Origin of the sequence: Streptomyces sp. NPDC056160 (assembly GCF_042268205.1) — a bacterium.
Classification (GTDB): Bacteria; Actinomycetota; Actinomycetes; order Streptomycetales; family Streptomycetaceae; genus Streptomyces.
The window spans coordinates 30,863-76,580 of sequence record NZ_JBHJUW010000031.1; the positions used below are offsets into that span (position 1 = coordinate 30,863).

The following is a 45,718-nucleotide window of genomic DNA, read 5'->3' on the forward strand; positions in this document are numbered from 1 at the left end:
CGGCCCGGGGGGGGGGGGCGCCCCCCCTCGCCGTGCCCCACCCCCGCCCTGTGCGGCCCGGGGGGGGGGCCCGGGCCCCCGGGGGGGGGCCCCCCCCCGCCCCCGCGCCCCCTGCTCCTCTCGCCGCACCGACACCACGTAGCGGAAAGGCGGTCACGTCATGACCGACGCCCCCAGCGACCTGCGCCTCGGCGTCATCGGTTACGGACTGCGCGGCAGCATCGCCCGCACCGCGCACCGGCCGGGAGCCGGCTCCCGGGTCACCGCGCTCGCGGACCACGACGCCGCCGCGCGGGCGGAGGCGGCCCTGGCGTTCCCCGGCGCGCTGATCTCCGGCGACCACCACAAGGTGATCGCGGACCCGGACGTCGACGCCGTCCTCGTCCTCACCCCCGACCACACCCACGCCGACGTCGCCCGTGAGGCGCTCGAAGCGGGCAGAGCCGTCTTCGTCGAGAAGCCGCTCGACGTCACCGTGGAACGCTGCGACGACCTCCTGCGCACCGCCTACAGCACCGGAAGCCGCCTCTACGTCGGCCACACCATGCGCCACGTGCCCGTCGTCCGGCTGATGCGCGACATCATCGCGCGCGGTGAGATAGGCGAGGTCAAGACGGTGTGGGTACGGCACTTCGTCGGCTACGGCGGCGACTGGTACTTCAAGGACTGGCACGCCGAACGGCAGTACACCACCGGTCTGTTGCTGAAGAAGGCCGCCCACGACATCGACGTCCTGCACTGGCTCGCGAACGGCTGCACGCAGCGTGTGCAGGCCCTCGGGGACCTCATGGTCTACGGCGACAACCGGCACCGGCGAGCACCCGGCGAACCCAAGCACGAGGACTGGTACACGAAGGCCGGCCACTGGCCGCCGCACACCCAGCGCGCCCTGAACCCCGTGATCGACGTCGAGGACGTGTCCCTCGTCGACATGCGCCTCGACAACGGTGTGCTCGCGGCCTACCAGCAGTGCCACTTCACCCCCGACTACTGGCGCAACCACACCGTCATCGGGGACGCCGGCCGGCTGGAGAACTTCGGGGACGGCCCCGGGGCGGTGGTGAAGGTGTGGAACTCCCGCCGCTCCACCCACCGGCCCGAAGCCGACGCCGAATACCCCGTCCCGGACGCCGGCGACGGCGCCGGGCACGGCGGCGCCGACCCCCTCCTGGTGGACGAGTTCGTGCGGTTCGTCCGCGAGGGAGGCGTCACCGACACCTCGCCGGTCGCCGCGCGCATGGCCGTCGCGGCCGGGGTGCGGGCCACCGAGTCGCTGCGCGCGGGCGGCACGCCCCACGAGGTCCCGCGCCTCGCCCCGGAACTGGCCGCCTACTTCGAGCGGGGCCAGACCCGCCCGGCACGGTCCACCGGGAATCCGGCGTGGAGCGACGCCGCGTGCCGACGACGCCGTAGGCAGCCGCAGCCGCAGCCGCAGCCGCAGTCAGCGGTCGCAGTCAGCGCTCACCGCGGTCACAGGACGTCGTACGTCAGGTGCGTGGCGGTCGATGTCGGGGTCACGCTCCGCCGGACCAGCGTGCGCGGCGCCCCGCCGGTGAACAGCGGCGTCCCGGCGCCCAGCACCACGGGCGCGAGGTGCAGTACCAGGACGTCGACCAGCCCGGCCTGGACCGCCGAGCCGACTGTCGCGCCGCCGCCCATGAGCACGACGTCGAGATCCTCGCCGCTGCGCGCCGAAGCCGCTTCGGCGCGCTCACGCGCGGCGGCGACGGCGTCACGCAGTCCGGTGGTGACGAACGTCCAGTCGAGGTCGGTGAGCCGCACCGACTCCGGCGGCGAGCCGGTCACGACGACGAAGGCGGGCCTGCCCACCTCGCCGGCGCCGTATCCGGTCGTGTCGTCCCAGCCCAGCGGCCCGTCGACCACGTCGAAGAGCCGGCGGCCCAGGACGACGGCGCCCGAGCGCGCGGTTCCCTCGCGCAGGAGCCGGCGGTCGTCGGGATCGTCGGAGAAGGCCCAGGTGTGCAGGGCTTCGCCGCCGGTGCCCAGACCGTTGTCCGGGCCGGGGTCGGGCCCGGTGACGAAGCCGTCGAGGGAGACCGAGATGTCAGCGATGATGCGCGTCATACCAGGGCAGACCCGCTCGGCGCCCCGAACTCATCGCCCAGCCGCGAACTCCCCCCACGGCGCCCGCCCTCCAGCCCCGCTCGTCCCGTCACCTCGACCACCCCGACGGGCGAGGGAACAGAAGGCAACAGGTCCGGACGGGGGTCGTCGAGCAAAGGCAAAGTGAAGCAACAAATATTGACGCGACCGACCGGTGAGCGTACCTTCCCCGCGAAGGTGCCGAGCGGCGTGAACTCTGCGGCCCGCTCGGCAGGTCGAGCTCCGTTCCCCTCCCCACGTCATGGGAGCACACCATGCGCAGAGCAAGTTCCGCGGTCGTGAGCTACGTCGCGGCCGCCGTCCTCGTCCTCGGTGCCCTGATCGGCTTCCCCGCGGTGTCGCAGGCGGCCGACTCGCTGCCGTGCGACATCTACGGCTCGGCCGGCACCCCCTGCGTCGCCGCGCACAGCACCACGCGCGCCCTGCTGTCGTCCTACGACGGCCCCCTCTACCAGGTCACACGTGCCTCGGACGGAGCGCGCAGGGACATCGGGCCGCTGGCTCCCGGCGGTTACGCCGACGCCGGTCCGCAGGACGTGTTCTGCCAGAACACCACGTGCCGCATCACCAAGGTCTACGACCAGAGCGGGAGGCACAACGACCTGACCCCCGGGCCGGCCGGCACCTCCGGCATGGGCGCCGACCGCGGGGCCGACGCCGGAGAGATCGCCGTCACGGCCGGCGGGCACAAGGTCTACGGCATCTGGATCTCCCCGGGCGTCGGCTACCGCTACACGGGCGTGGCCTCCGGCGTCGCCGTGAACGGCCGGCCCGAGGGCGCGTACATGGTGGCCAGCGGCACCCACGTCGGCGCCGACTGCTGCTTCGACTACGGCAACGCCGAGAGCACCCCGGCCGACACCGGCAACGGTCACATGGACGCCGTGTCCATCGCCACCACGTGCTACTTCGCACCGTGCACCGGTTCCGGACCCTGGGTCGAAGCCGACCTGGAGAACGGCATGTTCCAGGGCGGCAACGGCTCCAACACCGCCAACCGCGGCAACAACAGCCCCTTCGTCACAGCCGTACTGAAGAACGACGGACAGACCAGGTACGCCCTCAAGGGCGGCGACTCCCGGTCCGGCACCCTGACCACCTGGTGGGACGGCGATCTGCCCACACGCGGCGGCTACCGGCCCATGCACCAGGAGGGCGGCATCATCCTGGGCACCGGCGGCGACAACAGCAACTGGAACCGGGGCACCTTCTTCGAGGGCGTCATGGTCGCCGGCTACCCGACCGACGCCGCCGAGAACGCCGTCCAGGCCGACATCGCCTCGGTCGGCTACGCGGGCCGCACGGACGTGCCCAACGGTCCCCAGGGCACCGTGACCGGACCGGGCGGCAAGTGTGCCGACGTCGCCGCGGACGACACCGCTACCAACGGCGCCGCCGTACAGCTGTGGGACTGCCAGACGTGGGCCGAGGACCAGCACTGGCAGCACAACGCCGACGGCTCCCTGAGCACGATCGGCCGCTGCCTGGACATCGAGGGCAACGGCACCGCGAACGGCGCCGAGGCCGAGCTGTGGGACTGCAACGGCGTGGGCGGCCAGAAGTGGGTGCAGCGCGCCGACGGTTCGCTGTTCAACCCGCAGTCGGGCCGCTGCCTGGACTCGCCGAACGGCGCCACCGCGAACGGCACACGGCTGCGGATCTGGGACTGCAACGGCGCCCCGGCCCAGAAGTTCACCGTGAACGGCGGTGCCCCGGTGGCCGCTCCCGGCGGCAAGTGCCTCGACGTGGCGGCCGACGACAGCGGCGGCAACGGCGCGGCCGTACAGCTGTGGGACTGCCAGTCCTACGCCGTCGACCAGCACTGGTACCACGACGCCGACGGCTCACTGCGGACGCTCGGCCGCTGCCTGGACATCGAGGGCAACGGCACCGCGAACGGCGCCGAGGCCGAGCTGTGGGACTGCAACGGCGTGGGCGGCCAGAAGTGGGTGCAGCGCGCCGACGGTTCGCTGTTCAACCCGCAGTCGGGCCGCTGCCTGGACTCGCCGAACGGCGCCACGGCCAACGGCACACGCCTGCGGATCTGGGACTGCAACGGTTCGCCCGCGCAGAGGTTCACGCTGGGCTGACGACGCCGGACCCGGCCGAGGACGCCCGCCCGCCGCGGGCGAGGGGGCCCCGCGGCATGCCGGGGGCGGTGGTGCGGCTGCCCGGCCGCCCACCGCACCCGCCCCGGCCGGGCCCCCGGTACGCCCGGTACGAGCGGGTGTCGCACGCCGGTGCCGGGGCATCGGGGACGTATGGATACAGGGTCAGTGGCATTGCGTGGACGGGGCCGGGCTCGCCGTGCGGCCGACAGTACGGCGATGGCCGTCGCGGCCCGGGCCGGATTCGCGGCCCGCGGGCTGATCTACGTACTCGTGGGCGTGATCGCGCTGCAGATCGCGTTCGACGGCGAGGGCGACGGCCGGCAGGCCGATCGCGGTGGCGCCCTGGGTGAGCTGGCCGGCAAGCCCCTCGGATCGGTGATGCTGTGGGCCGTGGGCGTCGCGCTCGCCGGTATGGCACTGTGGCGGCTGTCGGAGGCGGCGGTCGGCCAAGCCGGGGCGGACGGTGCGAAGCCGTCCAAGCGGGCGGCGGCAGCGGCCCGTTGTGTCTTCTACGCCTTCGTGTCCTTCTCGGTGCTCTCCTACGCGGCCGGGGACAAGGGCAGCGGCAGCGGCGCCTCCGACAAGCAGACCGACGACGTGACCGCCACGGTGCTGGCCTGGCCGGCCGGCCAGTGGATCGTCGGTGCCGCGGGCATCGCCGTGGTGATCGCCGGGCTGTGGATCTCGGGCCGGGCCGTGCGCAAGAAGTTCCGCCGGCACCTGCGCACCGGGTCCATGTCCCGTCGGGCCCGTCGGACGGCCGACGTCCTCGGCGTGGCGGGTGGCACGGCCCGCGGCGTCGTGTTCGCCGTCGCCGGGGCGTTCGCCCTCGTGGCGGCCGTCCGGCACCAGCCCGGCAAGGCCAAAGGGATGGACGACACGTTGCGCTCGTTCCGGGACTTCCCGGCCGGTCCCTGGCTGCTCGCCCTGATCGCCCTGGGCCTGGCGGCGTTCGGCGCCTTCTCGTGGTGCAACGCGCGCTGGCGTGAAGTCTGAGACCGGTGTCGTCGCCTGTGCCGCGGTGCGTTGCCCGGCCGGGCGCTGAGCGGCCGCGTCGCGGGTAGCAGAGGAGGCACAGAATGGATGGGACCGAGGAGGAACTCGTGAGCGGAGCGTCCGTACGTGCGGTGGGCTGGGCGCGGTCGCTGCCCGTCGCCAGCGGAGTCAGGGCGGCCCGGCATTGGGCCCGCGAGCACCTGGACAGCCTGGGCTGGACCACCACGGACCCCGAGACGGCGGACGCGGTGGTGCTCACCGTCTCGGAACTGGTGACCAACGCCCACGTCCACGCCCACAGCAGCGCCCAGGTGGTCATGACCTGGGACCAGCGCTGCCTGCACGTGAGCGTCCACGACTCCTCGCCGAAGATGCCCGTACCGCGCCCGCCGAGCACCGGACGCACCGGTGGACGCGGCATGTTCCTCGTCGACGCCCTGGCCGACACGTGGCAGGCACACCCGTGCCCGCACGGCAAGACGGTCACCGCCTGTTTCCGCCTCCCGGCGCCGGAGACGGACGACGCACCGCACGCGGGCGCGCCGGGAGGCGACGGCTGAGACCGGCGAAGCCCCGCAGAGGCGGGCAGAAGCCCCGGCTGGGCCCACCTGAGGCGGCGGCGAGCCGGCCGAGTCCGGCGGGCGTACGAGCACGCCGCCCGCGCCGTTCCGCCGCCACCCGCTATCGACCCGGCTCACCTGCGGCCTCGCCGTGGCCGGCGTCCGCCGGGCACCTCGTCAGCGTGCGCCGGTCACCGCCGCCCGGGTGCTCAGGATCAGCCGCTTGCCGCGTACGCGGCCCTCGTCCATGCGCCGGTGCGCCTCGGCGGCGGCGCTCAACGGCAGCACCTCGGGTGAGCGGGGGCGAAGAGCCCCGGCGGCGAGCAACCGGTTGACGGCCGCGGCGGCTTCCGCGAGTTCGGTGGAGGTGGCGTGCGAGATGACGAAGCCGACGACCGAGCAGTCCTTCATGTACAGCTCCCCGGCCGGCAGTTCGGGCCGTGTCCGCGCCCCCGCCAGCAGGACGATCCGGCCGCGGCGGGCGAGCAGGCCGACGGTGTTCGTCAGGTCGTTCACCCCGGCGGTGTCGAGGTAGAGGTCGACACCGCCGGGGCAGGCGTCCCGGATCCGCTCGACGGCGGACGGGTCGCGGTAGTCGATGGTCTGTGCCGCACCCAGGGCGCGGCAGTGCTCGGCGCCTGCCTCGCCGGCGGTGGCGACGACGTGCGCGCCCGCCCGTGCCGCGAGCACCACCAGCGCGCTGCCGACGTTGCCGGCGGCACCGGCGACGACGACGGTCTCGCCGGGACGCACCCTGCCGTGGGTGAACAGAGCCAGGTAGGCCGTCGCCGCCGGGTGGACGATCGCGACCGCGGTGAGCGGGTCCACCCCGTCGGGCAGGTGGTAGAGCCGGTCGGCGGCCACCACCGCGCGTTCGGCCGCGGCGCCCTGGCGTCCCCCGTGGCCCAGGCTGTTGCTCCACACCCGGTCGCCCACGGCGAAACCGGGGGCCCCCGGGCCTGCCTCCGCCACCGTGCCCACCAGGTCACGGCCGATCACCAGGGGGAAGCCGACCGGCGTGCGGAACACGCCCGAGCGGACGAAGGTGTCCACGGGGTTGACCGTGGTGGCCAGTACGTCGACCAGCACGTCGGTGGGCCCAGGCCGGGGCGAGGGCAGTTCACCGTAGCGGATCACGTCCGGCGGGCCGAGCTGTTCGATGTAGGCGGCGCGCATGCCGCCGATCCTGGCACGCCGGGCACTCGCCCTCCCCGTGGAAGGCGCGACTGTGTCAACTCGCCGCACACGCCTCGCCTGCCACCCGGTTCCCAGGCCGACCGGCTGACCGGCTCATCGACGTACTTGGCCCCGATCCTCGCGTTTCCGCCCGGCCGGGCACGACTTGACGGACCCGCGATCCGGTCTTTGACCCCTCCGGCGCAACGTCTGCAAGCTTCGGGCCATGCCCTCAGCCAATGATGACGTGAAAGCCACCCCCGGCCCCGGCGGCGCCCCGCTCTTCGACGCGCGCGCCCAGATAGCCCTCTCGGCTGCTCCGCACGCGGTATACGCCGTGATCAGCGACCTTCCGCGCAGTGGCGAGTGGAGCCCGGAATGCCTGGGCGGCTCATGGCTCTTCGGCGAACCGGCCACGGTGGGCGCGGTCTTCCGCGGTGAGAACCTCCGTCACGAGTCCGTGGTCTCCTGGGCGCCCGTCGTACGGGGCAAATGGACCACGGAATCCGAGATCGTCGCGGCGGAACCCGGCCGTACCTTCCGCTGGGCGATGCGGGACACAGCGGGCCGAAAACAGCGGAGCGTGTGGGGTTTCGACCTGGCGCCCGCGGGTGAGGGCAGCGTGCTGATCCATCACTTCCGCATGGACGCGCCCACCGAAGGGATCCGCGGCATCACCGCCGGTATGGACCAGGCGGACGAGGACCGGTTCTTCGCCGAGTGGGGCGCCAAGGTGGCGGGTGACCTCGCGGTGACGCTGGAACGCGTCAAGGCCGTCGTCGACAAGAGGTGAGCGGCGACAGCGGTCCCTCCCGGGCCCGCCCCGCCATGACCGGGACCCGCCTCACCACGGGCGGGGCCCGCCACACTCCGGCCGCCCGGCGCCCGGGGCGCGGCGGCCGGCCCTCCCTGTCCGCGCGACGAGAGCTTGGCACCATGTTCCTGCAACGTATGGCAAACCGTGGTATCCGGCTGGGGACGCTCTTCGAGCGTGCGGCGGCCCGGTACCCGGCGAACCTCCTGATCCTCGACCACGACCTCGACCTGACCCCGTGGCCGGGGCGCCGGGCGACCGTCGCGGAGGTCGCGGACACCGTCGACGACTACGCCGCCCGGCTGTGGGCCTGCGGTGTCCGGCCCATGGACCGGGTGGTCGTCCACAAGTCCGACGCCTTCGACATCACCCTCCTGGCGTGCGCCGCCGCCCGCGTCGGTGCCGTACCCGTGCTGCTGTCGCCCACGCTGGACGGCGGGACGGCCGCCGAGCTGATACGCCGCACCGAACGGCCCTTCCTGGTGACCGACGCCGTCACGCTCGTGAACGAACTTCCCGCGGACGTCTTCGGCCTGACGAGAGCGGTCCTCCTCACCTCCGGCGAGCACGAGAACGCGCTCGCGCTCTCCGCCCTGGCCGGCGTCGACCGCGTACCGGCCGTCACCATGCCGCCGGAGCGGCCCGCCCTGATCACCCACACCTCGGGAACCACCGGCACACCCAAGCTGGCCGTCCACACGGGCCGCAGCCTCGAAGCCCGCTACCGCCCGCAGGCCGCGGCGGTCGCCCCGGTGCTCCGCCGACGCGAGACCGTCGCGATGCACGTGTCCTTCGTGCACTCACGGCTGTTCACCGCGCTGGCGATCTCCCTGCTGCGAGGACTGCCGATCGTCGTGCTCGCCGACGCGCGCCGCGAGAACGTGGCCGACCTCTTCGCCCGGCTGCGCCCCGGCGTCCTGGAGGCGCATCCGAACTCCTTCGTCGAATGGGAGGAACTGGCCGCCGACCCGCGCGGACCGCTGGCGAACGTGAAACTCTTCAGCAGCACCTTCGACGCCATCCACCCGCGTACCGTGCACCGGCTGCTGCGCGCCTCACGGCGCAGGAACCCCCTCTTCGGACAGCTCTACGGCCAGAGCGAAGTGGGCCCCGCCGTCGTACGCACCTTCAGCCGCCGACGCTCTCCCGAATCCGACGGACGATGTGTCGGCTTCCCCTTTCCCGGCATGACCGGCGTCCGCGTCGTCAGCAGGGACGGAAACCCGCCCACCAGAACGAACCCGGGCTACATAGAGGTGCGCAGCGAAGGACGTGTGCTGACCTATCTCGGAGAACCGGAGCGGTACGCCGCCCAGCTCTCCGAAGGCGGCTGGTGGCGCATGGGCGACGTCGGCTACCGCACCGCCTGGGGCTGCGTCCACCTGCTGGACCGCGAAGTCGACCTCATCGAGGGCTTCGGCAGCACCCTCGCGGCGGAGGACGTGCTGCTCGGCAGGATGACCGACCTCGTCGAAGTCGTCATCGTACGAGGCACGGGCGGGCGGGCGGTCCCCGTGGTCTGCACCCGGGGCGACAAGCCTCTCGACCTGGCTGCCTGGAAGGCCGCGGCAGCCGGGCTGCCGCCCATGGCCGACCCGGTCCAGCGGCGACTGCACGAACTTCCGCAGACCGCGACGACGAAGATCAAACGACTCGAACTGGCCCGCCTGCTGGACCGGGGGGACGACGATGACTGAGCATGCACGACCCGCGCGCCCGGCACGGATCCTCGTGGTCGGCGGCGGCATCGGCGGCCTGGCGACGGCCCTGGCCGTGGCCCGCCGGGGACACCGGGTGCTGGTACTGGAGCGCGCCGAGCGCTTCGCCGAGATCGGCGCCGGCATCCAGATCGCGCCCAACGGCATCCACGCGCTTTGGCGCCTGGGCCTGGGGGACCGGGTCTGCGCCACGGCCGTGCACATGGACGAGCTGCGCTTCATGGACGGGCGCACGGGCAAGCACGTGGTGAGCATGCCGCTCACCGCCGACTACCGACGGCGCTTCGGCAGCCCGTACGTCGTCGTGCACCGCGCCGAGCTGCACTCGCTCCTGCTGGACGCCTGCCGGCGCACCGGCACCGTCGAACTGCGCGGCAGCAGTGCCGTCGTCGGCTACGAACAGGACGCCACCGGCGCCGCGGTCGTCCTGGAAGGCGGCGGACGCATCGCAGGCGACGCTGTCGTCGGGGCCGACGGCATCCACTCCGCGCTGCGGCACCGGCTCGTCGGCGACGGCTCCCCGCGGGTGTCCGGCATCAGCGTCTACCGCACCGTCCTGCCCATGGACCGGGTGCCCGAGGAGTTCCGCGGGAACCACGTCACCTGGTGGGCCGGCCCCGGATGCCACTTCGTGCACTACCCGATCGCGGGCGGTACCAGCCTCAACCTCGCCGCCAGCTGGGACGGCGGCCTGACCGAGGCGTTCGCCGGTGTGCCCGCTCCCCGGGAGCAGGTGCTCACCCGGCTCGCGGGGCTCGCGGGGCAGGCCCCGCAGCGCCTGCTGCGGCTGGGGGAGGACTGGAAGACCTGGATGCTCGTCGACCGCGACCCGGTGGACGACTGGACCGACGGCCGGGTGACCCTGCTGGGCGACGCGGCCCACCCGATGCTGCACTACGCGGCGCAGGGCGCCTGCCAGGCACTGGAGGACGCCGTCGTCCTCGGTGACCTGCTCGACTGCCCGGCGTCCTCCTTCCCGCGGCGGCTGCGCACCTACAACGGGCTGCGCCGTGAGCGCACGGCCGCCGTCCAGCTCGTCGCCCGCCGCAGCGTGAGCCTGTGGCACCCGGCCGGCGCCGAGGCGGACGACCGCAACGCGATGCTGGCCTCCCTCTCGGCCACGGAGCTGCACGACCACGTCGCGTGGATGCACACACCGACGCCGCTTACCGGAGGTCCGAAGGCGCGGTGACGCCCCGCCCGGCACGGGTGAAGGACCGGCATCCAAGGTGATGCCGGTCCTTCACCCGTCGACCGGGGCGGCGAGCTGGAGGCCGGAGCGGACTCACTCCCCTTCCGGACGGCCCCTCACGGCAGTCGTCACGACACCTGCGTCCTGCGCGCGCTCCACGCCGTCAGCGCGGTGAGGAGGACCAGGGCACCGCCGACCCACAGGACGCTGGTCGTCGCCAGGGCGTCCACGGCGAGACCGCCGACCAGTGCGCCCAGGGCGATGGAGAGGTTGAACGCCGCGACGAACAAGGAGCTGGCCGCCTCGGAGGCCTGCGGCGCGGCCTTCATCATCCAGGTCTGCAGGCTCACGGACACGCCTCCGTACGCCAGCCCCCACACGACCAGCAGACCGATGCAGCCCGCGGGGCTGGTGCCGATGAGGGGGAACAGGGCCATCGTCGCGGTCAGCGCGACGGCGATGACCAGCAGGGTGCGGCGTACGTCGCGGGCGGCCCAGGAACTGGCCACGGTGTTGCCGACGATACCGGCCACGCCGTAACCGAGCAGCAGGGTACTGATCAGTTCCGGGTCGACGCCGCTGATGTCCTGCAGGATCGGCCGGACGAAAGTGTAGGCCACGAACTGACCGGTGATCAGCAGGAAGGTGACGGCCACACCGATGCGCACACCGGCGTTCTCCCGGAAAAGCCCGGGCAGTTCGGCCAGTCGGATCGTCTGTGTCGCCGGCAACGGGGGCACCAGCCACAGCTTGCAGGCCAGGGCCACCAGCCCGAGCACGCCCACGGCCGCGAACGCGGTGCGCCAGCCGCTCAGTTCGCCCGCCAGGGTCCCGGCCGGCACGCCGACGACCGAGGCGGTCGACACTCCGCCGAAGATGACGGCCATCGCCCGCGGCACCTGCTTCTCCGGCACCAGCCGGACAGCCAGGCCGCCCGCGATCGCCCAGAATCCGCCGACGCTCACCCCGACGAGGAACCGCGCCGCCAGGACGGTCGCGAAGTGGGGTGCGAACGCGGAGGCCAGGTTGGCCGCCCCGACCAGGCCGATCAGGACGCACAGCACCAGGCGCCGGTCCAGCCGCCCGGCCGTCACGGTGATCAGGGGCGCCGACACGGCGGCCACCAGGCCGGGCACGGTCACCATGAGGCCGGCCGTCCCGTCGGAGACGTGCAGTTCGGAACCGACCGGCGTGAGCAGGCCGACCGGCAGCAGCTCCGACGTCATCAGGGAGAAGATCCCCAACGCGATGGCCCAGACGGCGAGCCAGGACCTGAGCGGCGAGCGCGTGCCGGCCGCCGGGGGAGTGGAGCGGTCCACCGCGGTCATGCCGGGCCTCCCGTCCGGGGCCACAGGGCCCCTGACGCCTCGCGCACCTGGTGATCCGGTCGGACGTTCATGACTGCTGCTCCTCGTGGTCCGTGACGTGTGGCTTGCGACATGTCGCTTGTGACCTGCGACTTGTGACGTGTGGTTTGCGGCATGTGACTTTTGACTTGTGATGCCTGACGGGCAGACGTGTGCGCATGGGGCCGTTCCCGTGTTCCTGTATCTGGATATCCAATGTCCAGAATCACCTCGCGAGGAGATGCCGTCGCACCCGCGCCGGTGATCGTCGCCGATTCGGTCCCGGCCGACGCCGGGACCGGCCCTCCCTCAGCTCCTCGCGGTCAGGCCCGGACCGAGGTGAACCAGCGGCGGACCCGCTCCGGCAGGCCGGGGGAGCTGCGTCGGGCGTCGTCCATGACGTCGGCGACGGTCCTGGCCGCCAGCTCGCGGCGCCAGGCGAGTTCGGCCTGGCGCATGGCGTGCGAGACCGCGCAGGGGCGGCCTGAGTTGCTCGATACGTCGCCGTGCGGTCCCTGCTGCCGGATCTCGGCGCAGCGGAACGCCTGGTCAGGGCCTTCGATAGCCGTGACCACGTCCATGAGCGTGATGTCCTCGGGGTCGCGCGCCAGCCGGAAGCCGCCGCGCGGACCGGGTACGGAGCTGACGATCCCGGCCCGCGACAGCGCCTGCAACTGCTTGTTGAGGTACGGCGTGGGCAGCTCGTGGTAGGCCGCGAGCCGCGCCACCGTCACCGCCCCCGCGTCCCGCGCCCAGGCGAGGTTGAGGCAGCTGTGCAGCGCCCACTCCACTCCTTCGCTCATGCGCATATCTGGATACTAGACATCCAGGAATGGCCCTGACAACCCGCTCTCGGGCCCCCTTTCCGACGGCCGGTCCAGCAGCACGGCTGCCAGCTCCGCCCGCAGCCGGTGCAGATCGCCCTGATGCCCGTGTGCCGCGATGTGCCCGTCGGGGCGGATCAGGTAGTACCCGGGCCGCTCGCACGCACCGTGCGGGGCGAGCGCGGCGGGCGTGACCCGCACCGTCCGCACCCCCGGCCGGCGGGACACGGAGCGGTCGACCGCGGCGAGCCACCCGCCCTGGCCCGGGGACGAGACGGCGGCCACCGTCCAGCGTGCCGGGTCCGCACCGGGCCCGGCGATGCCGAGCGCGACCGCGACCGCCCGGGGGAAGACCGCGCCGACGCGCACGCCCCCGGGCAACCGGCCGCGCACCGAGCAGGCAGGCCGCGCGGACGGCCGCTGGGTCTCCCGGACCGGGGTGTAGGCCAGCCGCCGACCGGCCATCACCGGCGCGTAGAAGCGGGAGACCGCCCCGGAGCGCTCCAGCAGCCGGAACGCGGTGTCCCGTACCCGGACCGCCGCCGGGTGCTCCACCATCCAGGCCCGTGTCTGCAGGTCCGTGTCCCGGACGATCCGCCGGGTCGCCTCCACGCGTTCGGGTCCGTAGCTCAGCAGCAGCGACGCCGGGGAACGTCCGTGGACGACGGCGGCGAGCTTCCAGCCCAGGTTGTGGGCGTCCTGGAGACCGTTGTTCATGCCCTGCCCGCCGGCCGGGCTGTGCACATGGGCGGCGTCGCCCATGAGGAAGACGCGACCGCGCTGGAACTCGGTGGCCCGCCGGGCGTGGACGCGGAACACCGTCTGCCACACCGGTCGGGTGATCCGCACACCGCGCGGGCCGCGTTCGTCGACGATCCCCTGCATCGTGGGCACGTCGATCCCGCTTCGGCCGCCTGGCATGACGGCCAGCAGCCGGAAAACCCCGCGGGGCATCGGCACGATCACCAAGGTCCCCGTCGGGGACTGGTAGTAGCGGATCTCGTCCGCCGGGAGCGCGCCATCGACATGTGTGTCGGTCAGCGCGAACGCCATTTCGTACGTCGACCCTTCGAACCCGGTGCCGAGTTGCCCGCGCACCGCGCTGCGGGCCCCGTCCGCGCCGATCACGAACGGTGTGTGCGCCCGCTCCACCCCGCCGTCCGCGTGTTCCAGGATCGAGGTGACCTGGTCGGTCGCCTCGATCGGGCCGGCCGGGTCCGACTCGTCGAAGCCGAGGAGCCGTACACCCCGCTCGACCTTTCCGCCCAGGGCGTGCAGGCGCTCGGTGAGCAGCCGCTCGGTCTCGTGCTGGGGCAGCGTCCGGGACGCCAGGTCCTCGGCGAAGCCGAAGGAGGCCACCGGATGCCCGTCGGAGAAGTAGCTGAACGCGTCGATCCGCTGCGAGGCGTCGCGAATCCCGTCCAGGACGCCCACGTCCTGGAGGATGTCGAGAGCCCGCGGCCACAGCGACAGCGCCTTGGGTGCGCGCACCGGCTGCGGGGCGCGGTCGACGACCCGCACGCGCACGCCTCGTCTGAGCAGTTCGCAGGCGGCCAGCAGCCCGGTCGGTCCGGCGCCGACCACGAGCACGTCGACGTCCCGGCCCGCCTGCTCCCCACGGACCCCCCGGCCCGCCCGGCCGCCGCGCCCGCCGGCCGCCCTCTCCCTGCGCCCGTCTGTCACCTTGCCATCCCGCTCGTCCGCCACGCCGTCGTCCCGTCCCTGCGTCACGACGCCCGCTCCAGGCGCTCCCGCAGGCGCTCCGCCAGCTCGATGCGTCTGATCTTCATGGTGGCCGTGCGGGGAAGCTCCGCCGACGTCAGCTGGACCGGGTCGGCCATCGGCTCCAGGTCGGACACGGCCTCGTGCCAGCGCGCCGTGTCCAGGGGCCGGTCGTCCCTGGTGCAGACGACGGGCACCGGCTCCTGCCGCGGGCCGGGCACCAGGACGAGTTCGGCCAGCTCGGCCAGCCGGCCCAGGACGACGTCCTCGACCGCCAGGGTGCTGTGGATGCCGGTGATGACGTCGACCTCGCGGTCCAGCAGGTGCAGGCACCCCCACTTCGTCCGGTAGCCGACGTCACCTCCCCGCCACCACTTTCCGTGGACCTGCTGCTCGAAGCGCGCCTTCTCCCCGAAATAGGTCAACGCCCGCCCGGGTGTGCTCACTTCGATGTAACCGGGGGTCTCGCGGGAGGGCCGGGCACCGTCCCGGGGGACGAGCCGGAACCTGGTCATCCCCGGCATGGCGAAGCCCAGACAGCGCCCGTCGGCCTTGTGCGCACCCTTGCGGGTGTAGCCGCGGCCGACGAGCGGGCCGCACTCGCTCTGGCCGTAGATCTGGAAGAAGACCGGGGAGCGACGCTCCGAGGCCCGCAGCAGCCGGTCCATCGTGCCCGGGTGGATGGCGTCGAAGGTGCTGCTGAAATAGCGGACCGACGAGAACGGCCTGCGCGGGTCGTCGGCGAGCGGCTCCCACTCCATGAACGAGTTCGGGTGGGTCTCGACGAACCCGGGCCGGGTGGCCGCGAACAGCTCCGCGACGGCCTCCGGCTCCGATTCGTCCATGACGACCAGCGGCATCGCGCGCGGCAGCAGGACGGCGAGCGCCAGGTACATCCGCGAATGCACGAACGAGACGTGCAGCGCGACGGTCTCCTGGCCCCGCACGAGCGCGGCCAGTCTCTGCTGCGGCCGGTAGCGCCCGTGCAGCGTGCGCGCGGAGTGCACGACCAGTTTGGGCAGGCCGGTGGTGCCGGAGGTGTGGGTCATCAGGGCCGGGTGGTCGGGGTGCATCAGCACCGGCCGGCGCCGGGGCGAGCCCGCCAGCTCCGCCAGCGACACGGCCCCGGGCAGGTCCCCCGCGGTGACGAAGAGGCGGTCGGTGAGGTCGCCGGGGCGTGCGGCGGACAGTGGCCCGGTGAGTTTGGCCGCGTCCGTCACCAGGTGGGGACGCTCCAGCCGCTCGATGAGTGTGATGACGCTGTCGCCGTCCAGCGCGGGGGAGAGCATGACGGGTACGGCGCCGATCCGCGCGGTCGCGGTGGCCAGCACGTAGATGTCGAAGTTCGAGGTCTTGTGGATCACCACGTGCTCACTGGGCCGGACACCGCCGGCCCACAGCCGGGCCGCCACGTCGTCCACCCGATCGGCCAGTTCGGCAACCGTCAACTGCCGCCCGCTGCCGGGGAACAGGTCCATTTCGTGGTCGAGGGTGATGGGTGTGCCGCCGTTCCTCGCGGCGGCCAACTGGGGAACGAGTCCGAGATGGAGACCGCCGTGACGGGCGGAGCTGCGAGACATCAGGCATTTCCTCGGCTTGGGAACGGGATGCACGGCCCACGTCCCGGTCCGGGACGCGGCCCTGTACATCGGAGTACGGAAGCGGTCAGGGAAGGCGGACCCGCGCGCCCAGCACCTCCGCCATGAGACGGCCGACGATGCGCGGGCCGTCCTCGGTCAGCAGCGACTCGGCGTGGAACTGCATCGAGGCGAAGTGCGGGCCCCGCAGCGCGTGCACCTCGCCGCTGCCCGGCTCCCGGCTCACCTCCACCACGCCGACGTCCGGGCACTCCACCCGGTCGGCGTCGCTGACCGCGGCGAAGGTGTTGTAGAAGCCGACCCGCTCCGGGGAGCCGAAGAGATCGATCTCGCGCTGCACCCCCTGGTGCGGTACCTCACGCCGGGTCAGGGCGAAGCCGAGTTCCGCGCTCAGCACCTGGTGGCTCAGGCACACGGCGAGGAACGGCCGCCGCTCGCGCAGCAGCGTGCGCACCGCGGAGCGCATGTGGCCGATCCGGGGATCGTCCGTCTGCCAAGGCGAGCCCGGACCCGGCCCCAGCACCACGAGGTCGTGGGCGTCCACCTCGTACGGCTCGTCGAAACGGCGCACCGTCACGGACAGGTCCAGCGCACGGAGCTGATGGGCGATCATCGCGGTGAAGGCGTCCTCGGCGTCGACGACCAGCACCCGGCGCTCGGTCAGTGCCGGGGCCGGCGAGGCCGGGCCGGCCCGCTCCGCCAGCCAGAACCCGGCGAGCGTCGCGTTGCGCCGCTCCAGCGCGGCCCGTACGCGCGGGTGCTCGGCGAACCTTCGGGGCTCGTCGGCCTCCAGCGCGGACAGCAGCCCGGCCGCCTTGGCCCGGGTCTCGGCCACCTCGGAGGCCGGGTCGGAGTGCCGTACGAGAGTGGCTCCGACGCCGATGCGTACCCGGCCGCCGGTGTCGATGTCGGCGGTGCGGATGAGGATGGAGGAGTCCAGCGTGCGGCGGCCGCGCTCATCGCGCCCCATCAGCGCCACGGCCCCGCTGTAGTAGCCGCGGCCCTGCGGCTCGTAGCGGCGGATGACACGGCAGGCACTCTCCAGCGGGCTGCCGGTGACCGTCGGCGCGAACATCGTCTCGTGCAGCACACGGCGCGGGTCGCGGTCGCTGCGCCCCTCGATGACGTACTCCGTGTGGGCCAGGCGGGCCATCTCCTTGAGGTACGGCCCCACCACGCGTCCGCCCGTGTCACAGATGCGGGCCATCATCTTCAGCTCCTCGTCGACGACCATGTACAGCTCGTCGGCCTCCTTCGTGTCGGCGAGGAACTCCAGCACCTCCGGCAGGGTCGGGCCGGACGGCGGGTACCGGTAGGTGCCGCTGACCGGGTTCATCACGGCGACGCCGTCCCGCAGGCTGATGTGCCGTTCGGGGGTGGCGCCGACGAAGGTGCGCTCCCCGGTGTGGACGACGAAGGTCCAGTACGTGCCCGACTCCCGCTCCAGCAGCCGCCGGAAGAACGCCAGCGCGCTGCCGACGCTGTAGCCGGCGATGTCGGCGACGTACGAGCGCTTGATGACGAAGTTCGCCCCGGCGCCCTGCCCGATCTCGTCGGCGACCACCGCGCGGACGGTGCCGGCGTACGTCTCGTCGTCCATGTCGAAGTGCCCGCCGGTCAACCGGATCGGCACGTCGGGCACGCGGGCCAGCACCTCGGCGACCGACAGTTCGCTCTGCTCCGTGACGGTCAGGGCGAGCAGCGGTGCGCCGTCGTCCGCGCACGCGAAGCCGCGTTCCGAGATCTGCCGGTACGGTATGACCGTCAGCACCTCGTGCCGCGGCCCCGCGGCCCCGGCGGCGCTCTCCGGCAGCGGTATGCCGGCCAGCGTGGCGGGGGTGGACACCTCGCCGGCCAGCACCTCCACCACTGCCGGGCCGGCGGTCTCCGGGCGGTGCAGCAGCGCGAAGGCGGGCGGCCGCGGCGCCAGCACCCGGCTGAGCAGGTCCTGCCGCTGCGGGGACGAGTCATGCCCCTGCGGGGACGAGTCATGCCCCTGCGGGGACGAGTCGCGCCCCTGCGGTGCCGCACCGGAGTGCGGGCCGTGTCCGGCCCGGGTCACGCGAAGACCTCCTTGGCGGTCACGGTCATCGCGCAGCGCGCCGCGGCGTACTCGAGGGCCATACGGTGGTGCGCCGCGGAGAAGTCCGCGACGGCGTCGGCCACCAGGAAGGTCCGGATGTCATGGCTGAACGCCTCGACCGCGGTCATGAGGACACCGACATGGGCGTACACACCGCACACGATGAGCTGGTCGCGACCGCCGTCGCGCATCCGGTCCAGCAGCTCGGAGCGGAAGAACGCGCTGTAGCGCCACTTGGTGAGGACCCAGTCCTGGGGAGCCGGGGTCAGGGCGTCCACGATCCGCCGGTCGGCGGGCGCCGCCGTCATCCCGGGGCCCCAGAAGTCACGCAGCAGTCCGCGCTGCGCCTCGGTCATGTCGCCGGGCTGCGCGGTGTACGCGACCGGGACGCCGAGCGCGGCGCACCGCTCGCGCAGCAGCGCGGCGTTGGCCACCAGCTCGAGCCGCGGGGTGTCCGGCAGGGGCTTCAGGAAGTACCGCTGCATGTCGTGGACGAGCAGGACCGCGCGAGCGGGGTCCGGGGTCCACTGGGCGACGTTGCCGGGCAGGTCGGCCGCGGTGGGCAGGGCGTACGGTTCGATGCGGGGTATGCCCGCCATGGCTTTCCTCCGTTGCCGGGAACACGTGGGTGGGGGACGCCCGCACGGGGGCCGGTGCGGTCAGGCACCGAGTGCGGCGCCGCCGTCGACCGTGAGGTCGTGCAGCGTGATGTGGGAGGCCTGGTCGGAGAGCAGGAAGACGACGGCCGCGGCGACGTCCGCCGGGCGCGCCAGCCGGCCCAGCGGGATGCCCACGCGGAACGCCTCCGGCCGGCCCTCGACCGTCCCCCGGGGGCCCGACTCGTCGTGCCACATCGACGACAGCATCGGGGTGTCGGTCGAACCGGGGGCCACGACGTTGCAGCGGATCCCGTGTCTGGCCACCTCCAGGCCCAGACTCTTGGTGAACATGGACGCCGCGGCCTTGGAGGCGGCGTAGGCGGCCATCTGAGTGCGGGGCGTGGCGGCGGCGTTGGACGCCACGGTGACGACGGCTCCCCGGGAGCGGGGCACCATGCGGGAGACGACCGCGCGGCACATGTGGAAGACGCCGGTGGCGTTGACCGCGAAGGTGGCCGCCCAGTCCTCGTCCGCCAGGTCCCTCGTCTCGCCCAGACGCAGCACTCCGGCCGCGTTGACCAGGTACTCCACCGGCCCGAGCTGTTCCTCGACGGCGCCGACCACGGAGTCGACCCGGGCACTGTCCGACACGTCGCAGCCGAACGCCTGAACGCTCAGTCCGTCGGCCACCGCCGCCGCCACGGTGCCGCGCAGCCGCGCCACGTCGCGGTCGAGGGCGGCCACTCGCACGCCCCGCTCGCCGAGCGCCCGGACCACGGCCGCGCCGATCCCGCCCGCGGCCCCGGTGACCAGGGCAACTTTGTGCTCCATCTGTTCCGTCCTCCGCTGGTGCTGGTGCTGGTGCTGGTGCTGGTGCTGGTGCTGGTGCTGGTGGCCGGGGGCCCGGGCGGGGCGTCAGCCCGCGGCGGAACCGCGCTTCAGGGCGCCGGCGATGTCGATGACACGGCGGGCCTGCACCTCGATCGCGGCGAGGTTGCCGGGAGCCGCGCCGGCGGGGCGGCCCCGGGAGACGCTGCTGACGCCGTACGGGTTGCCGTTGTCCGGCGTGGCGAGGACGGGGTCCACGGCGCCGGTCGGCACGAGGATCGAGCCCCAGTGGTAGAAGGTGTTGTTGAGGGCCAGGATGGTGCTCTCCTGGCCGCTGTGCGTGGCCGCCGTGGAGGTGAAGGACGCCACGATCTTGTTCACGAGCTTCCCCGCGAGGGACAGCGTGACGGTGGTGTCGAGGAACTGCTTGAGCTGGGCCGCGGGCAGCCCGAAGCGGGTCGGCGTGCCGAACAGCAGCGCGTCGGCCCACTCCAGGTCCTCCAGGGCGGCCTCGGGGACGTCGCGCGTCGCGGCGAGATGGCCGGCCCAGGCGGGGTTCCCGGCGACCGTGTCCGGAGGGAAGAGTTCGGCGACCCGCCGCAGGCGTACGTCGGCGCCCGCCTTCCTCCCGGCGGTCGCCGCGGCGTCGGCCAGCTGGTGGACGTTCCCGGTGGACGAGTAGTAGATGACGGCGAGATTGGTCATAGCGCTTCCCGTTGGCGTGAAAAAGGCGCACGGATGCCCGCCCGGCACGCAAGGACGCCCCGGTGCCCGGCACCGTGAGCCGCGGCCGGCTCCCGGTCGCCACGATCGTGGGCCGCGGCCCACGGACCCGCCAACGGCTTGAGCCGCACTCCGTCAAGTACGGCCGACTCCATCAGGTCGGGCAGGAGCGGACGGCACTGCTCCCCACCGGCGAGGGGCGGGCGTCCACGGCAGTGTGAACGCCCCTCGGCCCCGACAACGTTTCAACAAAATGTTGACTGCGTCCGTGGCACATGCATAGCTTCAAGCTCTCGCCAGTCAGGGAGCACAGCTGTAGCACCGGGGGAGCCACGTGCCACGGGACCACGCCAAGTCGTACACCACTGCCGTACGGGAGTTACTCGCCGGCGAAGCGCCGGCCGACCGCCTGGAGGACCTGGTGGCGTACGTCCGGCGCGGCGGGCCCGGAGCGGGGGAGTACGAACACAGGGGGGAGAGCGGACAAAGGGGGGAGTGCGGACCAAGGGGGGACGAAGGACAGGCAGGGCAGTACGAACAACTGGAACGCGCCCGGGACCTGGAACTGAGCCTCTACGCACAGCTGGGCCGCCGGCACCGGCTGGAGAAGGGGCTGTCGACGCTGGTCGACATCGCCCGGGACCTCGCGGCACCGTACGACCTGGCCTCCCTGCTCAAGGTCGTCACCCGGCGCACCCGGACCCTGCTCGGCACCGACATGTCCTTCATCGCCTTTCCCGAGGAGGACGAAGGAGTGGTCCGGGTCCGGGCCTGCGAGGGCCACACCTCGACGCTCACCGTGGGGCTGCGACTGCCCGACGACGCAGGGCTGGTCGGCGACGTCCTGGCCGGCTCGGCGCCCGCCTGGACGCCCGACTACCTCACCGACGGCTCGATCCGGCGCAGTCGGGCCCTCGACGAGGTGGTCCGCGCCGAGGGACTGCACGCCGTGAGCGCGGTTCCGCTCAGCTACGGCGGCAGGACCTTCGCCGTGCTCTACGCGGCCGACCGCAAGGTCAGGCACTTCACGACCGACGAGATCTCGCTGATGACATCCCTGGGGCACCTGGCCGCCGCGGCCGTGGAGAACGCCCGTGTCCTGGACCGGTCCACCGCCCTCGTCCGCCGCCTCTCGCATACGGCCGACCGCACCGAGTCGGCCCTGCGCGAGCAACGCGAACTGGGAGCGTTCCAGGACCGGTTGACGGATCTGGTGCTCGACGGCACGGACCTGCACGCGGTGGCCGTGGAGCTGGCCCGCCGCCTCGGCGGAACGGTACGCGTCTGCGCGACGGACGGCACGGTGCTCACCGACACCGCGGACCGCACCCCGGCAGCCGGGCCGTGCCGGGCGGACCCGCCCGCGGGGGCGGACGACGGCCCCCGCGCGGCCACCACCGGGGACCTCGCGGCGGTAGCCGCCGCCATGAGGGCCCACGGTGCCGCCAGGCCGCTGCCGACGGACGACGACACCTGGGTGGCGCCGATCCTCGCCGGCGACGAGGTGCTGGGCTCGCTCTTCCTGCGTCCCGGCCGACCGCTCACCGGCCTCGACGAGCGGCTGCTGCGCCTGGCCACCCGTTGCGTGGCGGTGCTGTTGCTCTCACGCGGCGGCCGTAGCGCCGCCGACGACCGCGGCCGGGTGCGCGACCAGCTCTTCGACGACCTCCTCACCCACTCCGAGCACCCTCCCCGGCGACTGGAGACCACCGCGCTCCGACTGGGCATCGACATGGGGCAGCCGCACGTCGTGGTCCTCGCCCGGCCCCAGGAGGGCGACCGGCGCAGGGTGGTGGTCTGGGCGGCCTCCTACGCGCGGCGCAAGGGCGGGCTGAAGAGCGTGCACGACGGCGAAGCCGCGCTGCTCCTGCCGGGCGCGGACGCCGCAGCCGCCGCCCGGGCCGTCCACGACGAGCTGTCACCGCTGCTCGGCACCGCCGTGACCGTCGGCGCCGCCGGCCCGGTGACCGGAACAGGATCGGTCCTCCGGGGCCACAGGGAGGCGCAGCGCTGCCTCGACGCGATGAGCGCACTCGGCGCCCAAGGAAGCGCCGCGTCCCTGCGCGAACTGGGTTTCCTAGGGCTGCTCCTGGCCGACGACCACGATGTCGACGGCTTCATCGACGCGACGATCGGTCCGGTGACCGACACCGACCGGCGCTCGTCCACCGACCTCGCCCGCACCCTGGAGACGTACTTCGACACCGGGGGCAGCCCCACGCACGCGGCCCGAAGACTGCACGTGCACCCCAACACCGTCGCCCGCCGCCTCAAGCGGGTCAGTGAGCTGCTGGGAGCCGAGTGGCAGAACCCGGAGCGGGCCTTCGAGGTCCGTACGGCGCTCAGGCTGGCACGGATCCGGCATGTCCTGCGCGCCCGCCGCGGCGCGCCGCACCGCGAGCGCGTGCCCGGTCAGGACGCCTGATCCAGGTACGCCCCGGCCGCGCCGGTCAGGGCGGCCACCGCGTGCGCGGCGGAGGCGAGCGTGACATGGCGGTGCCAGCCGCTGAAGGACCGGCCGGCGTAGTCCCGCAGCCCGACCTGGTCCGAGATCGCGGCGAAGTCCCGGTCGACCCTGCGCAGCAGCGACCCGAGCCGCAGCAGGGCGGCGGGGGGCGCCTTGGTCAGGTCGGTCAGCCACAGCGCCGCGGGCCACCGCTGGCGCCCCCGCCACTCGCCGACGAGCAGCAGGTCCGTGCCGCCGGCCGCTGCGACCGCGGCGTCGCCGGTCCGGCGGGCGGACGGCCCTGCGCCCGCTTCCCCCGGCAGCGCGACCCGCAGGCCCGCGACCAGGCTGGTCCGTACGGCACCGCGGTCCGCCCCCCGGCGGGCCGGTCGCCGCATCTCCCGGGCGGCGCCCATGATCTGGTGCGCCGGCACCGGGGCGCCGCCGCGCGGCGCGAGGGCCGCATCCGTCACGGACAGCGGCAGCGAGCCGCTGACACGGGCCAGTACGGGCAGGTTCGCCGCGCGCAGCCTGCGGACCACCGCCGCGCCGTCCGCGTCCCGCGCGTCCAGCACCACCGGCCGCACCGGCAGCCCCACCTCCGCCGCCGTGTCGAGGCACGCCTCGATGGAGCAGTCGCCTAGGGTCCGCTCCAGCAGCAGCCCCTCGGGGATCGACGCCCGCACCCGCCGCCGTCCGTTCCCCAGCCAGTCCGCGGAGAGCAGCAGCCGCCAGTTGACCGGCGCGCACAGCCGCTCCGACGCCGCCCAGACGCCCACGGCCTGCTGGGCGTTGAGCACCTGGCCCATGGCGGACACGAACTGCCGCTCCACCCCCACGGAGTGCTCACCGGCCTTGGGAATGACCAGGGGATGCACGACCCACGCCTCGGGCGGCGCCACACGGGCCAGGTAGCGCGCCAGGTCCCGGCGCACCGAGACCCAGTCCCACGTCGAGCTGGTGACGAAGTGGTGCAGTCGCTGCTCGGTGGCCGATCCACCGGTCGTGGCGGCGATGTTCCGTATCGACTTGCGCCCCTCGGTGCGCAGCAGGCCGCCCACGTACTCCATGCCCCTCCTGCGCTGGTCCCGGCGGGGCAGGGACGCGAACAGCGCCGAGCACAGGTCGTCGAAGACGTCGTCGCAGGCACCGACGGGGGCCGGGCCGCCGGCCCGGTTCCGTCCGTCCGCCGCGCACACGCCGCCGTCCCCCATCTCATCCCCCGTCACGTCCGTCTGGGAACCACACAACTCACCGCTGCTGTCCCTTCCACTGTGTGTGACCGGCCGGGCCCCGCCTAGGTGGGCAGGGCACACACCTGCCGTGCTGAGTGGTGGCCGGGCCACCCGTCTGTAGAGGAGGACGGAACGATCTCCCGATCTTCGTGTCTTCGGCCAGTACGAGGGCCCGCCGGGAGCCGTGGAGACTGCCGGCTGCGGGTCGCGGCCGCTCCGGGGTGCGAGCCGTGAGCGCGAAGGCGACCGGGACACGCGCCACCCGCTGGACGTGCGCTACGAGGTGGGCGACGTCTGTGACCTGCGGACTTTCGAGCAGCGCTTTCGCGCAGGCCGGCCTCCGAGACCGTCAGCGGGACCCAGGCCGCCTCGCTGAACCCGGCAGCCCGCAGGCACCTCTCGTAGACCTCCCGGCGCGGGCGGCTGGCGACGAACGAGACCGGCGGGTCGAGCAGTGCGGTGATCCGCACCTGCGGTCCGGTCTCGGCCTCCTCCCCGGTGAGTACGCTGCGAAAGCCGTACTTCTCCGGGGTCGGTCCGTCGAAGCTGAAGTTTCGACATCGGGCTGGCGGTCCGACTCTTCGGCTACGCCGAGGACATCGCCGTCATGGAGCGAGTCCGGCGCGGACTTCTGGGCGGACTTCCACGCCGACCCGCCGTTGGAGATGCTGCGCTGCCGGGCCTGACGAGCCACCGGGCAGGTACCCCGGCGGGCGGAGCAGTGCTGTGCTCGTGAGATCAGTGAGTGAAGGTGAACCAGTTGACGTTGACGAACTCGACGGTGCTCTCCGCGAACGTCACGTAGAGGTCGTGGACCCCGGTGACCGCCCGGGTGATGTTGGCGGGCACGGTGCGCCAGGTCTGCCAGCCGCCCGTGGAACCGAGGTCGATCTCGGCGATCTGCGGCCCGGTGGCGCTGTCCACCCGCACGCGGATCGCGCCGCTGACGCCGGCACCCACTCCGGAGGCGACCCGGGCCAGGAACTGCGCCGGGGAGGCGGAACCGAAGTCCACCGAGGCGTACTTCAGCCAGTCCCCGGCCGCGAGGTACCCCACGTCGCGGCCGCCGCCGGTGTCGGTGCAGGTCTCGGTCTGCGTGCCGCTCTGAGCGGTGTAGTCCTCCGCCTGGATGGTGGAGTAGGCGCTGGTGCCGCCGCCTCCCGGGGGCGGGGTCGTCCCTCCGCCGCCGGGACCCAGGGTGATGGTCCAGGAGGTGGGCGCGGGGTCCTGGAGGTGGCCGTCGACCGGGGCGCTGCCGGTGGGGCCGACGTCGTCGTACGGGAAGGCGTAGCCGATGTTCGCGTACCGGTGCACCAGACGGGCGTAGTGGTTGGTGATCGACTCCGTGTAGTACTGGGCGGGAGTGACACCGTTCGGCTGGGAAGCCCCTCCGGCGACCAGGAGGCTGGAGCGGTTGAGGGCGGCGGCGAGGCGGGCGGCGACGGCGCCGCGTGCGTCGGCGCCGGAGTTGTACAGCGGGCCGCTCGCGCAGCCGAAGATGTCGGCGGCGGAAGGCTTGGTGAAGGGCACCCCGTTGGTGTTGAGCCCGGCGAACGTGAGCACGTCGCCGCTGACGGTCCCGGAGTAGGCGCCGATCGACCCCTGGCCGTCCACGGTGAGGGTGTGGGTGCGGTAGTAGTCCCACACCCGGTCCAGGTACGGCCTCCAGTACGCGCCGAAGTCCGTGGGCGCGTGGGAGGGCGCCAGTACGCGCAGGACCGTGCCCGCGGAGTCGGTGGCGACCAACTGGTCCCAGGGCGCGCCGTCCGCCGCGTGCTGTGCCCGCAGCCCGGAGGCGAGGGACGCAAGGGCCCCCGAGGGCAGGGCCGCTACCGACTGGTTCCCGGCGGCGCCGGTGGTGGCCATCGAGACCGGCAGGGCGACCATGTCGACATAGCTGATGTTGGCGTACAGGTTCGCCGAGTTGTAGGTGAACTCGCAGAACGTCCAACTGGTGGTCCAGTTGGGATCGGTGCTGGTGAAGCCGGGCTGCACCAGGCCGGGCACGCCGCCGTTGCCGCCCGGCGGGTTGACGAAGAACTGGATCTTGCGCCCGGTCGAGAACCAGACGCGGCCGCCGATCACGTAGTCGCCCAGCGTCAGACGCGTGGGCGCGGAACCCGAACCGCCCAGGGGGATGGCGTAGTCGGGCGTCGGTGTCAGCACCGAGGACGGGCTGGGCAGCCGGTGGAAGCGTCCGTCCGCGGTGACGAAACCGGGCCATCCGGAGGTGTCCGCACCGGATATGTACGCATAGACCGGTGCGGAGCCGCCCGAGTTGTTGGCGAGCGCGATCGGGAGAGCGGCGGCGAGGGTGCCTGCTCGCGAGCGGGCGGTGGCGGTGCCGGCAGCCGTCAGGGGGAGAGCGGTCGCGGTGGCCGCTGCGGCGGTGAGAAGGGCACGACGGGAGAGCACAACGGCCTCCTGGGGTGGGTGTGGGGGTTGTCGCCTCGCGGAGACGGGGAGGTGGGGGAGGAGCGATGGGAGCGCTACCACTATTGGACTGAACCAATTGACGGGTCAAGAGGTTTGCGGGAGACGGGAGTCGGCGACCGTTCGCCGTCCACGTGGCCGGCGCGCCGTACCGGCGGCCGGGCGGGGGCCGGCCCGGGGCCGCGGCTCGGCCACCGTCGGCGGGCGGAGACCGGCGCGGCAGCGGGGGCCTGAGGCCGGCTCAGCGCTCCACGGCCGCACCGGGCCGGCCCGCGCGTCCGGCCGGTGCCACCCCGACGGACCTGCTCTCGGTCCGATTTTTGAGAGACGCTTTACGCGGCATCGGGGAACCCGTTCCCGGGACTTCACCATCTGACAGGGGAGTGAGCCCGACCGGGAAGTGTGAGCCCGTCGGGGCCGGAGAGTCGAGAGAGCGAGGCAGGTCATGGGACGGCGCAGGGGCGGCATAGGGATCGCACTCGTCATGGGCGCGGTGCTGGTGGGCGCGAGCGCCTGTGGCCACGGCGGCAGTGACCAGGCCACCGGCACCGACGCGAAGGGTTCGCACAAGCCGAGCGCCGGTTCGTCCCCGTCACCCACGAAACCGGCGGGCCCGCCGATGCTGCTGGAGACGATCACCCCGCAGTCGGGCACCACGGTCGGGGTGGCCATGCCGATCTCGGTGGTCTTCAGCAACCCGGTGGCGGCGAAGGCCCGGGCCACGGTCGAGAAGCACATGAAGGTGAGCGCCTCCCAGCCGGTGGCCGGCGCCTGGCACTGGTTCGGCGACAAGCGCGCCGACTGGCGCCCGAAGGAGTACTGGCCCTCCGGTACGACGGTGAAGATCGACGCCGACCTGACGGGCGTCGGCAACGGCAACGGACGCTACGGCGTGCACGGCTACACGCACACTTTCAAGGTCGGCGACGACGTGCGCGCCGACGTCTCGGTGCGCGGCCACACCATGAAGGTGACCCGCAACGGCCACGCCGTGCGCACCCTGTCCATCAACGCGGGCAGCGCCCAGTACCCGACGTGGAACGGCACGATGGCCGTCATCGACAAGCAGAAGAAGGTCCACATGACCTCCTGCAGCGTCGGCATCAGCTGCCAGAAGGGCAGCGCCAACTACTACGACCTCACGCTGCCCTGGGACGTCCACCTCACCCAGTCCGGTACCTACGTGCACTACTCGACCGGCGACCCCGACCCGGGCAGCGGCAGCGCCCGCGGCTCGCACGGCTGCGTCCACCTCTCCCTGTCGGACGCCAAGTGGTTCTACAACCAGGTCAAGCAGGGCGACCCCATCACCATCACCGGCTCGCCCCGCGCCAAGGCGCCCGCCGACAACGGCTACGCCGACTTCAACCTGGGATGGGACCAGTGGCTCGCGGGCAGCGCGTCGGGGGAGGGCACGACCGCCACGCTGTGACGCGCCGCTGCCGGCCCCGCGCGACCTTCCGAACAGCCCGGCCGACGGGGCCTCACGCGTGTATCGCGTCCGGACCGGCGTGGCGGGCCGTCCAGCGGTCGACGCGGGCCCACTGGGCGAGCAGCCACTCGCTGCGGGCGTCGTCGCCCTGCGGCACGCGGCACGCGGCCTGCGGGTATGCGCCACCAGTGCGCCCGCACGCTCTCACGCAGCGGCAGCCGGTTCCAGGCGGTGCGGACCGAGTGGATCGCGTCGAGGCCGGTGTGGGCCACGAAGACCACGTCGGCCGTGGGCGCGGCGGCGATCGCGGCCAGAGCACCTGCGTCCCGCGGCGGCAGGACGTGGTGCATCCGCTCCGCGCGGGACGCCCGGCCCGGCGCCCCCCGGCGGCGCAGCGAGGCGATCGCGCGCCGCCGGCGGCGCGGTGTGAAGTTGCCGCCCTCCGGAAAGAGCACGAGGGCGTCGCCCGGGCCCAGCCCGGCCGCCAGGTCCCCGATCGCGTCCTCGGACCGCCCGCGCAACGAGGGCAGGAAGCAGTGGGGGACCCGTCCGATGAGGACGTCGAGCGCGGGATCGGCGCGCAGGACCCGTTTCAGGACCGTGTGGGGCCGCAGCCCGGCCCGGCCGAGCAGCGTCTGGAGCAGCAGGAAGGAATCGCCGGTACCGGCGTGCCGGGCGAAGACCAGGAGGGGCGCCGCCCCAGCGCCGGTCCCGCCCGGCAGCGGGGGCGTCACCTCCACCCGGAGCCGGAAGACCCGCTCGCCCGCCCGCCGCAGGACTCGCAACAGCCTCTCCAGCACGGCGAACGCGTCCGCGGCACGCCGCTCTGCCCCCGCCCGCCCCTCGGGCAGCCGACGCGCCCACAGCCCGGCGGCGGCTGTCACTCCGGCCAGATCCACCAGGAGGTACAGCAGGGCGAAGCAGGTGATCCGCACCGGCCTCCAGGGCCCGCGCGTGGCGAGCGAGACCGGCGCGCACAGCAGGGCCGCCACGACGAGGAGCGCGGCCACCACGGGGACGAGGGCGAACAGCAGCGCGATGGTGAGGGTCCGGCGCAGCCCGGTGACCACCGCGCCGGTGAGCCGCGCCGGGCGGCTTCGTCGCGCGCCCGAGGCGGTCATGGTGCGCCGTCGGAGGCGCCGAGGGCGGTGTCGAGGTACCGGGAGGAGGCCGCGTAGGCGCGCTCGATGCGCTCGGCGGTCCGCCCGAAGCTGCGGTACCGCAGCTGCCGCAGGGTCCCTGTGCCCTCCTCGGGGGCCGAGCCCGACGGCAGCACACGGACCGTGACGCCGGGCGGCAGGTCCGCCATGTCCCGGGCGAACCGGTGCCGGCGAGCGATCTCGAACGCCACCAGCGCCACCTCCCAGGGAGCGCGCGGCGGCGAGAGCGGGCGCTCGACGCGGCCGACCTGCAGGACGTACACCTCGCTCGCCCCGAGGGCCACCGCGCGGCCGACGGGGATGCTGTTGACCAGGCCGCCGTCGACGTAGTGCTCGCCGTCGAGCCGGATGGGCGGCAGCAGCCCCGGCACCGCGCACGAGGCGAGCACCGCGTCCACCAGCGGCCCCGCGGCGAACCAGTGCTCTGCGGCCCGTTCGATGTTCGCCGCGACGCACTGGAACGGCAGGGCCAGCTCCTCGACGCGTGTCACCGGAAGGTGGGAGGAGAGCAGGTCGCGCAGCGGGGTGGGATGGTACAGGTGGGTGCCGCTGCGCACGGCGGTGCCCAGCCGCCCCAGCAGCGATCCGGAGAACACGCCGGCCCGCCCGAGACCGGTCCACAGGTCGGCGAGCCGGGCCACCGACGCCCGCGACGGGTCGGCCGCCACGGCGGCACCGTTGATCGCGCCGACGGAGGTGCCGACGACGAGGTCCGGGTACAGGTCGGCGGCGAAGAGCGCCTTGAGCATGCCGACCTCGTAGGCGCCCAGCGCACCGCCGCCGCCCAGCACGAAGGCACGGGTCGGCGGGCGGGCGGCACGGCTGTCCTCCATGCCCGAAGGGTGCCCCCGCACAGCCCCGCAAACCAGCGGGCCCCTCACGAGCGCGCTCCGGTCAGTCGCCGTAGACCGTGCCGGGCGCCGGGGCCCGGCCGGTGCGCAGGTACGTGTCGATGGCGTCCCGGGTGTGACTGGGGCCGTGGGCGAGATAGCTGGTGTGGCCGTCGCCCTCACGGGTCACGAGCACACTGGACGACAGCTGGCGGTGCAGCCGCAGCGCCCACGGGTACGCCGTCGACGGGTCGTGGGTGGCGTTGGTGATCAGGATCGGCGGCGCGTTCCGGGCACGGACCGGACGCGGCGGGTTCACCACCGGCGCCGGCCGGCCGACGCACCCGGTCAGGATGGTCCACGACTGGGACGCGCCGCCGAGCCGGGGCGCGGACGCCTCCCCGAGCCGCCGCAGCCGCCGCAGATCGGCGAGGGTCCGGATCGGCGTCGGCCAGTCGAGACACTCGACCGCGATGCCGCTGCCGTTCACGATGTCGTCGCTCGGCCCGGCGGCGAGCGCCGGCGAGAACGCCGAGGCGTCACCGCCCGCCGCCTGCTGCAGGGCGAGGGCGGCGTTGTTGCGCCGGGCCGGGAACAGCAGCAGGTTCTGCAGGTTGAGCCGTATGTCTTCCCCCGTCACGGACGCACGGCAGTCGCCCGCCTCGGCGCACTGCGGGGCCGGGAGCGGCGTACGGTCCGCGCTCGCCACCAGGGTGTCGACGAGCCGCCTCACATCGGTGCCGTGCAGGGCGCAGGAGCCGTCGTCCGCGCACCAGTCGGCGAACCGGTCGAAGGATTCCTCGTAGGCGTGCGCCTCGTACCGCAACAGGCTCGTCGTCCGCAGCGAGTGGTCGAGCGCGCCGTCCAGGGCCAGCGTCCGGATGTGCCGCGGGAACAGTTCGGCGTACGTCGCGCCGAGCTGTGAACCGTAGGACAGTCCGAGGTAGTTGAGCCCGCCCTGGCCGAGCGCCTGGCGCAGGGCCTCCAGGTCGCGTGCGGCGCTGACGGTGTCGACGTGGTCCACGAGAGGTCCGGTGAGCCGCCGGCAGCTCTCGGCCAGCTCCCGGTTGCGCGCGACCAGGCGCCCGAAGGCGGCCTCGTCCTTCGGGAACAGCGAGACCCGGCGGTTGAGCAGCGCCGGGTCGCAGCGCACCGCGCTGCTGAGCCCGATGCCGCGCGGGTCCAGGCCGATCACGTCGAAGTTCTCCCGGGTGGCGGCCGAGAACACCTTCGTGCCCAGGGACTCGGCGTACACGACCCGTGTCCCTGAACCGCCGGGTCCGCCCGGGTCGAAGAACAGGCTGCCGACCGGGTGCGCGCCGGTCGCCGGGAGGCGGTCCACCGTGACCGTGGTGGTCGGCCCCTCGGGGTGCGCGTAGTCGACCGGCACCCGGATGGAGGCGCATCGCAGTTCCTTCGGCGCACCGGGGAAGGGGCACGCCCTCCAGTGGAGGGCAGCCGCCGGCTGCCCGGGGACGGCGGACGAGGCCGTCACGCCGGCCGCCCCGGCCGTCGCAGCCGTCGCGTCGGGCACCGCGAGTGTCGCCGTGACGAACGCCGCCGCGGCGGCGAGCCCGGCCCCCCGCAACACCCTCCGTCGGTGCGGAGGCCGTCCCCCTCGCGCCGGGCGCTCCGTCGCGCCGGCCGTTCCTGGTACGCCGGCGGCGTGTGGTGAAGTGGTCATGCCGGTCACTATGGCGCGACGGCGCCGTCAAGTCACCGGGCTCTCACTGGTTGCCTCTGCCGTCGACTTGCGTACCAGGTACGGGACTTCGCAGTCGGCCGCGGCGTAGCCGATGGGGAAGAGGATGTAGGGCCGCTCGTTGCCGGGCCGACGGCAGATCCTGGTGAGGAAGCCCATCGGGTTGGGTGTGTGCGTCAGGGTGCTCAGCCCCATCGCGTGCAGCGCGGCGATGAAGAAGCCGCACGCGATGCCCACACTCTCGTTCACGTAGTAGTTCTTGCGCAGCGAACCGTCCGGCATCGCGGTGCTCTTCTCGGCGAAGCAGACGACGATCCACGGCACGACGTCGAGGAAGCTCTTGTCCGAACTCGTTTCGAGGCGTGCGAGCGCGGCGCGCCACTCGGGCGGGATCCGCCCGCCCTCGTAATTGACCTGTTCCTCCTCCTCGGCGGCGATGCGGATGCGGTGCTTGGTCTCGGCGTCGCCGATCACCGAGAACTTCCACGGCTGGAAGTGGGCACCGGAGGGGGCGGTGTTCGCCGCGGCGACGGCGAGGTCGACGCACTCGCGCGGGACCGGCTCGTCGCTGAAGAACCGCACGCTGCGGCGGCGGTCGAGGAACGACACGAAGTCCTTGCCCCGCTGGACCGTCTCGGCCTCGTCGTACCGGTCGGGCCGGTAAGGGACGAACGGATGGGTGTGCTGTCTCACGACTGCGCCTCCTGGACCGGGGCCCCCAGCGTGGGTCATCGACAGCCGATTAGGCAACAGACTCCGTGCTCCGTCGTCCATGTGACAAGAAATAGGGCGCGGATGCGCCCCCGAGGTCGCGGATCGGCGGACGCGGTGACACGACAGGGGCTCGACCCGCTCGACGGCCGGATGCTGCGTCTGCTCGGGGAGCGTCCGCGGAGGGCCTGCTGGAGATCGCCCGCCGACTCGGTGTCGCGCGCGGCACCCTGCGGGCACGGCTCGACCGGCTGACCCGCTTGGGCGGTGACCGGCTACGGACCGGAGGCGGACGTCGCCGCGCTCGGCCACGTGGTCGAGGCGTTCACCGCGTTCGAGGTCGACCAGCCGGCCCAGGGACTGCCGGTGGGAGTGCAGCTCATCGGCCCGATGTTCGAGGACCGCACCCCGCCGCGCCTGGCCGAACTGCCCGAACAGCGGATCGCCGGCTTCCGGGCACCGCAGCAGGGCGTGGCACCGGCCGGTCGAGGACAAGGGGCGGACGGGGACGCATCCCGCCGATAGCGAGGTGGCGGGGCCCGCGCGTGTGTCCCGAGACGCGGACGGCGGTCTGCCGCGACGCGCCGGACCGCCGCCCACCGCCGGGCCGGAACACGATCGACGCCGGCGGGGTGACAATGGAGGAACCAGTACCTCACTCCTTCGCGAGTCCCCATGCCTCCACCCCCTGATCACCGCGGCGACCGACAGGCGAGCCTGTTCCCTCTGGACGACCTGATCGACGCCTCCGAACCCCGCACGACCTCCGAACCGCACACGACCTCCGAACCGCGCACGACTTCCGGGCCCCGCACCACGTCCGAGGCCGAGTCCGAGGCCGAGTCCGACCCCTGCTCGTGGCCGGCGGCCCCGTCCCCGGACGCCGATCGCCTGCTGCGGATCCGCGAGATCCACGCCGAGCCCGAGGCGGCCGTGTCGCCACGCGGCCGTGAGATCCTGGCGCGATTCCCGCGGGCCCGCCTGATCGAGGTCGACTCGCACTGGCGCATTCCGCACCTGCACGGCAACGAGGGAAACGTGCAGCGCTGGGCGAGGGTGAAGGCCGAGACACTGGTCCTCGGGGTCCGCAAGTCACTGACCACCCGCCCCAACGGCCGCTCAGCCGACTGGATCGCGCCCGGCGCTTCCAACGGCTGCGCCATGGCCTGCGCCTACTGCTACGTACCGCGCCGCAAGGGCTACGCGAATCCGATCACCGTCTTCACCAACGTGGACCGCATCATCGCCCACCTGGAGCGCCACGTCGCCGAGCAGGGCCGCAAAGCGCAGCCCAACCAGTGCGACCCCGCGGCCTGGGTCTACGACGTCGGAGAGAACGGTGACTGCTCCGTCGACGCGCTGATCAGCGACAACACCGCCGACCTGATCCGGGCCTTCCGTTCCTGGCCGACCGCCAAGGCCAGCTTCGCCACCAAGTTCGTCAACCGCGACCTGCTCCGCCTCGATCCGCGCGGACGCACCCGCATCCGCTTCTCGGTCATGCCGCCGCAGGACGCCAGGCTGCTGGACATCCGCACCAGCCCCGTCCCCGAGCGGATCGCCGCCGCGGCCGACTTCCTGGAAGCCGGTTACGAGGTGCACTTCAACCTGTCGCCCGTCGTGCTGCGCCCCGACTGGGAGGCCGCCTGGGCGGAACTGCTGCGGCAGCTGGACGACGTACTCCCGCCCGCCGTCAAGGCGCAGGCCGCCGCCGAGGTCATCCTGCTCACCCACAACCGCGGCCTGCACGAGATCAACCTCGGTTGGCACCCCCGCGCCGAAGAACTGCTGTGGCGCCCGGAACTCCAGCAGGCCAAGCGGTCCCAGAACGGTGACGACAACGTCCGCTACCGCAGCGGAATGAAAGGGGCCGCCGTGCAGCGCCTACGGGAACTGATCGCGGCGCACGCGCCCTGGCTCACCCTTCGCTACGCCTTCTGACCTGTCGTCCCCGGCGCACCCCGCGTCCGGTGATCAGCGACCCGCACCCAGCGAGCCGATGAGCGGGAGGGAGCAGCCGGCGGCGCGCAGCGGGCCGCGGACGTCGCGGTCGAGGTCGGGGCAGGCAGCCGAACAGGACATGGGCCGGTCGCGCGCTCTCCGAGTGCGGCGATCATCAGGACGAACACGGGCAGCTTGCCCATATCAGTACGGAGGCGAAGTCGTCGTTGCTCGGGTGGGGCCGCCGACGTGGACCTTCCTCGACCTGCCCCGCTCGGCGCGCGGGATCACCTCCGAGCGCAGGTGGTCGATGAGGTCGGATGCCGACGCGGACTGCGGGGACGTCGACGGCACGACGGAGATCACACCGACGTCCTGCACGCGGCCCGGGATCCGTCGATGGTGCGGCGTGAGCCGATGGTGCGGCGTGAGCGGATCACGCGAGCCGGTCCGGTGCCACCTGCCGGCGCAGGCTCAGCCGCGGCTCCCCCAGAACTCGCGCAGGGCGGCGACGAGCGCTTCGGGAGCCTCTTCGGCGATGTGGTGTCCGGAGTCGATCGGACCGCCGCACAGCCGGTTGCTCGTCCAGTCCCGCCACACGCCCAGCACGTCGCCGTAGAGGTCGACCATGTCGTCGCGGGTGGCCCACAGCACCTGCAGCGGGCAACCGATGCGTCGGTGGGCCTGACGGTCGGCGTCGTCGTGCTCCCGGTCGACACCGAGACCGGCGCGGTAGTCCTCGCACATGGCGTGCACGGTGGCCGGGTCATGAATGGCGCGGTGGTAGTCCTCGTAGGCCTCGGCCCCCATCTGCTCGGCTGTCGCCTTGTACCAGGCGTCGGGGTCGGCGTTGATGACGCGTTCAGCGGGCTTGTCGGTCTGTCCGAGGAAGAACCAGTGCCACCAGCTCGCGGCGAACGCGGCGTTGCAGCGCCGCAGTGCCTCCCCGATGGGGACGGCGTCCAGGACGCTCACGGCGGACACCGCTTCCGGGTGGTCCAGGGCGAGGCGCGTGGCCACGTACGCGCCCCGGTCGTGCCCGACGACCGCGAACCGCTCGTGCCCGAGGCGGCGCATGACCGCCAGGCAGTCGCCGGCCATGGCGCGCTTGGAGTACGGGCGGTGCTCCGGGTCGGTGGGGGGTTTGTCGGACCGACCGTAGCCACGCAGGTCCGGGCAGACCACCGTGTGGCCGGACGCGGCCAGCAACGGGGCGACCCGGTGCCAGGTCGCGTGGGTGCGCGGGTGACCGTGCAGGAGCAGCACTGCCGGACCGTCGCCGCCATGGCGCACCCGCAGGTGAGCACCGTCCCCCTCGCATCGCGTCAGATGGAAGCGGTCGAACACGTGACCTCCTACGCCCGGGGCATCGCGCCTCGCCTGCCCCGAAGCGCTCCGCCCACACGCGCCTCGCCCGGCTGACAACCCACGCCGGCCTCCGGGGCGGGCTCGCGGGAGGCCGGCCCCGCCGGACGTGAAGCGTGGAGGCTCACCGCGAGGGCTTCTGACCGGCGCCGACGCGGGCCCCGTGGGGTGACCGTGACCGCCGACTTCTCCGCCACCTCCCGCAACGACCCGCCCGATGCCCTGTGACGCCGGGCGCGCCTGGCGCCGACCTTGAGCGCCAAGGCCTCCTCGTCACCTGGTGAACACCAGAGTGACGTTGTGTCCGCCGAATCCGAAGGAGTTGGCCAGGGCCGCGGACCACTGCCCGGTGCGAAGCTCACCGCGCACCACGTCCAGTTCCACACGCGGATCGAGGTCGTCGAGGTTGCGCGTGGCCGGCACCGTGCCGTTCTCGAGCGCGAACACAGCGGCCATGGCGCCGACCGTCCCGGAAGCGCCCAACATGTGACCTGTCATCGACTTCGTCGCGGTCACCGCGGCGTGGCTGCCGATCACGCGGCCGATCGCCTCGGCCTCCGCCAGGTCGCCGGACTCCGTGGAGGTGGCGTGTGCGTGCACGACCCCGATGTCCGCCGGGGCCAGTCCGGCGTCGCGCAGCGCCAGTTCGATGGCGAAGGCCTGGCCTTCCGCGTCGGACGCCGTGATGTGGTCCGCGCTCGAACTCACGCTGCTGCCGGCCAGCGTGCCGTGGGCACGTGCTCCACGGGCCCGGGCGAACTCGGCGCGTTCGAGCACCATCATCCCGGCGCCCTCGCCCATGACGAAGCCGGACCGTGCGACGTCGAAAGGACGGGACACGGTCTCCGGGTCCACGGACCGCGTCGACAGGGCCTTCATCTGGGCGAACGCCGCGAGGGTGAAGGGGTGCAGGCACGCTTCCACCCCGCCTGCGACGACCACGTCCACGCGCCCGCTGCGGATCAGATCCTGCCCCAGGGCGAGGGCCTCCGCCCCGGACGCACAGGCACTCACCGCGGTCCTGGCACCCCCCTTCGCACCCAGGTCCATGCTCACCCAGGCAGCCGGCCCGTTGGGCATCAGCATGGGGACCGCGAACGGCGACAGCCGGCGGATCCCGGCGCGTTCGAAGACGTCGTCCTGTCCCAGCGTGGAGAGGACACCACCGGTCCCGGTACCGATGACGACGGCCAGCCGTTCCGGCTCGACCTGCGGAGCACCGGCGTCCCGCCAAGCCTCGCGCGCACTGAGGAGGGCGACCTGCTCACCGCGGTCCAGCTTCCTGGCCTCGGCCCTCGGAAGCAGTGAGGCAGGGTCCACCGTGAGCCCGGCCGCAACGTGCACGGGCAGGTCCGCGGCCCACTCCTCCTCCAGGAGACGCACCCCCGACTCACCGTCCAACAGCCCCGACCACGACGACGGCGCATCGGCCCCCAGCGGCGTCATCGCACCTACGCCCGTCACCAGAACATGACTGTTACGCGTCACACGAGCCTCCTCGTTTTGTATGGGAGCTACATGGGCCTGACTTGCCCTCATGGGGATCATGCCAGCAGCCAGCAGGCGAATCAGGAGAGGAGCCGACCGATCCGAAAGCGAGAGATTGTGCTGTCTCAACAGTTTGGTACACCCTGAGGGAGGGGAGCGCGGTGAGCTGACCGCGGAGGGGCGGCGGGGCGGGCAGCCTTGCGCCGATGAGTCCCGCTCGCTGGAGTGGTCCGGCTTCCGGAGCGACCGTGAGGAGTGATCCGAGTGGACTTGTACAGCGTCCTGTGCGTGAGTGACCGGACCAGGGCGGCGGAGTGGTGCGAGGCGCTCTTCGGGCGCCCGCCGGACGAGATCACCGGCGAGGAGTACCTGTGGCAGCTCGGAGAGAACGCGTGGGTCGTCGTCGACGATCGGGACGTGCGCGCTGAGCGAGTCGGGGGAGCCATGATCACACTCGGTGTGACCGACCTGGACGACATCCTGGCCCGACTCGCCGCGCACGGGATCGACCACGAACCGGTCGAGACCTACGGCAACGGCGTGCGCCACGTCGTCGTGCTGGACCCGGACGGGAACAGCCTGTCACTCGCCGAGCCACCCACCCGGTGAGCCTCTGCGCACCCGGCTGTCAGCGACCCGCCCCCCGGCAACTCGACCACTCCGGTCACAGGGCTACGTCGACCGCTTCGGAGTCTTCGCGGCGTATCCGCTCGGCCCCCCACGCGCCGAGTGGCGCGAGCGCTTGATTGAGTGTGCGCCCGTGCTCGGTCAGGGAGTACTCCACCCGCGGCGGCACCTCGGCATGGATCTCGCGGTGGACGAGGCCGTCCTCCTCCATCTCACGCAGGTGCTGCGTCAGCATCTTCTCGCTCACTCCCGGCAGGCCGCGACGCAACTCCGCGAAGCGGCGTACGCGATGGGCGTCGAGTTCCCAGAGGATCAGTCCCTTCCATTTGCCGCTCACCACGTCGAGCGCAGCGTCGATCCCGCAGATGTAAGGCCCGCGTCTCGGTGCCTTGGCCATCGTTGCCCCCCCTTACGAAAAGGTAAGTACCGCAGAAAATAGTAGGTACTTCCGCGAGCGGTGACACCCTCCGACCATGGAGGGGTGAACGAACAACAGAACCCCGCCACCAGGCCAGGCAGTGCCGTCACCGTGATCGGACTCGGTCCGATGGGTCAGGCGATGACCCGCACCCTCCTCACCGCCGGCCACCCGGTCACCGTATGGAACCGTACCGCCGGCCGGGCTGACGGTGTCGTCGCCGCCGGGGCCACTCTCGCCGCGACGCCCGCCGAAGCGGTCGAAGCGAGTGACCTCGTGATCCTCAGCCTCACCGACTACCGGGCGATGTACGACATCCTCGACGGCGCGAGCGCATCGCTCGACGGACGGACGCTGGTCAACCTGTCCTCCGACACTCCCGAGCGCTCACGCGAGGCGGCGACCTGGGCAGCGGGTCACGGGGCCGCCTTCCTCACCGGAGGTGTCATGGTCCCCGCTCCGATGGTCGGTACGCAGGCGGCCTTCGTCTACTACAGCGGCCGCGCCCCTGTGAAAGAGAGCCACCTGGCGGCGCTGGCACTGCTGGGAACGCCGAGGCATCTGGGTGATGACCCGGGCCTGGCCCAGATGATGTATCAAGCCCAACTCACGTTGTTCCTCTCCACGTTGTCCGCACTGATGCATGCCACCGCGATGCTGGGAACCGCAGGGATGAAGGCCAGGGAAGCGCTGCCGGAGTTGCTGTCCTGCGCCGACTCGACCGGCGACATCCTGAGGGCTGGTGAAGAGCATCCCGGTACCGCGCTCGATGCCGGCCGACATCCCGGCGACCTCAGCACGGTCACCATGATGGGCGCGACGGCCGACCACATCGTCGAGACCAGCGCGGCACTCGACCTCGACCTCGCGCTCCCCCTGGCCGTGCAGGCCCACTACCGGCGCGCGATCGAGAACGGCCACGGCAGCGACAACTGGACCCGCATCATCGACAGCATCCGAGAACCACGCTGACCCCCTGCGGGACCGGTGAGCGTTGCCGTCCGTGACGGATCCCGCCGGGCTCGCTCCGGTGGCGTGGACTCGTCGGCCGGGCCGGCGGGCGGCGTGTCACGCCGGATGTCACGGGGGTGCCCGGGTGCACCTTCCCGGGTGGTCACTCCTCAAGGGATTCGGCCATGGTGTCGAGGTCGGCGAGCAGTGCCGCGAGGCGGTCCGCGGGGACGGCCTCGATCATGCGTTCCTCGATGGCGTAGACGGCGCCGCGCGCGGCGTCCAGGCGCCGCCGTCCGGCCGGGGTGAGGTGGACGGGCAGGGCGCGGCCGTGGTCGGTCGTGGTCGCACGGGTGACGAGGCCGGCCTCATCCAGGCCGCGCAGGACGACGTTGGCCGACTGCCGGGTGACGAAGGTGCCGCGGGCCAGATCGGCGTTGGACAGGCCGGGCTGCCGGTCGAGGAGTTCGAGGCAGGAGTACTGCGGGACGGTGAGGTCGTGCTCGCGCAGGGCCTTGTCCATGGCGCTGCGCAGGGCGGCTGAGGCGCGTTTGAGGCGGTATCCCACGTGCTCCGTCACGTCCTGGGCCGGATGGGGCGGGGGCACGGATGAACGGTCTTCCATGTCAGTATTTTGACATGTGAGAGCCGGGGCGCCTACAGTCACGTATGTCAAAGTCCTGACATTCGAGGTCTGGAGGAACCATGGCCGCCACTGTCGAAGGTCCCGATTCCGTCGCTCTCCAGATGAAGGACGTGCCCGCCGCAGCCGCCTTCTTCGAGGAGCGCCTCGGACTGCGCCGGGCGCCGGCCTCGCCGCCCGGCGCGGTGGTGTTCTCCACCAGCCCGATCGCGTTCGCCGTGCGCGAGCCGCTTCCCGGCGTGGACCTGGACGATGCCGCGCGCCCAGGCCTGGGCGTGGCGCTGAGGTTGCGCACCTCGGACGCGAGCGCGCTGCGCGAGCAGCTGGTGCAGGCCGGCACGCAGGACGTCAGCCCGCTTCAGGACACTCCGTTCGGCTTGACGTTCTCCTCCACCGGCCCCGAGGGCTACCGGCTCACCGTGCACGGAGGCTGACCTTGAGCGCTGTGGTCCTCGCCCCCCGCGGCCCGTTCTCACTCGAAGCCGGCCTGCGTTTCCTGCGAGGCTTCACCCCAGCCGCCTACCGGGGAGGGCAGGACCCGGTGCTCCGGCTGGCCTTTGCCTCGGACGACGGCCGCTTCACCGTCACCGCCGCCGTGCGGCAGGAGCGGACGCCGGGGGACAACGGCGCGGTGCGGGCCCAGATCACGCTCCGCCCGGCCGGCCTCGGTCCCCGGCACCTTCCCGCCCCACCCGCTGCCGGCGCCGCCGAAGCGGAGAAGGCCGCCGAGAGCGTTGCCCGCGTCCTCTCCCTGGACGTCGACGGCGACCGCTTCCCGGAACTGGCATCCGCCGATCCGGTGGCGGCCGGGCTGATGAGACGGTTCCCCGGACTGCGTCCGGTCTGCTTCAACTCCCCCTACGAGGCCGCGGTGTGGGCGGTGATCGGCCACCGGGTCCGCAAGAGCCATGCCGCCGCCGTCAAGACACTCCTCGCGCAGCGCCACGGCCGCCGGGTCGAGGTCGCCGGGCAGGAGATGTTCGCCTTTCCCTCCCCGGCGGCCCTGCGGGCAGTCACGAGCTTTCCCGGCCTCACCGAGGTGAAGATCAGCCGGCTGCACGCCGTGGCCGAGGCCGCGGACGCGGGTGAACTCGACGCCGCGTCCTTGCGCGCCCTACCGGCCCAGGACGCCCTCGCCGCACTGCGGGAGCTGCCCGGTATCGGCCCGTTCTCCGCCGAACTCATCCTCATCCGCGGCGCCGGTCACCCGGATGTCTTCCCCCGCCACGAACCCCGGTTGCACGCCGCCATGACCGACGCCTACGCCCTCGAAGCCCCCGCGGGCGGCGTCCCGGCGCTGGCGGACATCGCGGAGCGGTGGAAGCCCTACCGCAGCTGGATCGCGTTCCTGCTGCGCGTACAGGCCGACCCGCGCATCAGGTCCACGCGCGGCAGGTAGGTACCGCATCAAGGCGCTCACCGGCAGAAGAAGGGCCGAGCCGCGGACCGCGGGCACCGTCATCGCGGACGGGCGCAAGCGGATGGGGCAGCGCGAGGAGCCGTCCGTCACCCGCGACGACGACGCGCTCCATCTCGCGAACGGGCGAGCAGCCGTGGAGTTCGCCCGGCCTTCGGCGAGGAGCCGGTACTCGTGCGGGCGGGCCGGCCCGGCTACGAGTCAGCCACGACGATGTAGAACGTCACCGCAGCGAGGAAAGGGCCGTCGGCCAGGTGGGCCAGCCAGCGCCGGGCCGCTTCATCGGTGAGGTAGCCCGCGGCGAGGGCACGTCGCGTGGTGCGCTCCAGCCCGAGGACTTCGTCAGCGGCCCGGACGTCCCGGAAGACGGGCGTGACCGGGATGACGGTGGGCACCTGGAACCCGGCCTCTGCCGCGAGTCGTGGGAGCTGCCTGCCGATGCGGGCGTTGCGGACCACTTCATCGGTGACGTACCGGGTGTAGGAGCGCGACAGGTCGCTGTCCGGGTGGTCGATCGCCAAGGTGTCCCAGTCGGGCTCGCCCATGACGAGCCGCCCGCCCGGCCGCAGCACGCGGTGCGTTTCGCGCAGCACCAGGGCAGGATCGGCGACGTGCTGGAGCACCCGGTCGGTGCGCGCGCGGTCCGCGGTGCGGTCCGCCAGTGGCAGGCCGTGGAGATCGCCGAGGTGAACGGCGACCGTGCCCCGCCCGGCGGTACGCTCTCGGGCGGCGTCCACTGCGGCCCGGTCGTGATCGACACCGATGACTGTGCCGGTCGAGGTGGCGGCTTCGGCGAGCGCGTCGAGGTCGGTGCCGGGGCCGCAGCCGAGATCCACGACCGTCTGGCCCGGCCGGACGTCGAGCGCGTCGAGCATACGTCCTTTGTAGAAGCGGCCCAGGTCGGACGCGGCGAGACGATCGAGGTAGGCGCTCGGACGCGGAGTGACGGTCTCGAACACTTTCGGTGTCATGGCCACCAGTCAAGCAACTTCCCCCGCGCTTCGCGAGGTTCGCCGTCGCAGTGACCGCCCGCGGTGTCGAGAGCACAGCGGCGAACGGGGGCGGGGCACCATCCCGCTGCTCGCCGGGCCCGTCGGTGACCGTGCGACCGTGCAGTGAGCCCAGAGCTCCCGGTGGACGCCCCGCGGTCGCCTCCCCGCCCCGAAAGAAGGGGGCTGTCGCACCCCGGCGGCACGACGCCGGACACACCCTCTGTTGATGTTTACCTTCGCAATGCTTGCCTTTGCCAAGGTTTTGCGCCGGGCGGGCCGATTTGGGTGCCCGAGGCAATCAATCGCCTCTATGGTTGTTACAAGCAACGATTACGGAGGTGTGATGGCCGAGCGGGCGCAGTACGAGGAGCTTGCGCGTCAGCTCAGTGCCGTCGGCGCCGTGAAACGGGACATGGGGCGGATCCTGCCGCCCGACTGCCCGGCCGGCTCCGCCGCCGTGCTGACGCTGCTGGGCCGTCACGGGGACATGCGCATGAGCAAGCTCGCCGAGCTGCTCGCCGTGGACCTGTCGGTGACCAGCCGCCATGTCGCGCACGTCGCCGCCCGCGGCTGGATCGACCGGCTGCCGGACCCCGCGGACAAGCGCTCGCGCATCCTGCGCCTGACGCCCGCCGGCCTCGACCGGCTCGACGACCTGTCCCGGCGGACCACGCACCTGCTGACGGAGCGGCTGAGCGACTGGACCGACGACGAGGTCGGCCAGCTCATCCGGCTGATGACCCGCCTGCGCGACAGCTTCGGCGACTGCCGGTCCACCCCGGTCCGGCTCCCCGAGCCCATGGCCGAGCAGCCGTGGTCGAAGACGCCGTGATCGAAGAGACCACCCGTACACCCGCAAACACATAGCAAAGGAAGCCCATGGCAACGACCACACCAGCCGGTGTGCGGGCCCACGGCAGGCACGGGGGCGCGTCCCCGGACGGCGCTCCGATGTCGCACCGGCAGATCATGGAGGCGCTCTCCGGGCTGCTGCTCGGACTGTTCGCCGCCATCCTGTCCTCGACGATCGTCACGAACGCCCTGCCGACGATCATCAAGGACCTCGGCGGCGGCCAGTCGGCGTACACCTGGGTCGTCACCGCGGCGCTGCTCGCCATGACGGCCTCGGTGCCCCTGTGGGGAAAGCTCTCCGACCTGCTCAGCAAGAAGGCGCTCGTCCAGCTGGCCCTGGTGATCTACGTCGCGGGCTCGGTCATAGCGGGCCTGGCGCAGAACCCCGCCATGCTGATCACCGCGCGGGTCGTCCAGGGCCTGGGCGCGGGCGGCCTGTCCGCGCTGGTCCAGGTCATCATGGCCGCGATGATCGCGCCGCGTGAGCGCGGCCGCTACTCCGGCTACACCGGCGCCACGTTCGCCGTCGCGACCGTCGGCGGCCCGCTGCTCGGCGGCGTCATCACCGACACCTCCTGGCTGGGCTGGCGCTACTGCCTCTTCGTCGGCACCCCCTTCGCCCTGATCGCCCTGCTGGTGCTGCAGAAGACCCTGCACCTGCCGGTCGCCAAGCGCCAGGTCAAGGTCGACTGGGCGGGTGCCTTCTTCATCACCGCCGCGGCCTCCCTGCTGCTGCTCTGGGTCACCTTCGCGAACGACAAGTACGACTGGGTGTCGTGGCAGACGTTCACGATGGTGGGCGGCGTGATCGTGCTGGCGCTGCTGTTCGTGCTCGTGGAGACCAGGGCGAGCGCGCCGATCATCCCGCTGCGCCTGTTCCGCAACCGCACCATCGCGCTGGCCTCGCTGGCCTCGCTCTTCGTCGGTGTCGGCATGTACTCGGGCACCGTGTTCTTCTCGCAGTACTTCCAGCTGGCCCGTGACAAGACCCCGACCATGTCGGGCGTCATGACGATCCCCATGATCGGCGGCCTGTTCGTCGCCTCCATGGTCTCCGGCCAGATCATCACCCGCACCGGCCGCTGGAAGGCCTGGCTGGTGGCGGGCGGCGCGTGCCTGACCGCGGGCCTGGGCCTATTGGGCAGCATGCGCTACGACACCCCGTACTGGCATCTGTCCATCTACATGGCGCTGCTCGGCGTCGGCGTCGGCATGACGATGCAGAACCTGGTGCTGTCCACCCAGAACCAGGTCGCCCCGCAGGACCTCGGCTCGGCGTCGTCGACGGTGAGCTTCTTCCGGACCCTCGGCGGCGCGGTCGGCGTCGGGGTGCTCGGCTCGGTGATGTCGACCCGTATCAGCCACCACGCCAAGGACACCATCACGTCCCTGAGCCCGCACGCGCGGGCCGCCGCCGCCAAGGCGATGAGCGGTGGAGGTGAGCTGCCCGACATGAACGCGCTCCCCTCCCCGGTGCGCACCTGGCTGGAGGGCGCCTACGGGCACGGCATCGCCGACGCCTTCCTCTACGCCGCGCCCTGCGCGTTCGTCGCCTTCCTCGTCGTCCTGTTCATCAAGGAGGTCCCGTTGCGTACCACCGGCGCCCTGGCCCAGGCTGCCCAGCAGCAGAACGCGGGCGAGGCCCCCGCACCGGCCGCGATGCCGGTCGAGGCCGCCCAGACCGTCGCCGCCGCCCCCGCTCCCGTCGAGGCCACCGCCGAGCAGCGGGTGCCGAGCTGGGCCACCGCCGCGGCGACCACCGAACCCGGCCCGGAGGGCACCCAGCGCCTCGCGGCCGTCGCCACCCTGGCCCCCGGCGAGCCGGCCCGGGAGAGCGGCGGCGGGATCCCCGTGCACGGCTACGTGCGAGGTGCGGAGAGCGTGCCGGTGCCGCAGGCCGCGGTGACGCTCATCTCGCTGGCGGGCCGCCAGCTGGGCCGCTCGGTGGCGCAGCCGGACGGCGCCTACGCCCTGGACGCGCCGGGTGCGGGTTCGTACGTGCTGATCGCTTCGGCGGACGGCTTCCAGCCGCAAGCCTCCACGGTCGTGGTGAACGGTGAGCCGGTGGCGTACGACATCCTGCTCAGCGGCACCAGCGGGCTGAGCGGTGTGGTGCGCTCCGCCGAGGGCGGTGCGCCGGTGAAGGACGCGATGGTCATCGTCACCGACGTGCGCGGTGATCTGCTGGCCACCGGGACGACCGGCGAGAACGGCGAGTTCTCCTTCGCGGAGCTGGTGCCGGGCGTGGTGACCGTGGCCGTCAACGCCGCCGGGCACCGGCCGCGGGCCCTGCCGCTGGAGGTGGGCGGGACCGGCGTCACCCGGATCGAGATCGACCTCCAGGCCGGCGCCCAGCTCCAGGGCGTGGTGCGTGCCCCGCACGGTCCGCTCGCCGATGCGCGGGTGACGCTCGTGGACGCGGCCGGCAACGTGGTCGGCACGGCCACCACCGGCGCGGACGGCGCGTACGCCTTCACCGACCTGGACAGCGGCGAGTACACGGTCATCGCGACCGGCTACCCGCCGGCGGCGACCGGGCTGACCGTGGCCGGCCGGGGCGTCGACGGCCACGACATCACGCTCGCCCACCCCGGCGAGTAGCCCCTCCACCGGCCCGCGGCAGCGGGGGCGCCCCACGTTCGCCGACAAGCGGAACAGCGG

38 protein-coding genes and 1 pseudogene are annotated in these 45,718 nt (G+C 72.8%); 17 read left to right on the forward strand and 22 right to left on the reverse strand.

Annotated features, from left to right (window positions below; all coding sequences use genetic code 11):
* Nucleotides 1–160: 160 nt before the first annotated feature.
* A pseudogene (locus tag ACFC02_RS14405) lies at nucleotides 161–1,354 on the forward strand (Gfo/Idh/MocA family protein); the annotation flags it as partial.
* A 116-nt stretch (nucleotides 1,355–1,470) separates the two neighbouring features.
* Here the strand turns inward: ACFC02_RS14405 and ACFC02_RS14410 are convergent.
* On the reverse strand, nucleotides 1,471–2,085 hold the full coding sequence (locus ACFC02_RS14410; protein WP_376356431.1) for a dihydrofolate reductase family protein: 615 nt from the start codon (nucleotides 2,083–2,085) through the stop codon (nucleotides 1,471–1,473).
* A 293-nt stretch (nucleotides 2,086–2,378) separates the two neighbouring features.
* Here ACFC02_RS14410 and ACFC02_RS14415 point away from each other — a divergent pair, with 293 nt between their 5' ends.
* From ACFC02_RS14415 to ACFC02_RS14425, 3 genes are all read left to right on the forward strand, one after another.
* Nucleotides 2,379–4,214: an arabinofuranosidase catalytic domain-containing protein gene (locus ACFC02_RS14415; RefSeq protein ID WP_376356359.1), complete on the forward strand. Its 1,836-nt coding sequence runs from the start codon at nucleotides 2,379–2,381 to the stop codon at nucleotides 4,212–4,214.
* Between the two features lie 171 nt (nucleotides 4,215–4,385).
* Nucleotides 4,386–5,231 carry a DUF1206 domain-containing protein gene (locus ACFC02_RS14420; protein WP_376356361.1) on the forward strand — a complete coding sequence of 282 codons (846 nt, stop codon included), beginning with the start codon at nucleotides 4,386–4,388 and terminating at the stop codon, nucleotides 5,229–5,231.
* A gap of 83 nt (nucleotides 5,232–5,314) precedes the next feature.
* Nucleotides 5,315–5,791 carry an ATP-binding protein gene (locus ACFC02_RS14425; RefSeq protein WP_376356363.1) on the forward strand — a complete coding sequence of 159 codons (477 nt, stop codon included), beginning with the start codon at nucleotides 5,315–5,317 and terminating at the stop codon, nucleotides 5,789–5,791.
* 177 nt (nucleotides 5,792–5,968) lie between these two features.
* Here the strand turns inward: ACFC02_RS14425 and ACFC02_RS14430 are convergent, their stop codons facing one another.
* The gene (locus tag ACFC02_RS14430; RefSeq protein WP_376356365.1) at nucleotides 5,969–6,967 is read right to left on the reverse strand and encodes an NADPH:quinone reductase; all 999 of its coding nucleotides are present in this window, start codon (nucleotides 6,965–6,967) and stop codon (nucleotides 5,969–5,971) included.
* A 226-nt stretch (nucleotides 6,968–7,193) separates the two neighbouring features.
* Between ACFC02_RS14430 and ACFC02_RS14435 the strand changes: the two genes are divergently transcribed.
* The 3 genes from ACFC02_RS14435 (at nucleotide 7,194) to ACFC02_RS14445 (ending at nucleotide 10,691) form a co-directional block, all read left to right on the forward strand.
* Complete coding sequence (locus ACFC02_RS14435; RefSeq protein ID WP_376356367.1) at nucleotides 7,194–7,760, forward strand: SRPBCC family protein; 567 nt, start codon at nucleotides 7,194–7,196, stop codon at nucleotides 7,758–7,760.
* Between the two features lie 143 nt (nucleotides 7,761–7,903).
* Nucleotides 7,904–9,478, forward strand: coding sequence for an AMP-binding protein (locus ACFC02_RS14440; protein ID WP_376356369.1), 1,575 nt, complete (start codon nucleotides 7,904–7,906; stop codon nucleotides 9,476–9,478).
* Nucleotides 9,471–10,691, forward strand: a complete 1,221-nt coding sequence (locus tag ACFC02_RS14445; RefSeq protein WP_376356371.1) for an FAD-dependent oxidoreductase — start codon at nucleotides 9,471–9,473, stop codon at nucleotides 10,689–10,691. Before ACFC02_RS14440 ends, ACFC02_RS14445 begins: the two co-directional genes overlap by 8 nt.
* Nucleotides 10,692–10,819: 128 nt before the next feature.
* Here the strand turns inward: ACFC02_RS14445 and ACFC02_RS14450 are convergent, their stop codons facing one another.
* The 8 genes from ACFC02_RS14450 to ACFC02_RS14485 all read right to left on the reverse strand — a co-directional run bounded on the left by ACFC02_RS14450 (nucleotide 10,820) and on the right by ACFC02_RS14485 (nucleotide 20,396).
* Nucleotides 10,820–12,019 (reverse strand): MFS transporter, encoded by a 1,200-nt coding sequence (locus tag ACFC02_RS14450; protein WP_376356373.1) that lies wholly within the window; start codon nucleotides 12,017–12,019, stop codon nucleotides 10,820–10,822.
* Nucleotides 12,020–12,360: 341 nt separating this feature from the next.
* The gene (locus ACFC02_RS14455; protein WP_376356375.1) at nucleotides 12,361–12,846 is read right to left on the reverse strand and encodes an RrF2 family transcriptional regulator; all 486 of its coding nucleotides are present in this window, start codon (nucleotides 12,844–12,846) and stop codon (nucleotides 12,361–12,363) included.
* Between the two features lie 9 nt (nucleotides 12,847–12,855).
* On the reverse strand, nucleotides 12,856–14,592 hold the full coding sequence (locus ACFC02_RS14460) for an FAD-dependent monooxygenase (RefSeq protein ID WP_376356377.1): 1,737 nt from the start codon (nucleotides 14,590–14,592) through the stop codon (nucleotides 12,856–12,858).
* Nucleotides 14,589–16,163: a class I adenylate-forming enzyme family protein gene (locus ACFC02_RS14465; RefSeq protein ID WP_376356379.1), complete on the reverse strand. Its 1,575-nt coding sequence runs from the start codon at nucleotides 16,161–16,163 to the stop codon at nucleotides 14,589–14,591. The genes ACFC02_RS14460 and ACFC02_RS14465 overlap by 4 nt, the downstream gene beginning before the upstream one ends.
* An 85-nt stretch (nucleotides 16,164–16,248) precedes the next feature.
* Complete coding sequence (locus ACFC02_RS14470) at nucleotides 16,249–18,114, reverse strand: anthranilate synthase family protein (RefSeq protein ID WP_376356433.1); 1,866 nt, start codon at nucleotides 18,112–18,114, stop codon at nucleotides 16,249–16,251.
* 125 nt (nucleotides 18,115–18,239) lie between these two features.
* Nucleotides 18,240–18,863: an isochorismatase family protein gene (locus tag ACFC02_RS14475; protein WP_376356381.1), complete on the reverse strand. Its 624-nt coding sequence runs from the start codon at nucleotides 18,861–18,863 to the stop codon at nucleotides 18,240–18,242.
* 60 nt (nucleotides 18,864–18,923) lie between these two features.
* Nucleotides 18,924–19,694, reverse strand: coding sequence for a 2,3-dihydro-2,3-dihydroxybenzoate dehydrogenase (locus tag ACFC02_RS14480; RefSeq protein ID WP_376356383.1), 771 nt, complete (start codon nucleotides 19,692–19,694; stop codon nucleotides 18,924–18,926).
* Between the two features lie 84 nt (nucleotides 19,695–19,778).
* Nucleotides 19,779–20,396 carry an NAD(P)H-dependent oxidoreductase gene (locus ACFC02_RS14485; RefSeq protein ID WP_376356385.1) on the reverse strand — a complete coding sequence of 206 codons (618 nt, stop codon included), beginning with the start codon at nucleotides 20,394–20,396 and terminating at the stop codon, nucleotides 19,779–19,781.
* A gap of 352 nt (nucleotides 20,397–20,748) precedes the next feature.
* Between ACFC02_RS14485 and ACFC02_RS14490 the strand changes: the two genes are divergently transcribed.
* Complete coding sequence (locus tag ACFC02_RS14490; RefSeq protein ID WP_376356387.1) at nucleotides 20,749–22,839, forward strand: helix-turn-helix domain-containing protein; 2,091 nt, start codon at nucleotides 20,749–20,751, stop codon at nucleotides 22,837–22,839.
* Here ACFC02_RS14490 and ACFC02_RS14495 read toward each other — a convergent pair.
* Together ACFC02_RS14495 and ACFC02_RS14500 are read right to left on the reverse strand one after the other, a co-directional pair.
* Nucleotides 22,827–24,089, reverse strand: a complete 1,263-nt coding sequence (locus tag ACFC02_RS14495; RefSeq protein WP_376356389.1) for an IS701 family transposase — start codon at nucleotides 24,087–24,089, stop codon at nucleotides 22,827–22,829. The two genes, ACFC02_RS14490 and ACFC02_RS14495, sit on opposite strands and share 13 nt — an antisense overlap.
* A gap of 744 nt (nucleotides 24,090–24,833) precedes the next feature.
* The gene (locus ACFC02_RS14500; RefSeq protein WP_376356391.1) at nucleotides 24,834–26,510 is read right to left on the reverse strand and encodes a beta-1,3-glucanase family protein; all 1,677 of its coding nucleotides are present in this window, start codon (nucleotides 26,508–26,510) and stop codon (nucleotides 24,834–24,836) included.
* Between the two features lie 463 nt (nucleotides 26,511–26,973).
* Between ACFC02_RS14500 and ACFC02_RS14505 the strand changes: the two genes are divergently transcribed.
* The gene (locus ACFC02_RS14505) at nucleotides 26,974–27,960 is read left to right on the forward strand and encodes an Ig-like domain-containing protein (protein ID WP_376356393.1); all 987 of its coding nucleotides are present in this window, start codon (nucleotides 26,974–26,976) and stop codon (nucleotides 27,958–27,960) included.
* Here the strand turns inward: ACFC02_RS14505 and ACFC02_RS14510 are convergent.
* The 4 genes from ACFC02_RS14510 to ACFC02_RS14525 form a co-directional block, all read right to left on the reverse strand.
* Nucleotides 27,882–29,081: a hypothetical protein gene (locus ACFC02_RS14510; RefSeq protein ID WP_376356395.1), complete on the reverse strand. Its 1,200-nt coding sequence runs from the start codon at nucleotides 29,079–29,081 to the stop codon at nucleotides 27,882–27,884. The two genes, ACFC02_RS14505 and ACFC02_RS14510, sit on opposite strands and share 79 nt — an antisense overlap.
* Complete coding sequence (locus tag ACFC02_RS14515) at nucleotides 29,078–29,953, reverse strand: patatin-like phospholipase family protein (RefSeq protein WP_360977338.1); 876 nt, start codon at nucleotides 29,951–29,953, stop codon at nucleotides 29,078–29,080. The genes ACFC02_RS14510 and ACFC02_RS14515 overlap by 4 nt, the downstream gene beginning before the upstream one ends.
* A gap of 61 nt (nucleotides 29,954–30,014) precedes the next feature.
* Nucleotides 30,015–31,538 carry an alpha/beta hydrolase gene (locus ACFC02_RS14520; protein ID WP_376356398.1) on the reverse strand — a complete coding sequence of 508 codons (1,524 nt, stop codon included), beginning with the start codon at nucleotides 31,536–31,538 and terminating at the stop codon, nucleotides 30,015–30,017.
* Between the two features lie 123 nt (nucleotides 31,539–31,661).
* Nucleotides 31,662–32,345, reverse strand: a complete 684-nt coding sequence (locus ACFC02_RS14525) for a nitroreductase family protein (protein ID WP_376356400.1) — start codon at nucleotides 32,343–32,345, stop codon at nucleotides 31,662–31,664.
* 285 nt (nucleotides 32,346–32,630) lie between these two features.
* On the opposite strand from ACFC02_RS14525, the gene ACFC02_RS14530 reads away from it, so the two are divergent.
* Together ACFC02_RS14530 and ACFC02_RS14535 are read left to right on the forward strand one after the other, a co-directional pair.
* Nucleotides 32,631–32,888: a hypothetical protein gene (locus ACFC02_RS14530; RefSeq protein ID WP_376356435.1), complete on the forward strand. Its 258-nt coding sequence runs from the start codon at nucleotides 32,631–32,633 to the stop codon at nucleotides 32,886–32,888.
* 150 nt (nucleotides 32,889–33,038) lie between these two features.
* Nucleotides 33,039–34,304: a spore photoproduct lyase family protein gene (locus ACFC02_RS14535; RefSeq protein WP_376356401.1), complete on the forward strand. Its 1,266-nt coding sequence runs from the start codon at nucleotides 33,039–33,041 to the stop codon at nucleotides 34,302–34,304.
* A 204-nt stretch (nucleotides 34,305–34,508) separates the two neighbouring features.
* On the opposite strand, the gene ACFC02_RS14540 is transcribed toward ACFC02_RS14535, so the two are convergent.
* From ACFC02_RS14540 to ACFC02_RS14550, 3 genes are all read right to left on the reverse strand, one after another.
* Complete coding sequence (locus ACFC02_RS14540) at nucleotides 34,509–34,685, reverse strand: hypothetical protein (RefSeq protein ID WP_376356403.1); 177 nt, start codon at nucleotides 34,683–34,685, stop codon at nucleotides 34,509–34,511.
* 93 nt (nucleotides 34,686–34,778) lie between these two features.
* Complete coding sequence (locus tag ACFC02_RS14545) at nucleotides 34,779–35,651, reverse strand: alpha/beta fold hydrolase (protein WP_376356405.1); 873 nt, start codon at nucleotides 35,649–35,651, stop codon at nucleotides 34,779–34,781.
* A 291-nt stretch (nucleotides 35,652–35,942) separates the two neighbouring features.
* Nucleotides 35,943–37,157: a beta-ketoacyl-[acyl-carrier-protein] synthase family protein gene (locus ACFC02_RS14550; RefSeq protein WP_376356407.1), complete on the reverse strand. Its 1,215-nt coding sequence runs from the start codon at nucleotides 37,155–37,157 to the stop codon at nucleotides 35,943–35,945.
* 264 nt (nucleotides 37,158–37,421) lie between these two features.
* Here ACFC02_RS14550 and ACFC02_RS14555 point away from each other — a divergent pair, with 264 nt between their 5' ends.
* A complete protein-coding gene (locus tag ACFC02_RS14555) occupies nucleotides 37,422–37,766 on the forward strand; it encodes a VOC family protein (protein ID WP_376356409.1) in 345 nt (114 codons plus the stop codon).
* Between the two features lie 55 nt (nucleotides 37,767–37,821).
* Here the strand turns inward: ACFC02_RS14555 and ACFC02_RS14560 are convergent, their stop codons facing one another.
* Entirely contained in the window at nucleotides 37,822–38,181 is a 360-nt protein-coding gene (locus ACFC02_RS14560) for a winged helix-turn-helix transcriptional regulator (RefSeq protein ID WP_376356411.1), read from the reverse strand.
* 84 nt (nucleotides 38,182–38,265) lie between these two features.
* Here ACFC02_RS14560 and ACFC02_RS14565 point away from each other — a divergent pair, with 84 nt between their 5' ends.
* Entirely contained in the window at nucleotides 38,266–39,174 is a 909-nt protein-coding gene (locus ACFC02_RS14565) for an NAD(P)-dependent oxidoreductase (protein WP_376356413.1), read from the forward strand.
* A gap of 142 nt (nucleotides 39,175–39,316) precedes the next feature.
* On the opposite strand, the gene ACFC02_RS14570 is transcribed toward ACFC02_RS14565, so the two are convergent.
* A complete protein-coding gene (locus tag ACFC02_RS14570; RefSeq protein ID WP_376356415.1) occupies nucleotides 39,317–39,778 on the reverse strand; it encodes a MarR family winged helix-turn-helix transcriptional regulator in 462 nt (153 codons plus the stop codon).
* Nucleotides 39,779–39,858: 80 nt separating this feature from the next.
* Here ACFC02_RS14570 and ACFC02_RS14575 point away from each other — a divergent pair, with 80 nt between their 5' ends.
* Both ACFC02_RS14575 and ACFC02_RS14580 read left to right on the forward strand, forming a co-directional pair.
* A complete protein-coding gene (locus ACFC02_RS14575) occupies nucleotides 39,859–40,230 on the forward strand; it encodes a VOC family protein (protein ID WP_376356417.1) in 372 nt (123 codons plus the stop codon).
* A 2-nt stretch (nucleotides 40,231–40,232) separates the two neighbouring features.
* On the forward strand, nucleotides 40,233–41,195 hold the full coding sequence (locus tag ACFC02_RS14580; protein WP_376356419.1) for a DNA-3-methyladenine glycosylase family protein: 963 nt from the start codon (nucleotides 40,233–40,235) through the stop codon (nucleotides 41,193–41,195).
* 212 nt (nucleotides 41,196–41,407) lie between these two features.
* On the opposite strand, the gene ACFC02_RS14585 is transcribed toward ACFC02_RS14580, so the two are convergent.
* Nucleotides 41,408–42,184, reverse strand: coding sequence for a methyltransferase domain-containing protein (locus tag ACFC02_RS14585; RefSeq protein WP_376356421.1), 777 nt, complete (start codon nucleotides 42,182–42,184; stop codon nucleotides 41,408–41,410).
* 364 nt (nucleotides 42,185–42,548) lie between these two features.
* Between ACFC02_RS14585 and ACFC02_RS14590 the strand changes: the two genes are divergently transcribed.
* On the forward strand, nucleotides 42,549–43,037 hold the full coding sequence (locus tag ACFC02_RS14590; protein WP_376356423.1) for a MarR family winged helix-turn-helix transcriptional regulator: 489 nt from the start codon (nucleotides 42,549–42,551) through the stop codon (nucleotides 43,035–43,037).
* 47 nt (nucleotides 43,038–43,084) lie between these two features.
* On the forward strand, nucleotides 43,085–45,658 hold the full coding sequence (locus tag ACFC02_RS14595) for an MFS transporter (protein ID WP_376356425.1): 2,574 nt from the start codon (nucleotides 43,085–43,087) through the stop codon (nucleotides 45,656–45,658).
* The last annotated feature ends 60 nt before the right edge of the window (nucleotides 45,659–45,718 follow it).

What these genes read in the sequence shown, in the direction of transcription:
- ACFC02_RS14590 (WP_376356423.1), top strand. Translation starts at nt 42,549, where the DNA reads ATGGCCGAGCGGGCGCAGTACGAGGAGCTTGCGCGTCAGCTCAGTGCC.
- ACFC02_RS14435 (WP_376356367.1), top strand. Translation starts at nt 7,194, where the DNA reads ATGCCCTCAGCCAATGATGACGTGAAAGCCACCCCCGGCCCCGGCGGC.
- ACFC02_RS14420 (WP_376356361.1), top strand. Translation starts at nt 4,386, where the DNA reads ATGGATACAGGGTCAGTGGCATTGCGTGGACGGGGCCGGGCTCGCCGT.
- ACFC02_RS14440 (WP_376356369.1), top strand. Translation starts at nt 7,904, where the DNA reads ATGTTCCTGCAACGTATGGCAAACCGTGGTATCCGGCTGGGGACGCTC.
- ACFC02_RS14515 (WP_360977338.1), bottom strand. Translation starts at nt 29,953, where the DNA reads ATGGAGGACAGCCGTGCCGCCCGCCCGCCGACCCGTGCCTTCGTGCTG.
- ACFC02_RS14595 (WP_376356425.1), top strand. Translation starts at nt 43,085, where the DNA reads ATGGCAACGACCACACCAGCCGGTGTGCGGGCCCACGGCAGGCACGGG.
- ACFC02_RS14410 (WP_376356431.1), bottom strand. Translation starts at nt 2,085, where the DNA reads ATGACGCGCATCATCGCTGACATCTCGGTCTCCCTCGACGGCTTCGTC.
- ACFC02_RS14570 (WP_376356415.1), bottom strand. Translation starts at nt 39,778, where the DNA reads ATGGAAGACCGTTCATCCGTGCCCCCGCCCCATCCGGCCCAGGACGTG.
- ACFC02_RS14465 (WP_376356379.1), bottom strand. Translation starts at nt 16,163, where the DNA reads ATGTCTCGCAGCTCCGCCCGTCACGGCGGTCTCCATCTCGGACTCGTT.
- ACFC02_RS14445 (WP_376356371.1), top strand. Translation starts at nt 9,471, where the DNA reads ATGACTGAGCATGCACGACCCGCGCGCCCGGCACGGATCCTCGTGGTC.
- ACFC02_RS14535 (WP_376356401.1), top strand. Translation starts at nt 33,039, where the DNA reads ATGCCTCCACCCCCTGATCACCGCGGCGACCGACAGGCGAGCCTGTTC.
- ACFC02_RS14455 (WP_376356375.1), bottom strand. Translation starts at nt 12,846, where the DNA reads ATGCGCATGAGCGAAGGAGTGGAGTGGGCGCTGCACAGCTGCCTCAAC.
- ACFC02_RS14585 (WP_376356421.1), bottom strand. Translation starts at nt 42,184, where the DNA reads ATGACACCGAAAGTGTTCGAGACCGTCACTCCGCGTCCGAGCGCCTAC.
- ACFC02_RS14450 (WP_376356373.1), bottom strand. Translation starts at nt 12,019, where the DNA reads ATGACCGCGGTGGACCGCTCCACTCCCCCGGCGGCCGGCACGCGCTCG.
- ACFC02_RS14575 (WP_376356417.1), top strand. Translation starts at nt 39,859, where the DNA reads ATGGCCGCCACTGTCGAAGGTCCCGATTCCGTCGCTCTCCAGATGAAG.
- ACFC02_RS14560 (WP_376356411.1), bottom strand. Translation starts at nt 38,181, where the DNA reads ATGGCCAAGGCACCGAGACGCGGGCCTTACATCTGCGGGATCGACGCT.
- ACFC02_RS14485 (WP_376356385.1), bottom strand. Translation starts at nt 20,396, where the DNA reads ATGACCAATCTCGCCGTCATCTACTACTCGTCCACCGGGAACGTCCAC.
- ACFC02_RS14505 (WP_376356393.1), top strand. Translation starts at nt 26,974, where the DNA reads ATGGGACGGCGCAGGGGCGGCATAGGGATCGCACTCGTCATGGGCGCG.
- ACFC02_RS14415 (WP_376356359.1), top strand. Translation starts at nt 2,379, where the DNA reads ATGCGCAGAGCAAGTTCCGCGGTCGTGAGCTACGTCGCGGCCGCCGTC.
- ACFC02_RS14430 (WP_376356365.1), bottom strand. Translation starts at nt 6,967, where the DNA reads ATGCGCGCCGCCTACATCGAACAGCTCGGCCCGCCGGACGTGATCCGC.
- ACFC02_RS14425 (WP_376356363.1), top strand. Translation starts at nt 5,315, where the DNA reads ATGGATGGGACCGAGGAGGAACTCGTGAGCGGAGCGTCCGTACGTGCG.
- ACFC02_RS14480 (WP_376356383.1), bottom strand. Translation starts at nt 19,694, where the DNA reads ATGGAGCACAAAGTTGCCCTGGTCACCGGGGCCGCGGGCGGGATCGGC.
- ACFC02_RS14510 (WP_376356395.1), bottom strand. Translation starts at nt 29,081, where the DNA reads ATGACCGCCTCGGGCGCGCGACGAAGCCGCCCGGCGCGGCTCACCGGC.
- ACFC02_RS14475 (WP_376356381.1), bottom strand. Translation starts at nt 18,863, where the DNA reads ATGGCGGGCATACCCCGCATCGAACCGTACGCCCTGCCCACCGCGGCC.